Raw genomic sequence first — 57,671 nt, forward strand, 5'->3', positions numbered from 1 at the left:
CTGGCACATCTCTTGATGAAATTATTCGTGCTTATTGTGCATGAATAGTGTCTCATACTTATTTGAAATGACTATATATAATAATAAATTGTCTCTGAGTCGGGGCGGGTTGATATACATTTTTTCTAAATGTCCCTAAACCCGCCCCTGCGGTATTGGTGCTACAAATATCAACGATCGCCCAAAACAAATTGTTCGATCGCAGCCGCCACCCCATCTTCCTCCACATCCGGTGCCACCCAATCAGCAGCAGCCTTCACCCCATCAGGAGCATTGCCCATCGCCACGCCCACACCCGCGTAGGTAATCATTTCTAGATCGTTAAAATTGTCGCCGATCGCCATCACATTCGCCGCCTGCAAACCCAAAAGTTCCTCCGCTAAATACTGCACCGCATCTCCCTTATTCGCCAAAGGATGCGTAGCTTCAAAAAAAGTAGCAACGGATCGAGTCAAATAAAGCTCCGCAGGCGTGTAGCGCTGCCGCATACTGCTGAGCAAGCCGTCGAGTACCCCCGGATTCTTGCACAATGCCAAAACTTTCGTCGGTTCCCCCGGAATATCTCGCCGCAAATCTTTAATCACAATTGGTTCAATGCCCGATCGTTCGGCATAAATTCGGGTAGCTGCGGTAATTTCCGGCACGTAAAGTTGGTCGTCAATGTAGAAATGGATCGAAAGTAGCGATCGCAAATGCGGTTCTTCAAAATAATCTAACAGTTGCAGAGCAGTTTGTTTCGAAAGCGGCAAGTGCCGCAGCCGTTTTTGAGTAGCGTGATCTTGAATCCATGCGCCCTGGTAGCAAATCAGTGGCAATGTTGAGCCGATGTCGCGGTGAAAACGCAAAGCTGAGCGGTACATCCTGCCCGTAGCGACGGCCACTTTCACTCCCCGCGACTCGGCAGCCAAAATTGCCTGTTTGACTGGTTCTCGGATGGTATTTGACAAACCTGCGATCGTGCCGTCTATATCCACTACCAGCAATTGAATGTCTGCGGTGCCAAAAGCGCGATCGGTCGCATTAGCTGGATTTGAGGCAGTTATATTCTGCATGATTTTTTTAGATTTTAGCTGTTGATTTGCACGCACCCGTTTATTTTGGCACTGGCGGGATAGCAAAGTGCGACTTCTCATTTTTTGAAGACTAAAATATAGATAAGTAAATAAGCAACAAAAAAAGTATCTAGGAGGGCCCTTTAGGGAGGGATTTAGCTCAGCTATATAATAGTAGCCAGTTTACTGCCGTAAAAACCACACTCGCTCGCGATGTGTATTTCCACTTACTTACTTAATAATACTTGTGGCAAAAAAGAATGCAACTGTACGTCTGATCCAACACCTTATGTCATCAATCATTCCCAATCTAAGATTTAAAATTGTATAACCTGATCTTTTAAATTACACCCAAATATCATGCTTTCTATCCCTGGATACCGCATTGACGAAGAACTTTATACAAACCCTCACACAGTTATTTATCGAGGGATGCAGCTTGAGGAACAAAAACCCGTTATCCTCAAAACTCTCACGCCACCATACCCTACCCCAGCGCAAATATCCCAACTCCTGCACGAATCCGAAATTCTTAAAAATTTGAATTTTCCCGGAATAGTCAAGCTTTACAAAATTGAAAAATACAATCACTTTCCTGTTTTAGTTTTAGAAGATTTTGGTGGGATTTCCCTAAAAGACTTTCTCAGCAACAACCAGCTAGAGTTACAACAATTTCTACATATTGGCATCAAACTAGCAGAAACTATTGGGCAACTCCACGAACACCACATCATCCATAAGGATATTAAACCCAGCAATATTATTGTCAATATCGAGACAGGAGATGTCAAAATTGCTGATTTTGCGATCGCCTCCCTGCTACCGGGCGAAAACCCCGCCCCCAGCCATCCCCATTTACTCGAAGGCACTCTCGCCTATATGTCTCCTGAACAAACGGGACGCATGAATCGGGCGATCGACTACCGCACTGATTTTTATTCTTTAGGCGTCACCTTTTATGAAATGCTTTGTGGCGAATTGCCTTTTCAGGCGATCGATCTCATGGAATTAGTACACTGTCATATTGCCAAAACGCCAGTTTCTCCCTGTGAAAACAGAAAGCAAAAAGTAGAAAGCAGAAGCATCGAAGGCAGAATCAATCAAGTAGGAACCAAGGAGATTCCTCAAGTCGTTTCCGATATCGTCATAAAACTCTTAGCAAAAACAGCCGAAGACAGGTATCAAAGTGCTTTCGGACTTTTGTACGACTTGGAAAATTGTCTCGATCAACTGCAAACTACAGGCGAAATTTCCCACATAACCCTCGGCGAACAAGATCAGTCAAGTCACCTGCAAATTTCGCAAAAATTTTACGGGCGAGAAGCAGAAGTTAATATGCTTCTCACTATCTTCCAGCGGATGAAGCGAGGCAATACAGAAATCGTGCTGATTTCTGGTGGTGCAGGTGTGGGAAAATCCTCGTTAGTATATGAAGTTTACAAGCCGATTCGGCTGGAAAACGGGTATTTTATTGATAGCAAATTTGAGCAATTTAAGCGCGATATTCCCTACGCTTTTTTGCTCCAAGCTTTTCAAGATTTGTTGCGGCAAATTTTCACCGAAAATGCCGCAGATATCCATCTTTGGAAACAAAAAATTTTAAAAGCACTCGGCGGCAACTGCCAAGTCATTATTGAAGCTATTCCCGAAGTAGAACTGATTGTCGGGCCGCAGCCCCCCGTCCCAGATTTAGGAGCAAATGAATCTCATAATCGCTTTAATTTAGTATTTCAAAACTTCATTCGCGTCTTTGCTCAAAAAGAACACCCCCTAGTAATTTTCCTGGACGACTTGCAGTGGATCGATTCAGCATCTCTCAAGTTAATAGAACTGCTAGCAACGGACATGGGAACTCAATATTTATTAATAATTGGAGCTTATAGAGAACAGGAAGTAGATGCAAATCATCCTCTAATGCTGACCGCCGAAGCAATTAAAAAAGCAGGCGGGACTTTAAGGGCGATCGCCCTTTCGCCTTTAGATATAAGCAGCGTCAACCAATTCGTTGCCGATACTTTGAACTGTTCCCCCGAAAAATCCCTAAGTTTAGCAGAATTGCTTTGGCGAAAAACCGCTGGCAATCCATTATTTTTAACTCAATTGATAAAATTTATTTACTCAAAAACTTTGATTCAATTTAAACTTTCACCCTCCAATAATGTGATCGATCTAGCTGAAGCTAACCTGTCGGACTTAGCGCAACCAATCTCATATCCAATTGTGAAAAAATGCCATATCACAGGCGAGTGGCAGTGGGATATCCAACAAATACAAGAAATGGGAATAACTGACAATGTTGTAGAATTAATGATAGATAACATTCAGAAACTTTCAGAAAATACCCAGGAACTGCTTACATTAGCCGCTTGTATCGGGAACAAATTTGATTTAAAAACTCTCTCGACAATCGCCGAACAACCTCTGGCGTCCGCAGCAACAGACCTCGGCGAGGCACTTCAGTCCGGTCTGATTTTGCTCGTGAATAACCCCTACAAAATTCCGATCGCACTAGCAGCAAGCACAGAAGTAACAGACACAATATCTAGAGACTTTACCGATGAATTTTTCCTACCAGTGGCTGATGTTCCTAGCGGCAATTACAAATTTTTGCATGAGCGAGTGCAGCAAGCAGCTTATGCTTTAATATCCGATTGTCAAAAACAAGAAATTCATCTAAAAATTGGAAACTTTCTACTACAAAATGCACCGCCAGAGCAATTAGAAGAGCATATTTTTGATACCGTCAACCAACTAAACTCAGCCAAAGAAATCATCAGCAGCCAATTAGAACAATTTCAATTATGCCAATTAAATTTAATTGCAGGCCGCAAAGCAAAAGCAAGTGCAGCTTACGAACTTGCCCTGAAATATTTAACCGCAGGTATTGAACTGCTGCCCCCCGAAAGTTGGCAAACTGACTACGACTTGACTCTTGCACTCTACGAGTCAGCAGCAGAAGCTGCTTACCTCAATACCGACTTTGAGCAAATGGAAAAATGGGCGGAAATTGTCCTGCAACACGCAAAAAATGAACTAGACAAAATCAAAGTTTTTGAAATCAGAATCATAGCTTGTGCGATGCAAGCCAAACTTCAAGAATCGGTAAAAATTGGTCGCGAAGCACTAAAAATGTTAGGAATAAACTTTCCAGAATCACCGATTCCCCTCCACATTCAGCAAGCACTGGCTAAAACCGCAGCTTATTTAACCGAAAAGAAAATAGAAGATTTAATTAACTTGCCAATTATGACAAATCCGCATAAATTAGCAACTATGCGCGTGCTTTCCAGTATGTTTTCCGCTACATTTATAGTTGAACCTGTGCTGCTGCCACTAATTGTGTGCGAGCAAGTTAATTTATCTATTAATTACGGAAATTCTACTTTTTCTGCCTTCGGCTATGCTAATTACGGAGCAATTTTAAAAGGAATAGTTAGAGATATTGAATCTGGCGCTCGCTTTGGTCAATTAGCTTTAAATTTGAGCGATAGATTAAATGCGTTAGAATTCAAAAGCAAAACGCTTAATTTAGTAGCGTTCATTTTGATGAACGGCAAGCATCACGTTAAAGACTCTTTGCCGCTATTAGAGGAGGCTTATCAAAGCGCGCTAGAAAATGGGGATTTAGAATCTGTCGGATATTCAGCCGTAAATATTTGTCAGTCTTTGTATTTCATCGGTCAAGAATTGCCACAACTGGAACGGAGAATGGTAACTTACAACCATTTGCTGTTTCAACTCAAGCAAGAAACTGTATTGACTTGGAATCAAATATATCGGCACACTATTTTGCAATTGATGGGAAAACTGGAAAGTCCACACCTTGTGTTAGGTGAAGCATACAGCGAAGAAAAATTGTTGTCGCTGCTGTTGAAAGCTAACGATCGGGTGGGACTACAGCACTTTTATTTGCAAAAATTAATACTAGCGTATTTATTTGGAGATACGGCTGCCGCGCTAGAAAATGCGGCGCAAGCCGAAGTATATTTAGACGGAGTTGCAGGCTTTATTAATGTTTCTGAATACCAGTTTTACGATTCTCTAGCCCGCCTAGCAGCCTATCCATCTGCTACAAATGAGGAACAAGAAGAGCATATTTTTTACGCTGTCAGTAACCGGAAAAAACTGCAACAAAAAGCGCTTTCGGCTCCCATGAATATTCAGCACAAATGCGACTTACTTACGGCCGAAAAAGCGCGTGTTTTGGGCAATGTGGTGAGAGCAATGGAATATTACGATCGCGCAATTGAAGGAGCCGAAGAAAACGGATACATACAAGTACAAGCACTAGCAGCAGAATTGGCAGGAGCATTTTATCTATCCATAGGACGAGAAAAAAATTCTAAAACTTACTTGACAGAAGCGCGTTATTGCTATCAGCGCTGGGGAGCAACAGCCAAAGCAGCGCATTTAGAATCAAAATACTCGCATTTGCTAACTTCAAGCTCGATTTCAACTAATATTGAAACTCACAAATCTACCAGCAGCGCTTCCACTACGAACGACAGTGCAGGCGTGCTAGACTTGACCACAGCAGTTAAAGCATCGCAAACCTTAGCCGGCGAAATAGTTCTAGATAAACTGCTGGGAAAAATGATGAAAATTGTTATTGAAAATGCCGGGGCGCAAAGAGGCTTTTTAATACTAGAAAAAGCGGATCAATGGGTGATTGAAGCATCAGGATCTGTAGATGTCGATCGCGTTGCTGTCATGCAATCAATTCCGATAGATATTGTAGCCGACGATCAAGAAGTAACTTTGCTGGCCGTTGCAGTTGTGAATTACGTCGCCCGCACCCAGGAAAGTATAGTTTTAAACGATGCCAGCCGCGAAGGACAATTTACTCGCACACCCTATATAATGGCCGTTCAACCTAAATCAATTCTTTGCACTCCGTTAATTAATCAAGGCCAACTCACTGGCATTCTATATTTAGAAAACAACCTGACTACAGGCGCTTTTACACCAGACAGGTTAGAAATATTAAAACTGCTGTCTTCTCAAATTTCTATCTCCATCGAAAACGCCCAACTTTACGACAATTTGCACCAATTCAATCAGAATCTCGAAAATTTAGTACAGCAGCGTACCTCCGAGCTCTCCCAAACTTTAGAAGACTTAAAATCAGCTCAAAATAAACTGGTAGAATCGGAAAAAATGGCTGCCCTCGGCGGGTTGGTTGCAGGTGTTGCCCACGAAATCAATACTCCCATCGGCATCGGCATCACCGCCGCCTCCCTGCTTGCGGAAAAAGCCACAAAGTTTTTTGAGGTTTACAGTAAGGGCCAAATAAAACGTTCCGAGTTAGAAAAGTTTCTGGATACCGCCATGCAAAGCAGTAATATGATCTTATCTAACCTCACGCGGGCAGCCGACTTGATTCACAGTTTTAAAGAAGTAGCTGTGGATCAGTCGAGCGAGTTAAAACGCACGTTTAATGTTAAAAACTATCTAGAGGAAATTTTGACATCCTTAACAGCGAAACTAAAAAGAACTAAGCACAAAATAGAGATTAAGTGTGATGAAAATATTGTAGTGGACAGTTACCCCGGCGTAGTGTGTCAAATTGTGACAAATCTGGTGTTGAATTCCCTAATTCACGCCTACGATGGAGAGGACGAAGGAGTTCTGGCTTTTGATTTCAAACTAGAGGGCGATCGGCTAATATTTGAATATGCCGATAACGGCAAAGGAATTGACCCAGAAAATCTCAGTAAAATTTTTGAACCGTTTTTTACCACCAAAAGAGGTCAGGGAGGCACGGGATTGGGACTGCACATTATTTATAACCTTGTTACTCAAAAACTAAAAGGCACAATTAGCTGCACAAGTCAAGTAAATAAAGGCACAATATTTATGATTGAATTTCCCGCTAAAATGAGCAATTAGTTATTAGACCGCCAACATGGATATAAGTTTTATATAGGAGAACGATATATGTCAGAAGCTAGTAAAAACCTGTTGGCTGCAGGCGATGACGAATTAATCGCGGCGGGCCACGATGAATTAATATTTGCCGAGGAAGACGAGGCGGAACAAAAACCGCTAGAAGAAAGTTGGAAAATATTAATTGTAGATGATGAAATAGAAATTCATAACATTACTAAACTAGCGTTAAACGATTTTAAGTTTGAAGGTAAAACTATAACATTTATCAGCGCTTACTCAGGAAAAGAAGCTAAAGAAATAATCCAAAATAACTACGACATAGCATTAATTTTACTCGATGTAGTGATGGAAACAGAAGAAGCCGGCTTGGAAGTAGTTAAATACATCCGCGATATTTTAAATAATCAAATTGTGCGAATTATTTTACGCACTGGGCAGCCCGGACAAGTACCAGAAGATGTAGTAATTGTTAGCTACGATATCAATGATTATAAAACCAAAACCGAACTTACTAATAAAAAATTATTTACCACAGTAGTGACCGCACTGAGAGCATTTAGATCACTCAATCAAATCGAGTCCAGCAAAAGCGAACTCGAAAAAATAGCCGCCGCATCAGCCCGTTTTGTCCCCCGTGAATTTTTGAAATTTCTCAAAAGAGAAAGCATCGTTGATGCTAGACTAGGAGACTCTGTACAAGCAGAAATGACGATTATGTTTGCCGACATTCGCTCATTTACAAGTCTGTCAGAAAGTATGTCTCCCCGAGAAAACTTTGAATTTCTTAACTCTTACTTAAGCCGAGTTGGCCCAGTTATCCGTGAGTACAACGGTTTTATAGATAAATATATTGGTGACGGGATTATGGCTTTGTTTCCTAACAGGGCGGAAGATGCTGTGCAAGCAGCAATTGAGATGCAGCAGCAAGTGAAAATTTATAACAGACACAGGCAAAACAGTGGCTATCAACCTATTTCGATAGGGATTGGTTTGCATACGGGGACTTTAATGTTAGGTACAATTGGCGAAGCGGAACGAATGGAAAGTACGGTGATTTCTGATGCCGTTAATTTAGCTTCCCGCGTGGAAGGATTGACAAAGCTTTATGGAGTTGCTATTGTAGCTAGCGTCCAAACCCTTTGCCGGATAGACGATCCTCAACATTACAAGTGCCGGTTTCTCGATCGCGTTCAAGTCAAAGGAAAACAAACACCTGTTGCTGTATTTGAAATTTACGATGGCGACTCGCCGACAATGATCGAACTAAAAGCACAAACTCAAACTTATTTTGAACAGGGAATTTTTTTTCACTACCAGCAGCAATTCGCGCAAGCAAGGCAAATGTTTCTGCGCGTTTTGCAAATCAATAAGTATGATAAGGCAGCATCTTTTTATGCAGAACGCTGCGATATGTTGATGAAAAATGCAGTCATAATGACTCTGGAAGGAATAGAGATATAGGTAATGGGGAATTGGGAATGGGGAATTGGGAATTGGGAATTGGGAATGGGGAATGAGGAATTGGGAATTGGGCCGAAAAGAATTAGGAAATGGGCATCAGCTAAGATAGTGAACAGTGAACAGTGAACAGTGAACAGTGAACAGTGAACAAATAACTTAATTTATGCGCTTAAAATCCCTTGATGTTTTTCGCGGAATTGCGATCGCCTCGATGATTCTAGTCAACAACCCCGGTAGTTGGGAACAGGTGTATCCACCGCTAGACCACGCAGAATGGCACGGCTGCACCCCGACAGACTTAGTATTTCCGTTTTTCTTGTTCATCGTTGGCTGCGCGATGTCTTTCTCGCTGTCTAAATATATTCAAAATTATCCAAAAAACGGAATAGAAACCTCAAAAATTACACAAACAAAGGAAAAATCAGAAGCTGCTAAAAACCCTATTCCTTCTTCCTTCTTCCTTCTTCCTTCTTCAAATATTTACTGGCGAATTGCGCGCCGCGCCGCGATTCTATTTATATTAGGATTGCTGCTAAATACATCTTCGATCGCCCTTGACGTACTTCTCAACAGCGCCCCGGTGGAAAACTTCGGTAAAATCCGCATCATGGGAGTATTGCAGCGCATCGGCTTAGCTTATTTCATCAGTGCGATCGCCATTCTCAACCTTTCCCCCCGCAATCAAAAATTGCTTGCTGTTGCCCTACTTTTCGGCTATTGGGGCGCATTAACTCTATTTGCTGTAGGGGGGTACACTGCCGGCGAACTCACGCCAGAAGGAAATTTAGGAGGATATGTCGATCGGCTAATTCTCGGTAGCCAACACCTGTACAAAGGCGGCCCCTTCGACCCCGAAGGATTGTTGAGTACCTTACCCGCAGTTGTCACAGTCCTCACAGGCTACTTTACCGGAGAATGGCTGCGAGTACAGCCAATCAAAACCCGCACCAGTATCAACTTAGCAATCTGCGGCCTCAGTTGCGTGGTAATAGGCCACTTGTGGGGATTTTTATTTCCGATCAACAAACAACTTTGGACGAGTTCCTATGTAGTTTTTACTGCTGGTTTGGCGTTGCTATTACTAGCAGCTTGCTACGAAACAATTGAAGTGCGGGATTGGAAATGGGGGCGACCGTTTGAAATTATGGGATTGAATGCAATTTTCCTGTTTGTCGCTTCCGGTATAGTTGCCAGAATTCTTCTAAAAACCCATATCGGTACTGCTGAAAAGGCTCCAACAACTTACACTTGGATTTATGAAAACTGGTTTATGCCGTGGGCGGGGCCGCTGAATGGTTCCCTAGCATTTGCCGTGACTGCGGTATTATTTTGGTGGTTAATTTTGTATGGAATGTACCGCCGTGGTTGGCATATTAAAATTTGATTAGTCAGCAATAAGTAAGCCTGCATAAAAAAAACAGAATAACCAGATACCCCAGATATCGGACTTCTTGAAGAAGTCCGGTATCTAAGAGCTAGTCGGTCTTGACATCCACCGTCTTTAGCGGTTAACGTTTGAAAAAAGTGTTTCAATGTTGGAAGGGAGAGAGCAATGAACGACTTATTAGATAGCTTGATCAGTAGGCAGACATTTGATACACAAGCTCTGATGAATTCTCACCCACCCAAATTTTACCACCCTAATAAGAAGCTCGTTTATGACATTTCTTGTCCACCTGGATGCACTCATCGGGGTCAATTAGCTTTTTCCCGATGGTATGCAATGCCACTTCCAGAATATTTTTCTCCTCTCGAACATCAGACCGATCTTTCTGAGCGAAAGGGATATTTTGACTACGAGCCATCCCAAGATAGCACTCAGATGGAGTGGTATCTCAATTTCGCTCATCACGATCTTTTTTGTGCTTATGGTGGTTCGCTATTTGCCCAAGATGAAATGCAGGTCGCCGAACATCCATCACTCAGTTCACTGCGAGAAGCTTTACTAGATTATAACATTAAGCCATTGACAGTGGAGAGCGAACAACCTACACCGATTCTGATTCGTGGGGTGGAACGGAGGTGTGCAATTTCTACCGATCGCAATCCAGAACAAGGGCGACCTTTTGGTCTTTACGGCAACAACTTTGGACGAGCTACATCAGATGCGATCGGACAAGCTACAAAACCTCTAAACCCGCCTACAATCACAAACATCATTGCGATAGAAGCTCCTTGCTATGGCGAGGGTTCTTATAGCAGTGCAGAAATTGAATACATCCTGAAAACAGCCTTTACGGGATTTTCAGCAGCACGAATTGAGTCACATTTAGAGTTGTCTAAAGCACCCAGGTTGATTATTCATACAGGGTTTTGGGGATGCGGAGCTTATGGTGGTAATCGTGTCCTGATGGCTCTTTTGCAACTCCTGTCGGCTCGTCTTAGTCAAGTGAATTGTCTCGTCTTTCATACGAGTGATGATATAGGAAGTCAAAATCTTGCAACGGCTCAACAAATAGTCGAGCGGGATTTAGTACCTGATAATTCACCGATAAAAGTTTCAGCTTTGATAGAAAAGATTCATGCGATGGAATTCCAGTGGGGATTTAGCGATGGAAACTAACAGATCCTTCGAGCAAAGTGATACCTGGAGTGAAGAAGATTGTCTTGATGTCACAGCCTTTTCTTTGCAATACGCAGCTACTATATTTCATAGCGACCCCGACATTTTAGGGGAAACTCCTGTCTTTATTGGTACTCGCGTCCCGATCGAGACTCTACTTGATTATCTCGAAGCTGGTGATTGGCTAAATGAGTTTCTAGACCATTTTCCTAGTGTCACTCGCGATCGAGCGATTTGAGTTCTCGCAATGATACGATCGCCACATAACAACATTGATTGATATCCGCTTCCTCAACATTGATCGCCCTTGGATCGGAAATCCGATCGCACCCCCGCCACAACTTCCACAAATTACCACCCCAACCCCGCCCACCTCAAGGATTTTGCCGATTTCTTGATCGCGCGCCACCGATCGCTAACTATAACTGAGCCCTAATCGCTAAAATTAAAAAAAGATACGTAATAGGCAGGCCCTGTCAATGATCCCAACAGTTATAGAACAATCCGGTCGCGGCGAACGCGCCTTTGACATTTACTCGCGACTACTGCGCGATCGCATCGTCTTCTTGGGCCAACAGGTTGACTCTGACTTGGCTAACCTGATTGTTGCCCAATTGCTATTTTTAGACGCCGAAGACCCCGAGAAAGATATTTACCTCTATATCAACTCCCCAGGCGGTTCGGTAACAGCAGGGATGGGCATTTTTGACACCATGAACCACATCCGCCCCGACATTTGCACTATTTGTCTCGGTTTGGCAGCCAGCATGGGCGCTTTTCTGTTGAGTGCCGGCGCTAAAGGCAAGCGGATGAGTTTGCCTCACTCCCGGATTATGATCCACCAACCTCTCGGCGGAGCTCAAGGACAAGCAACCGATATTGAAATTCAGGCCAAAGAAATTTTGTACCACAAGCGCCGCCTGAACGAACATCTTGCCAACCATACCGGTCAGCCGCTTTCCCGCATTGAAGAAGATACCGAACGGGATTTCTTCATGTCCGCTGAAGAAGCCAAGGACTACGGATTAGTCGATCAAGTGATCGATCGCCGTCCTTCCGCCAGCCGCCCGATCGCCGCTCTCGTCTAAATGAAAAATTAAAAATCAAAAATGGGGAAATATTCTTCATTTTTGATTTTTAATTTTTAACAGTCATATAGCAGTTTTCAGAGTGAATTACAGATGCTGGGGCGCATGATACGGCGTCATATCTTACTGTATTTCATACAATTGAAAACTGCTATATGTAGCTTTTTCTAAAAAAACCTCACACCTAGAAACCTAGAGAATTACTAAGGCAAAGATTCGAGATATTGCAGGAAGTCAAGCAATTCTACTTGATTTAAGAAATGGCGCGCTTCTTTGCCATAACCTTGTTTGAGATAATCTTTTCCTTGGTTGGGAGTCCAGCCCAAGCGTTTGATTTCCTCAGTAGTTCTGCTGTAGATTTCCAGATATTCTAGGAAATCTACCAACTGTTCGGTAGAAAGCTCTCTCTGGGACGACTTGCCGTAATTTTGTTCGAGACAGTCGCTTTCCTGTTTTTTCTTCCATTGCAGGCGTTTGAGGATGGCGTCGATTTGGGCGATCGTATCAGAATTATCCTCGATCGCATCGCTCGGGATTCCCACCGCGATCGGTTGCAATTCCCTAATTTCGGCCGCACCCTGTAGCGGTTCACTTTGGCTAACAGTCGGCACCTCCAGTTCCGGAAGCGGTTCGCCGTAGCTAGAAGAAAGCCAAGCGTCCGAGTCTAACTGCTTCGGTACAAATCCACTAGCCTCGGCCCGATCGACCGTTGGCGGTAGCGGTTCCGGTACAGGTGCGATCGGCTCTTCAATTAATTTCTCTTCACTATTGACAAAATTGCTTTCATGTGGTATGGGCAATTTTTCAGCAACAGGCATTTCTAGAACAGGAAGAGGAGCAAGAGCAGGCGGAACAGGAACCGGAACAGCATCCGGAGGGGGAACGGGAACAGCAGCAACCGGAACAGCAGCAACCGGAGCAACCGGAACAACCGGAGCAACCGGAGCAACCGGAACAATCGGAGCAACTGGAACAACCGGAGCAACCGGAGCCGGAGCAACACTCGCGATCGCACTTGCGGGCGCAGCAAATCCAAGGACAGCGATTGCTCGCAACCGGGCGCGGTCTTCAGCATCCTCAACAGACTCAGCAGCCGACATAGCCGTAGCAAGAGTTTTGCCGTCAACCTGAACCAGACAGCGAACAACAAACTTACCGTGATGAACAGTCAGCAACTCACAGATTAACTGTCCAGCGGGATAAAGGGCGCGAAATTCAGCAAACATAATTTTTTGACCCCGAAACCAGAAGGGGCTTATGACTTAAGTGTAGTACAGCCTAAAGAAAACAATTTTCTGAAAGCACCTATTCAACATACAATAAATTAAAGGTGAGTCATCCGCGCAACCTTACACGCCACTAAACCCCATTCCACATTCAGCGGTTTAAGCTAACAAGCATCGGGCGTCATTTCTATATATAGAAGATGACACAGCAACTAAGCAAAAGTAGTAAAAGTCTCCGGTTTTGTGTACCTTGCACTTTCTACAGCACAGATTGCTCCCGACCCGCTCGTTGCACCTCTGTCCGCAAGGGCCGATCGCGTGCAAAAAAACAGGGGCATCGCAGCGGCGAGCTACTAGCAATTTTGCCTTGATCCGGTAAGTTCTTTGCTAAAGCAAGAGGCAAGAGGCACTTCAAAAGGAAGAAGGAACAAGGCAGAAGGAAACAAGGCAGAAGGCAGAAATGCAAATTTTCTCCCTCTCCATCCCTCCATCGGCTCATCCTCGACTCAACCCGTCGCTTTCAGTATCGAGCCATCTTTTAAGAACCGACAGGGGCTTTCTAATTCGCGAAGTGCTCGGCGCTGCTGACCTAAAAACAAAGAAACCAACGCTAAAAAATTGTATTGGGGAATAGCGTGCGGGACATTTGTCTGCACCGTCAGCAGTCCGTTCAAGACAGACAGCAGACAATTAGCACGAAGCCGGTGTCGGGAGAGAATCTCAAAAAAACCTCGCGATGAAACAAGGTGGCTGTGCTCGCGTCTCCACCTATCAACCGCGCATTTGTTGGGAAGCAGGCACTACGAGGGCCCGAGGGGGTGCGGCTGATTTCGCCAAAATTTAGACTAATTGCTGGAAACAAGAGGATTGATCGCTACATGGAATTTTCTATCGCTGCACTGCTGGCAAATTTTACAGAAGACAAATTAGTGGCCCCTAAAGCATTGGAGAAAAAACTCGATTGCAACGACGCCACCAGTCAACTCAAACTTCAAATCGCATTAGAAGCTCTAGAGAAAATTGGCATATTAGTCAAAGACAAAGGCCGCTATCGCCGAGTAGCTGAAGACGACGTAGTAGAAGCAAAACTGCGCTGTTCGAGCAAAGGATTTTGCTTTGCTATTCAAGACGCCGAAGGCTCAGAAGACGTTTATGTTCGGGAAAGTCACCTCTCGACAGCTTGGAATGGCGATCGAGTCTTAGTCAAAATCATCAAAGAAGGTAGCCGCCGCCGATCGCCCGAAGGCGAAGTCATGCTCATCCTCGAACGCGCCAACCCCTCGGTACTCGCGCGAGTCAAGCAAACCGCCACCCCCACCGGCCGCGTCAGCTACAGAGCCATCCCCCTGGACGATCGCCTATTGTTTGAACTAGACTTGCTCGCAAATGGCACAAATCTTCAAGAGGCGATCGACCACCTAGTACACGTCGAAGTCAAACGCTACCCCCTCGGCACCCACCGCCCAGTCGGCAAAGTAGTACAGGTACTCGGTTCCGACGCCGAAGCCGCTGACGACCTCGACATCGTATGCTGCAAACACGACTTGCCGCGATCGTTCCCCGCCGCCGTCATCAAAGCAGCGGAAAATTTGCCCAGCAAAGTCAAAAAAACCGACATCAAAAAACGGCTAGATTTGCGTAACATTCTGACTGTTAGCTTCAGCAAAAACGAACCGGGAACAACCAACAGCCAAAACGATGCTCCTCAAGTTGAAGAGGAAAATCTCTCCGAGGGAGGAGCAGAAAACGAGTTCGATCCGACATCGTTCCTCTCCGATCCGCCAGTGGAACGCGCTTTGTCGATCGAAACCCTGAAGCCCGGCCGCTGGCAAATAGGAATCCATATCAGCGACGCCGCCGAGTACGTGCAGCCAGAAACCCCGATCGACCGCGAAGCCCGCAAGCGAGGCACCGCCGCCCATCTGGGAGAAAAAATCATCGCCGTACTGCCAGAAACCCTCAACGAGCGCTGCTCCCTGCTGCCAGACAGCGAACGGCTGGCCTTCAGCATACTGCTCACCCTAGACGAATCAGGAGAACTCCTAGAATACGAAATTCAAGCCAGCGTCATTCAAATTGACTACCACCTCACCTACGAGCAAGCTCAAGCAATTCTCGAACCAGGCGATGCCGAAGAGCACCCTTTATCCTCCGCCCTCCGTCCTTTCCTCGATCAAATGGGGGCCGCCTCACAGGCAGCCAGACAGACAAGGCTCAAGCGGGGAGCTTTTGAACTAAATTTGCCCGATGCGAACTCTCACTTCGACGACGAAGGCGAATTAGGAGCTTTTGCAACAGCTCCCCCCACCCAGTCCGCTGTCTCCGAGTTAGTCGTACTCGCCAACCAAGCTGTCGCCACCCACCTGCAAGCCTTGGGAGTCCCAGCCATTTACCGCGTCCAGCCGATGCCAGACCCGGCAGACATTCAAGAGTTCATCAAACTCTCCAACAACCTCGGAGGCGAACTGTACCTCGAAACCGAGGAAGAAGTTTTGCCCTTGGACTTTCAGCGATTTACCCAGCAGTTTGCCGGCCTTAAGTCCGAAAGAGTTCTCACCTACCTGCTAGAAGACACCATGAAGCCCGCTGTTTACAGCACCACTCCCAAGCCGCACTTCGGTTTAGGGCTGTCAGAGGGTTACACGCGCTGCACTTCGCCGCTTTCCCGCTACGCCGATTTGCTGATACTGCGGGTGTTGCAAGCGGTGTTTGAGCAAGGCCGCAGCAGCCGCACAACACGGGCTAAGGAAAAAGTTGACTTGCACCATTCCTCCTGTCACGGTCAAATTACTTGGAATGTTCTCCCGCCAGATTTGCACCACGAATTTGAGACAGAGTTTGCATCGGCCGTGGTACACCTGACGGAACGCGAAAGGGTTGCTGAAGACGCTGAAAGCGATTTGCAGGGATTAAAGAAAACGGGATTGATGAAAGAGCGCACCGGTCAAACTTTCCAGGGTTTGATTACAGGTGTGCAGTCTTACGGTTTCTTTGTGGAAATTGAGGTGCGGCCACCGGAGAGCGACATCTTGCGTGTTGAGGGATTGGTGCACGTTTCTTCGCTAAAGGATGACTGGTACGAATATCGATCGCGCCAGCAAACTCTGGTGGGCCGGAAAAACCGCAATCAGTACCGTTTGGGCGATCGAGTGGAAGTTCAAGTCAAGAGTGTTGACTACTACCGCCAGCAAATTGATTTAGTTGCAGTTGGTGGCGGCAGTCAAGCTTTTGATGATGATGAATAATCTGTTGACTGTTGACTGTTGACGGTTGACTGTTGACTGTTGACTGTTGGCTTTTCTCAATACTTAGTTGTCATTGTCTGGCAACTAAGTATTAAGAAGTGGGCGGGAAACTATACTCAGCAATCATCAATAAATAATTAAGGACTAATATCAAATCCGATAGCATCGTCGGGCGTCAAATCCAGTCAAAACTCAACAATCACGGACCGTGCAACCGGAATTTATATAACTCATCTGCGTTAATCTGTGTTAATCTGCCTGTATCGGCGGTGAAGAAAAGAGAATTTCTCTGACCGCAGAGGACAAGGGATTGACGCTGATTCACGCCGATGAATATCAGAGATATCTGAATAATTCCGATGCTAACAGATTTGATCTAACAACTAATTACTAACAACGGTCAACCGACAAATAACAAATAACTAATGACGAATAACTACCCCCTCATTGTAGGAGTGACCGGTGCATCGGGACTGATTTATGCGGTGCGAACATTGAAATATTTGTTGGAAGCCGATCAAGCTATTGAACTGGTAGCATCGAAATCTACCTACATGGTTTGGCAAAGCGAACAGAACACGCGAATGCCCGCAGAACCGACGCTTCAAGAGGAATTCTGGCGGGAACAAGCAGGAGTAGCCACAATGGGTAAACTTCGGTGCCATCCCTGGCAAGATGTCGGTGCTAATATTGCTAGTGGCTCCTTTCGTACCCAAGGGATGATCATTATTCCCTGTAGCATGAGTACGCTGGGCAAGTTGGCGGCTGGCTTGAGTTCGGATTTGCTCGAAAGAGCGGCGGACGTTCAGCTCAAGGAAGGGCGAAAATTGGTACTCGTGCCTCGCGAAACCCCTTTTAGCTTGATTCACCTGCGGAATTTGACTACCTTGGCGGAAGCTGGAGCTAGAATTGTACCAGCGATTCCTGCTTGGTATCACAATCCGCAAACTATTGAAGATTTGGTAGACTTTGTGGTGGCTCGCGCTTTAGACCAGTTGGGGATTGATTGCGTTCCTCTCAAACGCTGGAAGGAAGAAGAAGGGAGTTAGTTGACAGTTGACAATTTGTTATTTGTTATTGATGATTTGTTAGTTTAAATTACCAATTAGCAATTAGCAATTACCAATTACCAATATTTTTAATATGCGACCTGTATTTTTGCTAGTAATTGTGGTGGGGCTGACTATTTTTGCTTTGCAAAATGTGGAGCCGGCATTATCCCTGGTGTTTTTGGGAGTTCGATCGCCTGCTTTGCCCTTATCTATCTGGATTTTGCTGAGCATGGTGGTGGGAGCTCTCACATCTTTGTTGATTTCTGGTTTGCTCGCTTTTTCAAATTACCTATCCCAAACGGGAAACCGCACCGGCAGATCCAGTCGCAGCCGTCCCGATACTTTCCCCGAAGACGGGAGAACACCTTACACGCCACCTCCCCCTCCTAGAAAACAGGAAATTGACCCGTATCTCAATTCGGAAAATAGCCAAACTCAGGCTGCTGGTTCCTACCGAACTGAGTACGGTACGCCGGCGGGTTACAGTTCCCGGACTTTCCTGCAAGACACTCCGAACCCGGATGGGGCGAAGGATTACGCTCAACCGGGGACTTATGCAGCGACAGACGATGAGGATGATTGGGTGTCAGATGGCTCAAAATCCAGATCTCAAGGCGGTGAGGACGATTGGGGGGACGATCGCGATTTTCCCGATCAACCGCAGGTAAATGACGTTGCAGCGGCAAATCCGAGGGCTTACGAAGCTAAGCAGGAACCGAAAAGCAAGTCTTGGGCTGGCTCCGTATATTCTTACGGCTATCGAGATCCGAGCCAGTCTGGGGTGGGGCAAACTGAGGCTGTATACGATGCGGAGTATCGAGTGCTGGTTCCTCCGGGAGGGGAGATTCCTCAACCCGCTGATGAAGCACCAATAAATCCTCTTGCAGAAGCAGAGGATGATTGGGGATTGGATGAGGGTGATGAGTTTGAGGACGACGATCGCGCCAGTGGTGGATCGATTAACCTGAAAAAATAGAAAAATATCGGAGGATTGGGCAGTGGATGGGTTGAGGGGAGTAAATATCTATCTTGTCGGGATGATGGGTGCGGGAAAAACAACGGTGGGGCGGATTCTGGCAAGAAAATTAAAATACCGTTTTTTTGATACTGATGAGCTAATTGTTCGAGTTGCTAATCAGTCAATTGCTGAGATTTTCGATCGAGAAGGGGAAGAGGCATTTCGGGAACTAGAAACTAAAGTGCTCGGCGAATTGTCTGCTTATCAAAATTCGGTCGTGGCTACGGGGGGCGGCATTGTTGCCCGATCGATGAATTGGGGTTACTTGCACTACGGTGTAGTAGTTTGGCTGGATGTGCCTGTACATCAACTGTACGATCGACTTCGTTCGGACACTGCTAGACCCCTACTGCAGGAGGGCGAGATCAAATCTAAGCTGCAAAGCCTTTTGAAAGAGCGACAGCGTTTCTACTCTCAAGCAGATGTCCGAGTCTGTGCTGGTGTGGGCGAAAGGCCTGAAGCAGTGGCGACTAGGGCGATCGAGGAAATCCAAAAAGTTATCAAACCAGAAACCGCGCCTGATCTCAATTGATACATTCATAAACCGAGTTTGTGGGAAAATAACAGGTTTTTGAAGACTTTTGATATTAGTTCGCAAAAAGAATGCAACCCTACGCAACCTCGAAATCGCAAGCTTCATCCGTCATTCCCAAATCTAAAATCTAAAATGGTATGACTTCGGTAAAAATACTGGTTTTTGCCTGAGTGTCTCCGTTTAACCTTCCAATGTTTGGGAATCCACCGGGTTTGAGTGGAGGAGATGCGTAGGTTTTATAAGTATGAGGATGTGGCGCTGCGGAGATTTTATACAAGAACTAATGGCAGACTCGTCTGATGCGTTAAAGTCGGCTATTGAGTTCTCCCTAAAAATAAAAGGGCCCCACCGCTGAAGGGCTGTAGGGCGCAAGGACAGTTAAACGCTAACTTGATTGTCGGGAATTTTAGCATCAATGCTACTCTCCTATGTGACGATTTTACGATCGTCCATTCACTCATCAACTCTCCCGTATCAAAAAATGTAACCCAGCACCGATTGAATTCAACCTGTCCTATTCTAAAAACAATACCTCATGCATTCTGACGAGCAGCTCCCTAAAGCTGCTTTTTTATTGCGATCGAGTTTTTGGCTGCCCGAGTTGCGGGATCTTGGGAATAATATTTTGAGCAACAGATACATTAGACCCGGAAAAATCAGGCATAAGCCTGATTTTTTTGACGGTGACAAGCAGGTTGAAAGCAAAGCTGCATCTAGGTTGTGAGTTGAGTGACCAATCCAAAAGATACGCTTGCTGTGGTAGAGTCAATAAAAGAGAGTGGTGAGAGCCCTTGAATCAGGTTCAAGGCGATCTCTGACTATATTATAAGTCAATAAGCCTGTCAATAATGCACAATCTTTTTTGAGCTTCAGGGGCTTCAATGCTTTTACCATCAAGGTGTCAGAGGCGTTGTCACCCATCAAGGAATTAGGTTTATGGCAATTTTTTTACCTTGATTTTGGATTTATCTGTCAAAGTAATTATCTAATATTCCTCGTGAGGGCTGCAAGAAATTGCTTATTTGTTTAAAATTCCCTACCTAGTATAGTTAAGGCTAATTACGGTAAATATTAAAGGAAAAAATAGATTATGCGTTGGTCTTTTCAATATATCGGTTTGCTAATAACCACCTTGTTGTTATGCTTAACCGTTTCTGGAAACTCGGTAAGTTACCCTATTAATAATATTATATCCAGCCCACAAAAATTAGCACAAGCCGCAAATTCAACACGCGAACAAAAAATTATTGATGCTGTTTATCTTAATCAAGAAGGTTATGATCTTTATCAACGAGCTGAAGCCGAATCAGCCTTAGATAAATACAATCAAGCCCTAGTAATTTTTCGTCAAGTAGGGGCGCGGGGGGGTGAAGGAAATAGTCTGAATTATATAGGGCAAGTATATCTGAGTTTAGGGAAATATGATCGGGCTTTAGACTATTTTCAACAGGCTTTAGTTATTTTTAAAACACTAGGTAAATTACCTGATTTCGATCGCGCTAGTGAAGGATATACACTTCAATATCTTGGGGAAGTTTACGATCGCAAGCGCGACTATGAGGGAGCTTTAGCATCTTATCAACAAGCTTTAACTATTTTTCAGGAACTTATTAAAATAAAAAAAGGCGATCGTGATAGCTTTTTAAGCAGTGAAGAATATACGCTTAATCCAATGGGCGCAATTTATTTTAAATTAGGTAATTATAAGCAATCTCTTAACCTATATAAGCAACTGTCAGCAATTAATCAAGAACAAGATGATCATATTGGAGAAGTTCAAAATCTTAATAATTTAGGGGTAACTTATGCTAATCTTAGCGAATATGGTCAAGCATTGGCAGCTTATCAAGAGGCTTTAACGAAAATAAAGCTAATAAGTGATTGTGCTCATCAAAATCCTAATAACAGTTTATGTTATGGGGGAGAGGAAGCAGCAATTCGTAATAACTTAGCCGCTCTGTATTTTAGCCTTGGACAATATGAACAAGCCTTAGATTTTGCCCAACAAGCTTCAGTAATTTTTCAAAAAAATCTTGGTAGAGATTATCAAGGATTAAAACCTCAAGATTTTCAGTTACTACATGATATTTTAGGAAAATCTTCTTTAAGTCCTGCTTTTGTTCGTCAAAGTTTAGCGATTCGTGCTGGAGTTGGTAATGTTTTTAGTGCTGAATCAATGGTGCGTGAAGGTGAGGCGGTTAATCTGAATAACTTGGGACAAATTTATAGTAATCAAGGTAATGATAAGCAAGCATTAACTCTTTATCAGCAAGCTTTAAGTATTTATCAAGAGATTAATAATAGTTTGGGTGTTGCTATTACTCTTAATAATATTGCTCAAATTAATACTAACTTAGGTCAATACGATGTAGCCGTAAATTTTAATCAGCAAGCCTTAGCTATTTATCAAAAAGAGGAAGATAAAGCAGGAATAGGTGTTACTTTAACTAATATTGGGCAGATTTATCAAAAACAAGGTAAATTTACTCAATCTTTAGATTCCTTAAATCAAGCTTTAGTAATTCAAAAAACGATTGAAGATCGGGGTAGTATCGCAATTACCTTGCGAATTATTGGTTTAGATATGTTACAAACTAACAAAATTAATGAAGCAATTGTAAGTTTAACAGAATCTATTAAAGTAATTGAATCTTTGCACCCAGGTTTAAATGATGCTAATAAAATTTCACTGTTTGAATCCCATAATCTTAGCTATAAGTTATTACAAAAAGCTTTGATTACTCAAAAACAACCTAATCAAGCTTTAGAAGTATCAGAACGGGGAAGATCAAGGGCATTTGTGGAATTATTATCCCAACGTTTAGCTAATGAAGAAACACCCAATTCAAGTTCTCAGCAAGGAACAATTAAACCGCCTACGATTGCAGAAATTCAAAAAATAGCCTCAGTGGAACACGCTACTTTAGTTGAATATTCTTTGATTTCTGATCGAGAGCTTTATATTTGGGTAATCAAACCAACAGGAGAAATAACCTTACGCCAAGTCCAGCTCAATGCTTTTAAAAATATAGTAAATAAGGAAGAAATATCAGGTTTAGACATTAAAAAGTTAGTAATTGATGCCCGCAATAGTTTTTTTTCTCCGGGTACTTCTCAGACTAAGCCTCAATTACAGCAACTTCACCAAATTTTTATTCAACCCATTGCTGATTTATTACCAAACAATCCCCAAGATTTAGTAATTTTAATTCCCCAACACTCATTGTTTCTGTTGCCTTTTTATGCTTTAATTGATCCGGATGGTAAATATCTGATTGAAAAACATACTATCTTAACTGCACCTTCAATTCAGGTATTAGATCTAACCCATCAACAAAAACAAAAAAATCAGCGAATTAATCCGCAAAATACTTTAATTGTTGGTAATCCTATAATGCCAAGTCTACCGCCTAAATTGGGGGACTTGCCTGTACAACTTGACGCCCTTCCTGGTGCAGAATTAGAAGCTGAAGTAGTGGCACAAGTCCTTAAAACTCAAGCAATTATCGGAAGTCAAGCTACTAAACAAGCTATAGTACAGCAAATGTTAAATAGTAAGATTATTCATCTAGCAACTCATGGTTTATTAGATGATATTGGTAAAAAAGGACTCCCAGGTGCGATCGCACTTGCGCCTTTTAATAACGATGATGGCTTATTAACTGCTTATGAAATCTTGAATCTTAAATTTAACGCCGATTTAGTAGTTTTGAGTGCTTGTAATACTGGAAGGGGTAGAATTACAGGGGATGGAGTAGTAGGTTTATCCCGTTCTTTTATTAGCGCGGGAACATCTAGTATTATCGTATCTCTGTGGTCTATTCCAGACGATACGACTGCGGTTTTAATGCCAGAGTTTTATCGTCAACTACAGCAAAATTCTAATAAAGCTGAAGCTTTACGTCAAGCGATGTTGATCACCCTGAAAAAATATCCTAACCCTAAAGACTGGGCAGCTTTTACCTTAATTGGAGAAGCTCAATAAAGTGGAGTAAAATTATCAAAAGGAAGTGCAAGAATATAAAATAGGCGTTGCTGAGTTAGAGTATGAATAGGAGGGATAATTTATGCACTGCAAGCGAATGTAAATCAACCCATATCCGTAAAAACGGCAAGAAGAAAGGAAAACAAAATCACATTTGTGTCCAATGTGGTCGTCAATTCATTAATCAGTATGAACCCCATCGAGGTTATAGCGAGAGCATCAAACGTGATTGCCTAAAAATGTACGTCAATGGTATGGGTTTACGGGCGATAGAACGAGTTAAGGGAGTTCATCATACCACGGTAATCAATTGGGTAAAACAAGTTGGAAAACTGTTACCAGATGTTTATGACCCTGAAGTCATTCCAGAAGTTGGTTCCAGGCGATGAATTACAAACTTATGTAAAAAAAAACAGACAAAATCTGGTTGTGGACAGCGGTTGACCACTTTCAACCAGGAATTTTAGGATGGGTATTAGGAGATCATAGTTCCGAGACGTTTGAATCGTTGTGGAACAGGGTAAGCGCCTGGAAATGCTATTTTTATGTCACGGATGGATGGCCAGTTTATCCGATGTTTATTCCTGATGAAGATCACATCATCAGCAAGACTTATATGACACGAGTAGAAGGGGAAAATACGAGGTTGAGACATTATCTGGCAAGGCTACATCGCAAGACTCTTTGTTATTCTAAGTGCGCGGAAATGCTCAGGCACTCTATTAAATTATTAATACATTACCTAAAATTTCAGGATGTTCCAGTTCCGGCAGTATTCATACCTTGATTCAGCAACGCCTAAAATAAACCTTGCTTCCTGTCAACCGAAATTATTGACTAGGTGACAAGCAGGTTGAAAGCAAAGCTGCGTCAAGGTTTTGAGCTGAGTAACCAAGCGAAAAGATACGCTTGCTGTGCGAGAGTCAATAAAACAGAGTGGCGAGAGCTCTTGAATCAGCTTCAAGGCTACCTCGGACAATCTTATGAGTCAATAAGCCTCTCAATAATGCACGATCTTGTTTGAGATTCAGGGGCTTCACTGCTTTTACTATCAAGGTTTCAGAGGCGTTGTCAGCGTCAAATAAGTTTTTTGTGTATGGCACAATCTTCCATGAAATGAGAGCAGAAGAGTCGCATAGTTTTCGGCTAAATATCCGTTGCGAGTGGTAGAATTTGGTTGGGTGAATTTCCCATTTTTAATTAAGATAATACGAGCCTGCCTGTTTTTAACAAAAACTCGATCGCTCCGCCCAACCCCACACCTGCTAAAGAAATGGTGGTTAATACTACAAAAGCCCGCCAATTTTTCCCACCAGATATTTGAATATCGAGTCTTGCCAAAGCTGCGGCTGAAATTAAGAGTAAACAAGTAGCAAAAAGGTGCATCCAGGTAAAAACTACCACTGCCACCAAAGCTCCTACAATAATAGAAATAAAAGCACCCATATCACTCGAAAACCACCCCCGAATTAAGGCTTTTGTGTTTCTCATCGGGAACGACAAAACGATAGCCAACACAAAAATTGAACCTAGGGCTAAAAACCAAGTCTGGTGCGGGGGAACATCAAACTCAGATAATGTCCAGCCAAAGGTGAAATAAGTAACAAAAAGTAGAGTTAGGGAAACCCAAGAGTTTTTTTTCATCCGATGGCAAAATTAGGAGAACCAGGAAAAAAAGATGATGAGCCCGATGAGTTTGTACAGGACCTAGAGGTTAGTAGAAATAGCTTGCACGGGACAGGTAGGGATGCACTGCTCGCACACGATACACCGCGATCGAGCAAAACTTAGTTTAAAGCTTTCGGGGTCAAGGGTCAAGGCTTCTGTCGGGCAAACCCCCGTACACAAACCGCAGTTAACGCAGATATCTTCGTCTATGAGTATTTCCCGGCTGGCTAGGGAAACGCCGATGTTTTGCGATCGCATCCAGTCGATCGCCGCTTCTAGTTGGTCGATGTCCCCTGATAACTCTAGCACCAGTTTGCCCACTTGGTTCGGAGCCACCTGAGCGCGGATAATGTTGGCTGCAACATTAAAATCCTTTGCCAGTCGATAGGTGACAGGCATTTGGATCGATCGTTGGGGAAACGTCAGTGTTACCCGTTTTTTCACCCTGCAAGTCCTCGGTAATTTACAAACAATCTTTGTTATCTTATGTTTTAGCGCACTTGATCTAATTCTGGCCTCTTCAAAAATTTTTGTGAGATTGGTCTGATTATCTCAAAATGTGGTATAATCTTAATCTATTATTTAAAATAAAAACATAGAAATAAAACCGAAAGCTATTTTATGACCCAGAATTCGCCCAACTCAACAGTCGCCCCCGCAGCCAAAAATCCCGAAACAAAAGTCGCCACGCGCCTCAGAAACTTATTGATCGTGTTAGCAGCGATCGCCCTTTCAATATCCATATTCTTCGGAGTGCGAACTCAAACGCCGTCAAGTAGTCTCACCGAAATGGCAAAAGCTTCGACGCTATTAGAAACAGCTTTGGTAAACGGCAAACCCACACTCATGGAATTTTATGCTAATTGGTGCGGTAGCTGTCAAGCAATGGCTAAGGATCTGAGCGAAATCAAACAGAAATACGCCGAACCGCTGAATTTTGTGATGCTGAATGTAGACAATGACAAATGGCTCCCAGAAATCACCAAATATCGAGTAGACGGCATTCCGCACTTTGTCTATTTGAACGATAAAGGCAGCCCCGTTGCGGAAACTATGGGCGAAATGCCACGCAGTATTATGGAAGCTAACTTAGAAGCTTTAATTGCAGGAAAACCTCTCCCCCATGTCCAAGCTGGCGGTCAAGTTTCTAATTTTACTCCCCCCACGGGGCCTGTGAAAACAAGTAGCTCCGACCCTCGCGCCCACGGCAGTCAAGTACAGTAAAAGAAGGAAGAGAGAAGAAGGAAGAAGCAAGAGAGACAAGAGAACAAGACTTTACGAACAGGCAAGATGCCTGTTCCACAACAAATAAACTTTCTTGTGGAACAGGCATCTTGCCTGTTCCTGATTGCGATAACTTACAGAGATTCAAAAGCCCCTAGGAATTTCTGCCAATCTGCGTTTTGGGCTAGAGACTACCTCTAAAGAAATATTCACAAAAAATTTTGGGAAAATTTATTAAGATTTATTATACTCCTCGTAAGGTGCGTCAGTAGATATTCTCTCACGCCCCAGAGAAATTTAAGGCTGATGCACCCTACTAGAATTAATCTGACTGACTGGGTAAACTTTTCAATTCTAAAATCTAAAATCTAAAATCTAAAATCGAATGACCCCCGACAAACCCGGATTCAGCATTAGCGCGACCGCGATTCGTCGCCACATCGGCACCCTCATGCTGACACTTGCTATTATAATCGTGGGCTTTTTCTACATCACCCAACTGCCCGTTGACTTGCTACCCTCCATCACCTATCCCCGCATCGGCGTGCGCTTAAACGCCCCCGGAGTCTCCCCAGAAGTAGCAATAGACGAAGTTACCCGCCCCCTCGAACAAGGACTTTCCGCCACTGAAGGCGTCATTCAAGTTTTCTCCCGCACTCGCGAAGGACAAGTCAGCGTCGATTTATTCTTCAAACCCGGGGGCAACATCGACCAGGCCCTCAACGACGCCACCGCCGCTGTCAACCGCATCCGCAACCGACTTCCCGATACAGTTGAATCGCCCACTCTCTTCAAAGTTGACCCTTCCCAGCAGCCGATTTACGAATTTGCCCTCACCTCCAACTCCTTGCAAGGAGTTGATTTGCGCGTATTTGCCGATGAAGAATTATCCAGAGAACTAAACGTAATTCCTGGAATAGCAGCAATTGACGTTGCCGGCGGCGTGCAAGAAGAAATTCAAGTAAATATTGACTTAAATCGCTTGCAATCTTTAGGCGTCAGTATTTCCGACGTTTTATCCGCCCTCGAATCCCGCAACCTCGACACTTCTGGCGGGCGACTGCGGCAAGAAGCAGCGGAACCTTTAACCCGTACCGTCGGGCGATTTAAAAACGCCAAAGAAATTCAGGCAATTTCTTTTCAATCATCCGGTTCTAATCCGCCAAAACGAGTTTTTTTGCGTGATTTTGCTCAGGTAATTGACGGTACAGAAGAAGAGCGAGTTAAAGTATTGCTAAATCAGAAAGCAGCCGTAAAAATTAGCATTCAAAAGCAGCCTGACGCCAATACAATCTCAGTTGTAGATGGCATCAAAAAGCGGCTAGAAGAATTAAAAGCATCCGGGACAATTCCCGAAGGTACGACTATCGTCAATACTTTCGACGAGTCTAAGTTCATCCGCGATTCTATTAGCAACGTCCTATTTTCTGGTTTAACCGGGGCTGTTTTAGCGGGGGCAGCAGTTTTGCTGTTCCTCGCTTCCCTGCGCCAAACTTTGATTATTGTCCTGGCAATTCCCCTCGCAACTTTAATGGCAATTATTCTGATGGGAGTTTTTGGCCTATCTCTCAACGTCTTCAGTTTGGGCGGTTTGGCGCTGGGGGTGGGAATTGTGGTCGATAACTCGATCGTCATGCTGGAAAATATTGTCGAAGGAACCAGCAATAAAAACAGTGCCAATGGCAAGCAGCGTTTAAGTAACAAGCAGTTGATGCAGCAAGCAGAAAAAAGCAGCCAAGAATTAGAATCAGCTTTATTTGCTTCCACCATGACTAACTTAGTTGCCGTACTGCCATTTTTGCTAATAGGCGGCTTAGTTTCCTTGCTTTTCAACGAATTAATTCTCACCATCACTTTTTCTGTCGCCGCCTCTCTGATTGTCGGATTGACAGTTGTACCAATGATGGCTTCTCGACTGCTAGCGCTGCGGGTATCCAGCGGTTTGAGCAACTTTTGGCCGCTGCGCGCATTCGATCGATATTTTACCAATGCTACCGCCGGTTATGGGAAATTTTTATCGGGAGTAGTGCGGTGGCGGTTGATTATCATTGCAGTAGCGATTATTGGATTGGGCGGTGGCAGTTGGCTGATGGCTGGTCAAATCCCCCAGGAAATATTGCCCAGAATTAATACCGGTCAAGCGAGATTGTTTGCTTTGTTTCCCGCCGGCACAAATTTGGCAACCAACCAAAGAATCATGGCAGAAGCTGATAAAATTATCCTCAGCCAACCAGAAACTTTATACACTTTGACGACGGTGGGCGGGCTGTTGTTCGGCAACAGTACGAGTGAGAATGTGCTGCGCGGCGGCTGCAATATTTCGCTAAAACCTGGCACCAATACATTGGATTTTGTGCAGCGAGTTACGCAAGAATTGAATAAAAAAATTGATTTGCCCAAAAATACTCGTTTGCGCCTGAATCCAGAAAATGTGCGGGGTTTGATCTTAACTAATTCGCCAGTGCGCGGCGCTGAAGTTGATGTCCTGCTTCAGGGCGAAAACGAACAAATATTGCAGCAAGCCGGCCGCGAGATATTGGCAACTTTGGATCAGAAGGTAAATTTAGCTACTTTTCGCCCGGATGCAGACCCGCAGCAGCCGGAAGTGCAGATTCGCCCCAACTGGGAACAAGCGGAAATCTACGGGTTGAATGCGAGGCAAATCGGAGAGGCGATTCAGACAGCAATTCAAGGTTCTGTTCCCACGCAATTGCAGCGGGGAAACCGTTTGGTTGATGTGCGGGTACAGTTCGATCGCGCTGCTGTTCAATCGATTTCTGCACTAAAATTTATCCCTTTAACTTCTAGGGATAACAGCATCATCCGCTTGAGCGATGTGGCGAATATTGAACTGGGAAAAGCGCCTGGGGAAATTCAAAGGCTTAACCAGCGCCAAGTTTTCATGATTGCTGGGAATATTAATAAGGGCGCGAGTTTGGGCGATGCTTTGAAACAAGTGGATGCAGTTTTGTCGGAAATCAAATTGCCGCCGGGAGTGCGAGTGATACCTAGTTCGGCGGCGGAAACTAACCGGGAATTGCAAAGTTCGCTGATTGTTTTGGGATCTTTGGCGGCGTTTTTGGTATTTGTGGTGATGGCGGTGCAGTACAATTCGCTTGTCGATCCGCTGGTGATTATGTTAACGGTGCCGCTGGCTTTGGCTGGGGGGATTTTCGGGCTGTATGCGACTAAAACTGCGATCGGGGCAACGGTGATTGTGGGGGCGATTTTGCTGGTGGGAATTGTGGTAAATAATGCGATTATTATGGTGGAGTTGGCGAACCAAATTCGGGAAGATGAAAAGGTCGATCGCGCCACGGCAATTCTCAGGGCGGCACCTCAGCGTTTGCGTCCGATTTTGATGACAACTATTACTACAGTTTTGGGTTTATTTCCCCTAGCTTTGGGAATTGGAGACGGTTCGGAATTTCTGCAACCTTTGGGAGTTGTGGTGTTTTCCGGTTTGTCGCTGGCGACGCTGCTGACGCTGTTTATTATTCCGTGTTTCTATATTTTGCTGCACGACTTCTTTGGGATATTTACAGCGAAGAAGAAACCGCAGGCGGTTGCTATTCCTGTGCAGAAGGTGGCTAGAAAGACTCCGAATTTGTAAAACCCTGAGCTCTTGCACCATTTTCAAGAACAGGCTTTCCGGCCTGTTCCACACATAATGAGTTTTCTTGTGGGGTGGGAATCCTGCCCGCCCTGAAAGGATTATTAAGAATGGTGCAAGATTTTAGTTAAAATAGAGCCTATCTACGCAGAATATCTAAATATTTTTATACTAATTATACCAAAATATGAAAGACAAATTGACTGGAGTATCTTAGGCATAAATCAACGTACTGATTCCGAGTGGACGATTGCGACAAGTTGCGATCGCCAAAAAGTTACTTTAGTCGATCGCAACTTGTGGCCACAATACGAATACCACCTTCCCGACGCAATTAGCTGTTTAGCCCTCAGTCCCAAAGGCGATTTGCTGGCAGCAATTATGGCAAATGGCAATCACTTAGCAATTGTGGCAGCAGAAAACCAGCTAGTTTTTGAAGAACAGCTACCTAACCCTCCTGTTGAGCTTTCATCTTTGTATAACGATAATGGATTTCTGGACTGCTGGTTTGATGCAGACGGCTTGCGTTTTTGGTGCATGAAATTAATTGAACGCAAGGAAGTCGAGATTCAAATTCGCGATACCAGTTCGTGGCAAATTCAGCGAAAACTTCGGCTCAAAGACCATATCGACAGCCGTTGCTTCTCGTTTCACCCACACCCAGAAAATCAAATTTTAGCTGTTTGGGATGCTGCGGATCTGTACGGACAGCAAATCTACTGGCTTTATGATGATGGTACGAGAATTCACGCCGTAGATGTTCCCTGTCCCAATGAAACAGGGCCTCCAGAATTTCATCCTGCCGGTGGCGAATTTGTGGTTATACATAGTTGCGGGCAACAACTCAGCCGATTCAGTTTTCCTGATTGCAATTTACTTGGAATATGCGAATGGCCTTGGCCTGATTCTGATGACTGTTTTAGGTACTATATGTGCTACCTATCAGACGATCGCGTTTTAATTGACACTCAGCAAGGGAGAATGTACCTAATCGATCTTGACAAAATGGAAATATCAGATGAACTGATTTTAATCGGTCATGAACCGCGTCCTTCTCAAGAACTTTACCCTAATCTCAAGGATGTTGAAGAAGAGCTTTGCAGCGACTTGGACTGTTTTTATCGATTTGATTCAGATAGGATTCTTTCCGTTCACTCACAACTGCCGAGTCAAAAACCTGACTCTAAACAGAAGACATTAGTTATCTTCGGGGGAAAAGAGCTGTTTGGTTCGCTGGCGAAGGTACAACAATCCGCACCCTACAGTAAATTATTCATTCAATCTTTAGGAATATCTTAAGAATTTTCAATTTTCAAGAACAGGCAAGATGCCTGTTCCACAAAGAAAGAATCAGTTTTATTGTGGGGTGGGCATCCTGCCCGCCCCTAACGCGACTGACGCACTCTACCAGAATTATTCAGTTAGGTGCCTTTGACATCGTATTTTCTTATGTTACAATAAATACTACATAAAAAGCGGAAAAATAAATCCTAACACAAATGCCCTACGAAAAATTAGACATATCAGCCCCAAAACCCGTGCTATCTTGGGCAAATCACGCCCTTGGCGAAAAAGAAACCAAGATGACCGCAAACGTAGCATCTTTGCCATTTGTATTCAAACACGTCGCACTAATGCCCGACGTACATTTAGGAAAAGGTGCTTTAGTCGGTTCAGTAATTGCCACAAAAGAAGCGATTATTCCGGCTGCTGTGGGCGTGGATATTGGTTGTGGCATGATGGCGGTGAAAATGCCTTTCACCGCCAACAAATTAGAAGGTAAACTCAAACAAATTCGCCTCGATATCGAAGCCGCAATTCCTGTGGGATTTGCGGAAAATAAAGAAGTAGAAACAACTGTCACCAACTGGCAAGGATGGGGAGAATTTAAGGAACTTCATCAAGGCGTGCAGCACCAAAACAATAAAGCCTTAAAACAAATGGGTTCCCTCGGCGGCGGCAATCATTTTATTGAGGTTTGCGTTGATACTGAAAACTTTGTTTGGCTGATGCTGCATTCCGGTTCTCGCGGCATAGGAAACTTGCTCGCACAGCAGCATATCGAGACTGCTAAAGATTTAGCTAAACTGGCAGAGATTAATCTGGCTGACAAAGATTTGGCTTATTTTGTAGCGGGTACGCGGGAGTTTGCGGCTTACTGGCACGATTTGCAGTGGGCGCAAGATTATGCTCGTTTTAATCGCGACGTGATGATGAATCGGTTTAAGCGCATTGTGGAAAAGCACGTCGCGGGAGGCAAATCTGTTAAGCCGTTATTAGAGGTGAATTGCCACCACAATTACGCGGAAAAAGAGGTGCATTTTGGGGAAGATGTGTATGTTACTCGCAAAGGTGCCGTGCGCGCGGATGTTGAGGATTACGGGATTATTCCGGGTTCAATGGGGGCGAAATCTTTCATTGTTAAAGGGAAGGGAAATGCTGAAAGTTACTGTAGTTGCAGTCACGGTGCGGGGCGCTTGATGTCTCGCAATCAAGCGAAGAATGTATTCACTCTGGATGATTTGGTGCGGCAGACTGAGGGGGTTGAGTGCCGGAAAGATGAGCAATTTTTAGATGAAATTCCGGGGGCTTACAAGCCGATCGATGAAGTGATGAGTCAGCAGTCGGATTTGGTGGAAGTTGTGGCGACTTTGAAGCAGGTGGTTTGTGTCAAAGGGTGAATGTAAGGGAAGCTACAAAGGCAATAGCACTTGATCACGTAGTCTAGCAGCAAAAGGAGATTCGCCAGCTTCAATTTCTGCCTGTTTAACATACTCTTCTCGTCGCTTGATTTCTGCATCGAGTTCTTGTTTGCGATCGCAATAATAAGCTAACGCAGAAAGAATTTGGCTCATAGTTAAGTAGCGATGATTGAGGTGTAATTCTGCAGGACTCCAACCATAAGCTATCTCAGCTTCGACTAATTCAACGACTTTCATCGTAGTTCCGGCTATGATGGTAACATTGTCTTCGTTGAGTTCTATATATTTATACTCGGTCTTTGTAAGTGTCATAGTTGCTGCTTTGTCGATCGACTCTTAAATAGGATGTCTATTTTCTAGTATACTTCGCCGAATCCATGCTACAACAGCAGCGACTAAATCGGGTTGGCTGGGTGAAAAAGTTGGCAAGGGAATATTTCCTTGTTCGCACACGACACAAATCGCGCCATCAAATTTGCTTAAAGCTTTCAGAAATGAATCGCTAAATCCTGTGGGTGTGGCTGAGAGTGCGGTGGAATCGTAGCAGATGAAAAACAGGGGAATTTCGCTTGGGCGGCGCAGGTAATTCCAATAAATTTTGAGTTTTTGCATTGTATCGGGATACCCATTCTGCCACTCTGGACTATTTTGATTTAGCATCTCATTGTAAATTTCTGGGGCGGGGTTTTCGGGGTCGATGAATTGGTTTGTGTCGCTGCAAATTAGTTTTAGTTTGTTAGATATATCGGGTTCGTTGTCAATAGCATTGGCAAGGACTTGGGGTAAGTTTGCTGAGTTGAAACTTTGTGCCCAGGGGGTAGAATCGGCAGTAGTTTATGGGACTTCTGGATCGCGTGTGGTGGCGGAATCGTGCCATGCTTTATAGAAGGTGGGGTAAGGGAGGTTTTGGGCGCAGTGCCAGAGGACTGAGTAGTTTTCGCGGATACGATCATCGGGGCAATCTTTTAAGCCTTGAATTACTAAATGTAAAAAAATAGCTTGATTGGAGACTTGTTGACCTAGCAATATTGATGTTAAGCAATCACCAGCTATCTCTTGAGTTTCCTTGTCTTGGTTGGTACGTAAAATCAAGTTTAAATGAGAAATTACTTTAAGAATTTGCGATTCTAATTCTTTTGCTGTTATATCCCCTAAACCTAGGAGCTTGATATCAGTGAGCAACGCATCCATTACGCTATCTTCAAGTTGCTTAATCCTTGCCTCGGTTATATTTTTGATGTCAGTAGCATACTGGTATTGTGGGTGATCAATTGGGGCTATCTTCAAAAAAGCCTTAGCACTCAACCAATTATGATGTGAATAAAAGGGATCAATTTTTTCTAGATGTTTCGCAAAAACTTCTATAATAAAATCTAAACTCTCACAATCAATTTTTAAAGTTTCAATAAAAAGGTTACTAATAGATATAGCAATTTTACTAGAATCGCTCTTGATCCAATTAATGATTTTTTGAATGGCTTTTGCTTGTCGATTTCCTGTAGTAATTTTTACCAGGCTACAAGAAGCTATTTCTACACAGCAGATATTTTCAGAGCCATCGTCTATGATGCTATTCAAAGCCTCGATTGCATCACTATTACCAGTGCCGATTACTCCTAAAGTCTCGATCGCTTCATGTCGAATCTGCCGATACTTAATTTTATCTTCTAGTAATGGCAATATAAATTCCACAGCTTTATGGTAGTATGCTTCCGGCAGTGCTGCCCTAGCTCCCTCTATAATACTAGAATGAAATTGAGCATCCTGTAAGTTTTTAGAGAAATAACCAACTTCTTTATAGAAACAATCAAAACTCCACGTTATAATCTGCTGTGCAATCTCATCAGCCAAGTGACTTCTAAATTCAGGAATTACAGCAGCAGCTAGAAAATACGCTCGATACCAATAAAATTTACCATTGAGTCCATCGTTAAAGTTTATGATTCGCTTAATAAATGCCTCTTTCTCCTCTTTCTCCTCTCTATCTTTTTCCTCTCGACCCAACCACAGCAAAATCACCTCTTTCCACTGCGGCTCAAAAATGCGATAGCGCTTGGCATAAACAGGACTATCGACATGATTCCGAGGCAAAAAATCATTCCAATTATCAATCGCAGTCGCAGCGAAATATTCCTGAAATGTGGGATGGTAGAAAGCTTAGACACGTTTAAGGGGATTTTTTGCATCTACTCCAACTTGATTCAGCCAGCCGACTTTGAACGCCAATTGGAACAAAGAATCGTTGTTAAATACACCTTCAATAAACTTATGTTGCAAACAAAATCGGTTCTCTTGCTTATCAATTGCTTCTTTTGCCAATTCTCCCAACTTGAAGTTTAGTTGCTGTCTCTCTTCCGGTGTTGTTTCATCTTGTTTCCACCTGTAGACTTCTTCCACATAATGTTGGTAAAGTTCTGCCTTGGTATCAGGTAACTTGCCCTCTAGCAAATGCCAAATCGAACACAACAGCATTAACCGAAGCGGATTTCTCACCAAATCCTTAATTCGTTCTTTTCCGGGTTGGTTTAATGCCTTTTGCAACTGAATCCCTAGTTCGGGGTCACTTTTTTGAAAACCATTATTAATAAACTGCTTGATTTTCTCTTCGTTAAACCACAACGTGCGATAGGTTTGAAAGCCATTGAGTGCATAAGGATTTGCTTCCCAAATATTCAGCCGACAAGTCAGGATCACAGGCAAATTCTGACTCCAAGCTGGTATCCATTGATCGACAAATGTGAAAGGATTACCCGACGCAGCCATCTCATCCACGCCATCCAGCAGCAGCCATACCTTCCCAGCCGTCAACTGTTTTTCAAAATCAGCTTTCATTTTCGGCGTGATGCTAAATTCCGCATCTTCCAGACAATAATTCAGGAGATATTCTTTTAACTGTGGCGCTGGTTTCGGCAAATTTCCCAAGGATATCCAAATCGGCAAATAATCGGTATTTTCCAATATCCAGAAAGCAACTCTTTGCAGGAGTGTGGTTTTACCTGCACCCGCTTCTCCAATTACTGCAATTTTGTTGCTTTGATTTGATTTCAGGACTTTGGCAAGAAAGTCTTGGTACTCCAGTTTCTCGGTTTCTTCGTAGTCTGGCTGGTACGACCGGGATTTTTTAGGATCGTCTTCACTCCGTTTGTCTGGCTTTTTGCATTCGACTAAGGCCAAATCTACATCAAAATCGCCGAGATTAAATACCATCGCCTTAGCACGCATCAGCCGATTGGTTGTCAGTTGCTTTTGCTTTTCCAAGCGGTTGCGGCAGATATCGCCCCAGTCGATGCTTTTATCTGTTGTCTGGGGAGATGTTTCAATGTGCAACTTCTGTTGAACCATGCCCAGATTTTCGTTTATTGACGCATCTTTATGTTTCAGCTTGAGAGTGAATATCCAATAACGTGTATTTTTTTTATTCTCAGGGCGTTTATCTTGCCACACTCCCAAATTTTCCAAATAAGAAAATACATCTTGGACTACCTGTCCTTGTCGGTCTTTCGAGCTACTGAGAGAATCTTCCCGCTGACGTTGCGGAAGCTCAAGAGGATTGCCTGTTGTTTCTGCTAGCTGCCACAAAGCCTCTTTTGTTGTACCTTCAAATACTTTCTCTCCTCCTTTGGCTTTATTCTTGTCTTCCCGACCTACTTGAAGCGTATTTTCAGAAACCCACTTGACTTGAACTGGTGCTTTTAACTCAGATTCATCAAGGGTGGAATTTGGTTCTACCACTAGCAACAAAGCATTTACCAAATTCAGGACGTTGCGCTTGGAACGTTCGTTTTTGCTAAACTTGCGTGCACCGTTCTCAGACATAGGTCAAATATAAAGAAAATCTTAAGAAATCTTCACTGTCCGTTTGGGCAACCTTCCCCAAGCAGCTAATCCCTATTTTATAAGCACTTGGAAAGTTGCTTGGGGAATTTGGCTGGGCTTTTGATTACAGAGAGGCTTGTTTTGTAAGCAATACAGCCACGTGAGGGCATATGAAAAATCGTCAAAAGTTTGTGGGGCGAGTTATAGAGATCGCATTTGTCACACAAGCCATCATTATCGGCATCAACGGAAATCTCGATGTGCATTCAGGTAAACCCGTCCTCGATGTTATCCCGCCGATGATTACTCAAGCTATACCGTTAATCGTCAAAGCCTATCGCACCCGAAAGAGTGTTGAGAAGGGCGATCGCATTAAAAAAGATCGCATCCCCCAAAATCCCGACGATTGATATCGCTTCGAGGCTGCAAATTCGATCGCACAAACAGCATCAAAAGGGGGAAATTGAGCTTAACTCGATTTCCCCCTCTTGACAAACGCTTTGTTTTCTGATGCTTTTCTCTAACAGACCATCTGCTGCCACTCAAGTTCTAGCAAGCGCAGCAGTCTTTCATCGCCCTTGGCCTTGGCTGCTTGCTTTCTACGATCGAGAATATTGCAAATATTCGCCCGGTGCACTTGGGCCACTTCCACAACTGTGGGATAAAATTCAACCGCCGCTGGGGCGCTAGCTGCTGCGACATCCCGATCGCCAGCTTGAGAATCTTGCTTTGTGGTATAGTTTGTGCCGCCGTGTTTGTTGGGGTTGGGAATGTGTCTCGGATAGCGATAGTTCCAGTTTTGACCCCGATATTTGCCCGCGACTTCGCCTTCAATCATATCCACTGTCGGAATGTCGTACTCGTAGTTTGCGCCACGATAAGTGAGTTTCATATTTTTTGATCCTTATATGTATGGAGATAAAAAGGGCAGTCAGGTCAGGTTTGCTTTTTAGTCAGTAAAAACTTTTTCCTTTCTGTATTCTATTTTACCGTTTACTGGAATAACCAGCAAACTCAACAAAAATTAATATTTTAACGGTCAGAGCGCACAAAAAAGCCCGCTACAGCGGGAGCTAAAGGTTTGCTGGCGGTCAAATTCGATCGAATCCAGCAACTAAGTTATGGCTAAAAAACTTTTGAGCTCTAGTTTCCGAGCTTTGAAAAACCCCTGGCATCCCCTCTCAACTCCCCTTAGACAGGGAAGCGAGGAGGAATCGCAGAAGTGAGTGAGCCAATAGGCTCTAGCCGATTGTCACTTGATCGGTTTGCACGTTTGTTGCGCCTTCTTCAGCAGAGGCGATCGCCACCAACTTGTCGAGAATTTCCTGACTGGGAACTTGACCTTTGAGAACAACCGTGCTGCTGAGCTGAGCTACATAAACAGTCTCGATATCAGCAACTTCTGAATCGCCGTCAAAAGCTAAAGCCACCCGCTTCGCCAGGCCACTTTCGTCAAAATTTCCGTCTGGGCCGACTTTAGCAGGAGCGATGGATTGCGCTTGTGCTGCTTGCTGTACTACTTGTGCCATCGGTTCAGCCGGGGTTTCAGGCTTTTCGAGTCCGAACAGTCTTTTAAACCAACCCATATTAGTTGAGTCTCCTGAAAATACACTTTTTACACGATAGCTCTAGAATTCCAAAAGACTCGTAATTGTTGCAAAACTCAGTGAAATTTCTCAAAATGTTTTCCGGCAGACTTTCACAATCTAAAATCTCCAATGGTATTCAGATGTTAATGTTGCTATTTAATGTATAGGACGATCGCTATACCTTGGATTCTAGGTGCGTAGTCGAAGTAGTTTCCACTGTCACCTAAAAAAAAATGCACAGCGCGCCGGAATACCTTCCCGGTTTGTTTAACTACCGGGAATATCTCATCTCGTACCCGTCATTGACCAGCGCCCAATTATACAGGGGCGGCGATTGGCGTTTACTTGGAGCTACTCCTGCATAAGTAGTGATGCAATTTGATATAACCTGCTCTATATAAGCAGATGAAAGGTAAAAATCACGACTTGTTTACCAATTACCAATTAACAATGACCACTCATCCATTCCCAATTCCCACTTACCGATTCCCAATTCCCAATTACACATAATTTAATATAATTTTTAACTTTTTAGATAATGTTTTTCGGCTTCCGACCAATTCAGTTTAAGCAACGAATCATCTCCCCATGTCAGCTTGAAACTCGGCTTAATTGCTTCCACGCCCAAAGCGCTAATAATCTGCGCTGCTACAGCTTTCGCCAGTAGCGGCGGTACAGAATTTCCGACTTGGCGAAAACCGTGCCATTTTGTAACGTGAAATCTAAACCAGTCAGGATAGGAATGCAGTCGCGCAGCTTCCCTGACTGTAATGCACCGAGGGGCGATCGGGTGAATTGGTCTTGGCGAAGTATAAGCCCCCCTGGCCCTGTCGGTGCCGGCCCTGAGAGTGTTGCAAACTCCCTCGGGATGCAGCTTGTAAAAACGGCTGATCGGCTCTTTTTCCCCGTGTTTGGCAGCCTGAAACCTTTCCATACATTCCAGAGAATGTTTAGTTCGTAAACTACAAGAGAGGATTTGTCGATCGTACTCGCGATCGTAGGAATAATCATCATCCAAACCATCAATTCCGCGCATTATACTCGCATAAGTGCTGGACTTTCCGTACTCCGCCATCACCCAATCTCGGTGCAGCAACTCGCTGTACTTTTCCACTTCCGGCAAATCTCCAATCGCATCCCAAACTGTAGGGACAGCAGGTAAATTAACTTTTTTATAGCGTTTAGGAATTTTAACTTTCGGGAGTATCGTCGTTGGCTGAGGGTATTTGGGCAGCTCATAATTTTTTTTGCAGCCAATCAGAAATAAGCGTTTGCGAGCTTGCGGCACTCCGTAGTGAACCGCGTTGAGAACTTGATAGTTTTCTTCTACTTGATAGCCTGCTTCTAGGAAAGAACTAATTAAAATATTCAGGAGTTCTTTATGTTCTCCTGACGCAATTCCCGGCACATTTTCCATTACGAAAAACTTGGGTTTTAGCTCCAAAACTAAGCGCTGAAAGTGAAAAATTAGAGAATTTCGCGGGTCGTCCACATCGCGCTTGCCCATCATCGAGAATCCTTGACAGGGCGAACCGCTGATTACTACGTCTATCTCGCGCCCCCCGATCGCCGATTTTTTCCGAATTTCCGATCCCCTAAGCTGTGCCACATCTTTGCACACAATAGAACACATCGGGAAATTGAACTCGTGTGTGGCGCAGTGAATTGGGTCAATTTCCACTGAGGCAAGTACGTCAAAACCTGCTTGTTCAAAGCCCAGTGTCATGCCTCCCGCACCTGCAAATAAATCAACAGCGATCGGTCGCTTTTTCCGATTGCTTGGCATAACATTTCAATAACAAAGTTGCTTTAATTTACTGTATTTAATTTAACATTTTTCATTATTTCGGCAGCCGCGCGATCGCACACGCCCACATCTCCGAGACTTTGGCGCATTTCCCGATAACCTGCCAAAGTTTGCTGGCGTCGATCGGCATTTTGCAGCAATTCCAGCGCATGGTTCACTATATTTTCCGCAGTGGCGTCGTCTTGCAGCAACTCCGGGACGATCGGCTTCATTTGCACCAAATTGGGCGGAGACATAAAAGGAATCGAAAATTTCAGGACGTGGCGAGCAATAATCGCCGTAATCGGACTGACGCGGTAGGCGACAACTTGCGGAACATCGAGCAAAGCTAGCTCCAGATTGACAGTACCAGATTTAGCGATCGCCAGATCGGCAGCGGCTAATATTTCCAGAGTTTGATTTTCTAACAAAGTAGCCCGCAGACCGTAATTCTCGATCGCCTGTTCGATTTTGCTGCGGAAAGCTTTATTAGCAAGCGGAATCCAAAAATAAACTTCCGGCAATTTAGCTTGAATAATTTGAGCGGCCTCAAATATAACCGGCATCAGGTACTTTAGTTCTTGGTGTCTGGAAGCGGGAATTAGGGCGATCGACACCTGTTCCGGCAAAATTCCCAAAGTTTTGCGGGCAACTTCCCGGCTGGGTGCAGATTGCATTCTATCCACCAAAGGATGACCAACCCAACTCACTTCTGCTCCTTTTTTTTGATAATAACAAGCTTCTTCGGGAAAAATTGCCAAAAGTTTGTCGCAAATATTGACAATCAGCTCAGTATTGCGAGGAGAAATCGACCAAACCCATTCTTGAGGTGCGATGTACCAAACCACCGGTAAATCTGGCAAACAGCGGCGGATGTAGCTGCCAATACCGAGATTTGGAGTCAAATAATCAATCAATACAACAGCATCGGGGCGAAAGTTTTTGAGATATTGTTTAGCTTTTTGCTGAACTTGGATCGTCGGCCAAATATACGGCACTGATTCTATCAGGCCCATAGAACCAATGCCCACAGTATCGCCTAAAATAGTAGCCCCAGCTTCTGCCATACGAGGACCGCCCAATCCGGTTATTTCTAGCTCAAAACCAGCGGCGACAGCGTGACGTTTTAAGGCGGCCACTAACAAAGAGCCTTGCAAATCCCCAGAAACCTCACCAGTGCTAATAAAAATTTTCATATTATGACATTAAACAGGTGAGATGTTTGCTAATAACTCGGTAACAGCATCATATTGATCGGGCATATTAGCACAGCGTAGCAGTAATTCTAAGTCCTGATCGGGAAGGAATTTACTCCCGGCCATCTCCTGATAATTTTCACCTGTTAAGTAATAGAGATATAACTGACTATTTTGCCAAAACCAGACTTCCCGAACGCCCAATCTTTTGTAGAATTCTAGAGTATTTATCCCGCCACTGGTAATTACCACTTCAATAGCAATATCTGGGACTGTTTTTGGCGTTCCTATACCATAGGAATCATCTGGCTCTTTTCTACCGCCTAATTCTCTGTTACCCAAAGTCGGCCCGCCCTTGCCGTAAAATCGAATCCCATTTGCTCTCATATATGCCTCTAGCAGCATACAGAGAGTTTTCTTGATTATTTCGTGTTCGGGCGAGACAGTCATAATTTGCAGTAGTCGATCGAGATAGAAAAATTTCACGCCTCTGAAATCTTTAAAAGCTGCTTCTATAGCTTCAAATTGCTCCCAACTAACATCTGAGAACGTAATGCAGCCATCTTGTTCTGTTTCAGGGGATGTAGATTGGACTGAAGTATATACATTCATAGATCGACAGTCGCTTAGTTCATAGGTTTATTCTACCTCATTTACTTTTTGCCAGGAATCAAACCGCGCCGCCCTTTGGTTATAGACTGCTGCAAAAATTTCTGCAGGTGCTGTAAGTTGGCGTTTTCTGGCCACAAATCCAACTGTTCCAAAGCTTGATTTAGAGTGTAGCCAGAATGGTATAGAATACGAAAAGTTTTCTTCAAAACTAGCAAATCTTCTGGGGTAAAACCGGCGCGCTCTAAGCCTATTTTGTTGATTGCTCGCACTCTCGAAGGATTCCCCTCGACTAGCATATAAGGAGGTACGTCTCGATCGATCCTGCTCAAGCCGCCCACCATAGACAAGCGGCCGATGTGGACAAACTGATGAACGCCCAAAACACCGCTCAATCGGGCTTGAGACTCGATTTTAACGTGTCCGGCTAAGGCTACAGCATTGGCGATAATTACTCGATCGGCGATCGCGCAATTGTGTCCCACATGAACATAAGCCATCAATAGATTATGATTGCCAATTGTCGTGGTTTCCCCCGCTCCAGTAGCGCGGTTAATTGTCACGTATTCCCGAATCTGATTGCTGTCGCCAATTTTCACCCTAGTTGGAGAACCCTCGTATTTCAAATCTTGAGGTTCCAAACCAATCGCCGCACCGGGAAAAATGTGATTGCGAGCGCCTATTTCTGTTAGCCCGTCAATAATTGCATGAGCGCCAATCTTAGTCTCCGGCCCGATTTTCACTCTTTCCCCAATTACAGCATAAGCGCCCACTTCTACAGTCGGGTGCAATTCGGCGCGGGGATGAATCACAGCAGTTGGGTGAATCAAAGTAAGCATTTTTCAGTTGTCAGTTGTCAGTTGGCTGTTGTCCGTTGTCTTTTGACTGTTGGCTGTTCTTAGTTATAAATTACCAATTACCAATTACCAGTTACCAATTACCCAATTTAATCTACCATCGAAAACATCAATTCTCCTTCACAAACTTTTTGTCCGTTTACTTCAGCCAGAGCCTGCATTTTTGCGAATCGACGGCGTTTTACCCACAGCAATTCTACAGTCATCAGCAACTGATCGCCCGGTACAACCTGACGACGGAACTTGACTTTATCAATCCCGGTAAACATCCACAATCCTTGTTCGATGTCGGGCAACTGAGCCAGAACAATACCGCCCACTTGAGCCATCGCTTCAACAATTAATACCCCAGGCATAATCGGTCGTCCGGGAAAATGCCCTTGAAAATGTGGTTCGTTGAAAGTCGCATTTTTAATTCCTACAGCCTTCTCGGACTGCACGTAATCAACAATTTTGTCAACCAGTGCAAAAGGATAGCGGTGAGGCAATAATTTCTGAATTTCTTCGACAGTAAAAGTAGATTGAACCGCTGGAGAATCTTCACCGTTTTCGGTGGAAACGGATTCAGGATTAGCAGTATTGAGGGTGTGAACTTCAGTCAGCGTAGACATTGCTTGAAGACTTTTGAGTGGGGTAGAAGCGCGAGGGATCGCGTCTTGGGTGTTAATTGTAACAGCGACTTGGGTCGAACCTTTGTTTCTAACTTGTCTCCTTCACGGCCCAAGCTTGGGATTTCAGGGCTAAGGCAAGTTGGACGTGGAGGTTGTGACTGGCTTTGTAAGCCAAGTAGTGAGCTTTTGGCCAAGTTCCCAGCAGACTGAGGTCGCCTACTAAGTCTAAGATTTTATGGCGCACTGGTTCGTTTGCAAATCTCAAAGGCGGGTTGAGCCAGCCGGATCGATCGCAAACTAGAGCGTTTTCTAGGGTACCACCTTTGATCAAACCAGCTTGTCGCAATTGGTCAACTTGGCGAGCAAGTCCAAAAGTGCGGGCTGGGGCGATCGCCGTCGCAAAACTTTCGGCCTCTGGCGACCAACTGTACCATTGATTGCCGATCGCCTGTTCCTCAAAATCAATTCCGTAACTAAACCGAGTTTCCGCTGAGGGTAAAGCCGCTGCAAAAGCATCGCCGTGACGCACCCAAATTGGCTGTTCTAGGACGCCGGAGGAAGTGCGCTTCGATTCTTGAGGGACTAAGCCGGTATGGGCGATCGCCTCTACCCAAACCTGAGCCGAACCGTCCAGCAGTGGTACTTCCGGCCCATCAACCTCAATTCGAGCATTATCCGCTCCCATCCCCGCCAAGGCGGCTAATAGATGCTCTACAGTGCGAATTTGAGCATCGATACCTGCCAGTTCAGTTGAAAGTGCAGTCTGACAAACCGCCTCAATTTTTGCAGGAATTATCGGAGCACCGGGCAGGTCTATTCTGACAAAATAGCGGCCTTCCCCAACCTCCGCAGGCAAAACTCGGACGCGAGTTTGTTCGCCACTGTGCAAACCGATTCCCGACAGTTCAAATTCAGATTTTAGGGTACGTTGAGTCATTAGTCATTAGTCATTTGTCATTTGTCCTCAGTCATTAGCCATTTGTCATTAGTCATTAGTCATTTGTCGCTAGTTAATGGTTGAGAATTACGCATTATCCATTACCCAGATGTGTCAACTTAATCCGAAAGACCGCCCTGGGTTTAAACCCAGGGCGGACTGAGGGTTTAACGCGCTTGTGGACACCTTACCCATTAGTCATTACTCCTAACTAATGACTAATGACTGCTGACTAATGACTCTTCGTTAATTAGAATCGCTCACCAATCCCAAAGTGAATTTGATTGTCCCCGGTGTCGTTGATACCGTAATCGATCCGGATCGGTCCTAAAGGAGATTGAATCCGCACGCCGAGGCCGTAGCCGTAACCGCTACCGGGCTTTTTGCGGATGCCGGCAGGGTCGCCGGGGACATCTTTGCCGGTGCCCAAGTCAGTGCCAGCATCCAAAAATAGCGCTCCGCCGAGAAACGAAATAATCGGGAAACGGTACTCAACGCTGGCTTCTAGGAAGCTGCGGCCGGCTCCCATGTCGCCTTCGTCGTATCCGCGCACCGAGTTGGCGCCGCCCAAGGCAAAGGCTTCGTAGGGAGGCAAATCTCCGAATACGGTGCCGCCTCTAAAACTGAATGCCAGGGTTTGAGGGCCGGGGGTAAAGTTAGTGTACTTGACTGGTAGGTAAAAGCTGTAGCTGGCCCGCAGGCGGTTTAACAGGATGCTGCCGGAACCTACAGGAATGGATTGTTCCACCCCAAACCTGAGCAGGGAACCGCTAGTGGGGCGGAGGGGGTCGTTGCGCCGATCGCGCACAACACCTGCTTGCAGTGTTGTCAAGTCATCCGAGCCGGAATTGCTAAAACTTAACAGGTTGCCGAGTTCGTCCTTGGATTCGCGCCTGCCTTTGCTATCGGTAATTGAGACACGCTGGTACTGCAAGCCGACTGAAGCTGTCCACTCAGAATCGGCAAAAAGATTGCGCGACAGGGGACGGGTGAAATTGATACCGCCACCGGTGCGGACGATGCGGGGTCGATCGTCGTTGGGCAATCTGACTTCCCGTTCGCCACCGTCAAAAATCACGCTGATCGATCGTCTTCTAAAAACATTAGCGGTGAAAGAAGTGCGGTAAGGGTCGCCCGCAATCCAGGGGTCGGTAAAACTCAGGTCAAACAGGGTTTGGCGTTCCCCGATTTGTACTTCAGCCCCCAATTTCTGGTTCCTACCTCTCAAGTTTTGCTGCTGGTAACTCAGCGTACCGAACAAACCCGTCGCCGAACTCAAACCCGCACCCGCCGCCAGAGAACCGGTATTTTTCTCAATGACGTTGACAATTACCCTTGCCTTGCGCGGGTCAGTCGTTCCCGGTTCCAAGGCAAGTCGCACGTCTTCAAAAATTCCCAAACCAAATACCCGTTTCAAATCTCTTTCCGCCTTGGTGCGGTTAAAGATTTCTCCGGGCTTGAGTTCTACTTCGCGGGTGATGACAAACTGACGGGTGTTGCCTCCGATCGGCTGACCAGTGGCATCTGTTGCCTCTCCCTCCTTGTTCAGGAAGCGGACATCAACGGATTCGATCTGGCCTTCTGCCACTACCAGGGTGACAGTGCCGTCGTCTGCTACTTGCGGGGCATCAGTGATTTGGCCCAAAACATAGCCCTTCTCTTGATACCAAGCATTAATTTTTTTCACTCCCTCTTCAAAGCGGCGGAGGTTGAGAATTTTGCCGTATTGATCGCGGAAGCTTTCGTCAATTACGCTTTGGGGCAGCACTTGCTGACCAGTGATTGTCACTCCGCGCAGCACCGGATTTGGCTGCACAATAAAAGTCACCCGGACGCCCAACGGGGTGTCTTCCGGTACTGCCCGCACGTTTCTGAAAAAGCCCGTGGCAAAAATGGCGTTGATGTCTTGTTGCAGTTGGCTGCGGTTGGTCGTGCGTCCCGGTTGGGTGCTGATGACTCGATAAATTTCGCTTTCCAAGTCTGCCGTCGCCCCGGTGACGGTAACTTCTGCAACTAGCACTTGCGGTTCTGCCGCCCCGGCGGGTGCGGGGCTTTGCCTGGGCTGCGGTGCTGGGCCCGGGGGCAATGGGGGAACGGTGTTGGCGGGCGGTCTGGTCGGGGCCGGCCTGGGTGGAACTTGGGCGTTTTGAGCGCTCGCCCCGGATTCATCTGGTTTCCCTAGCTCTGCTGCGATCCAGGCGGGCGTTACCGCCGATTCCTCGGGGGGGAGCGGGCTGCCCAGTTGCGTCTCTGGCAGGGCGTTTTGGCTGCTAGAGACAGGGGAGGGGTTGGATGCTAGCTCGGGTTTTAGTTGAAGGATCGAAGGCGAAACCGGGGAGGGCGTGTCTGTGAATCGGTCTGGGGGGTCGCGGTCGCTTCCTCCTCTGGCAGGGGCCACAGCTATTGTTAGGGCTTCCCCTTTGCTGGTTTTAGCGGCTTTGCGGTTTTGAGGAGGATTTTGGGTTAATTCTGGAATGGGGCGATCGGGTAATTCGATCGACGGGGCGGGCGGAACGGCAGCCAAAGCTTCCTCTGCTGATTCAGAGTAGGATGTTTGGCCGCTTGCAGAATTTGATAACCCGAATGTTGCTGAGGCAGTAAAAACTGCCACCAATACAGCAGATAAACGCATTTTTGTTCACTTTTTTGGGCAATCCACACACCACATTAGTCATTAGTCATTATTCATTAGTCATAGTCATTAGTTATTAAGTCGGTTGAATCTCGCGCTGACCGCTAATTGATGACTGTTGACCGCTGATTGCTGACATCAAAGGCACAAGGGTGACAAACTGTGCAATTCTAGCGCATTACCAAGGCCTCTAGACTTTCTGAGCGAGAACGCGTTGGAGAACTTGCTGGTAAGCGGTTTCTACCGATCCTAAGTCGCGACGGAATCGGTCTTTGTCCATCACACGGGCGTCGGGGTCGGTTTCTGTGTTGTCCCAGAGGCGGCACGTGTCGGGACTGATTTCGTCGGCGAGGATCAGATTTTGATGTTGGTCGATACCGAATTCTAGTTTGAAGTCTACTAGGGTGATGCCGCACTCGGTGAAGAATTCTTTGAGTATTTCGTTAATTTCGCGGGCGGCGATTTCTAGTTGGTCTACTTGTTCGGGGGTGGCTAGCTGCATTAACTGGAGTCGGCCGCGGGTCAGCAGCGGGTCTCCCAAATCGTCGTTTTTGTAATAAAATTCCACGAGCGGCGGATTGACAATTGTGCCTAGGGCGAGTCCTGTTTGCTTGCACAGACTGCCGGCGGCAATGTTTCTGACTACGACTTCCAAGGGCAAGATTTGGACGCGACAGACTCGCATTTGGTTGGGGGCCGGCGTGTCGATGAAGTGGGTGGGAATGCCTTTGGCTTCTAGCATCCGAAACAGGTGGGCGGATACGGCGCAGTTGATTTCGCCTTTGCCGACGATGCTGCCGCGTTTCTGGGCGTTAAAGGCTGTGGCGTCGTCTTTGAAGTGGGTCAGCAAAATTTCGCTGTCTTCGGTGGAGTAGAGGATTTTGGCTTTGCCTTCGTAGAGTTTGCGATCGGCTGGCATGGCGATTAATAATAAGGTAGATGAGTTTTAGATTTTACAGTAGCTCGATCGGGCGTTCTTGGCGAGTTTTTGGATTTCGGCGGCGCCCCGGAGAGGATGAGGGGCGAGTACACCTGTAGGTAGATACCTTCATCGGCCCCGGCATAAATGATTCTTGACAAAGGACAATAGAGATTAAACCTGTTGGGTTCGCGATCCGTGCTGGCTAAACCTCGCAAACGAAACGGGCGCTTAAAAAACATCTATAAAATGGCTGATTTATGCAAGACAAAAAAATTCATATCCTCTTGGTTGAAGATGATGAGGTTGATGTGATGAACGTCCGGCGAGCGTTCAAAAAAAATAACATCGTTAACCCCCTCTACATGGCTGCCAACGGATTAGAAGCTCTGTCTATATTGCGCGGAGAAGGGAAAATCGAGCCTGCAATGCCTCAAGCGCGCCGGTTAATTCTGCTGGACTTGAATATGCCAAGAATGAACGGGATCGAGTTTTTGCGAGAATTGCGACTCGATGAATGTTTGAGGTCGATTCCGGTGATCGTCCTCACAACTTCTAATGAAGATAGAGATAAAGTAGAAGCTTATAATTTGAATGTAGCGGGCTATATTCTTAAACCTGTCACTTTTTCTAACTTCGTGGAAGTTATGGCTACTCTCAACAGATATTGGATGCTGAGCGAAATTCCCTAAATAAGACAAAATTTAACAGGAAAAGTTTCAAGGTGGCTTTGGTGATTTTTTAGCGGTGCATTTATTCTAATTACTTTTTGTATGCCGCAGCTTTTTCGGAGTAATCCACAATTCTGTTGTTATGGACAAACTTATCAAAATTCTGATTGTTGATGACGATGCGGTCGATCGGATGGCGGTCCAACGCTCGCTCAAGTCGGCTGGCGTTTCGGCAGAAGTGACTGAAGCAGAAGACTGCGCCGATACCCTAGCCAAACTCTCGGTTAGCAAAAATTCTACCCAGATAGCCACGAAACTATCCAAACAAAATAAATCTCAACATTTAAGCGAGGTTGACGAGACAGAAAATCGGCTGCTATTAAATCAGATATTTGAGTGCGAATTTGACTGCGTATTCCTCGACTACGGATTGCCGGACGGAGACGGACTGAGTTTGGTAAAAAATCTACGGGAAGCTGGGCTAAAAGTTCCCTTAATTGTGCTCACCGGTCAAGGGGACGAACAAATTGCTGTGGAATTAATGAAGGCTGGAGCTTCTGATTATATCGCTAAAAGCAAGCTTTCTCCAGAGAGTTTGTCCCGCAGTTTGTACAATGCCATGCGCGTTTACCGCGCCGAATATCAGGCGTTTCATACCAGTCAAAAACTTAAGGAAAGCGAGGAACGATACAGGTTAGTTTTAGAGGGAGTGAACGACGGAATTTGGGATTGGGATTTAAGTAAAAATGAGGTTTATTGGAACGATCGCCTTTTGGAAATTCTCGGTTTGTCGCGAAAGCAATTTGGCAGGACGATGGACGCTCTATACAACCGCCTGCACCCCGATGACAAGGAGGGAATCGTCGGGGCGATCGCCGCTCACTTGGAACAAGAAATAGACTATAATGTAGAATTTCGGTTGCTGCACTCGAATGGCCTTTACCGCTACTGCACTTCTCAGGGAAAAGCTCAGCGCAATTCCCAAGGAAAACCGCTGCGAATGGCCGGCATGATTAGCGACATTACTGAGCGGAAACAGGCAGAATATGCTTTGGAAAGAGAACGGCAGCAACTAAAACAAATTATTACCTGCGTGCCCGTAGCAATGGCGATGTTCGATACGGAAATGCGCTATTTAGCTAACTCTCACAAATGGCTGACTCAATTTAATTTGGAGTGGCAGTCCCTAAATAATCTCAGCCATTATGAATTGTTTCCAGATACGCCGAATCGCTGGAAAGTAATGTATCAAGAAGCGCTCAAAGGCAAGGTAGTTTCTGTGAGCGAAGATGCCTGGGAACGAGCAGACGGCTCTGTTCTGTACCTGCGGTGGGCTGCTCACCCTTGGTACGATCCCGACGAGAAAGTCGGGGGAATTGTGATGGTTGCCGACAAGATTAATGAGTTGGTGGAAGCGCGGGAAACTGCCTTAGAAGCCAGCCGGGTGAAGTCGCAATTCTTGGCGAACATGAGTCACGAAATTCGCACTCCGATGAATGGGGTTTTGGCAATGGCTCAATTGCTGCTGCGCGCTCCTCTGGAACAGAAACAGCGGGACTGTGCTCAGACTATTTACCGCAGTGCTGAACATTTGCTGAATGTTATTAATGATATCCTCGATTTTTCTAAGATTGAAGCTGGAGAAATGCGGCTGGAAAAGGCTAATTTTGATTTGGATAGCTGCGTTGAGTCAGTGATAGAAATCATAGCACATTTGGCCGAAGAAAAAGGTATTGAATTGAATATTGTAGTTGACAGCTCAGTGCCAAGGAAGTTGATGGGGGACGCGGGCAGATTAAAGCAAGTGTTGCTAAATTTGACGGGGAATGCCATAAAATTTACCGATCGCGGTCAAGTTCTAGTTCACGTAACTGTGAAACAGGGCAACCGAATGGGAGACGGTAGACAAGAAGCAAGATTGCTATTTTCGGTGCGGGATACTGGCATTGGAATTTCTGCCCAAGGGCAAATAAAGCTGTTCCAATCTTTTTCTCAGGTAGACGATTCTCCTACTAGGCCTTACGGCGGAACGGGTTTGGGTTTGGCTATTTGCAAGCAGTTAGTGGAGATGATGGGAGGCGAGATTGGAGTTCGCAGTTTGCTAGGCAGCGGTTCAACTTTTTGGTTTACTGTACCTTTGGAAAAACAGTTGCAAGTTGAGCCTCATGATCCCGAACTTGCGGGCAAGAAACTGTTAGTAGTCTCTGGAAGCGCTTTGAGAAGGGCAGCAGTGCGATCGCTCGCTCAAAGTTGGGGTGCCCGCTGCGACGAGGCAGAAACTGCTGCTGAGGCTTTGAGTTGGTTGAACAAGGCCCAGGGGGGGATTTCTCAGAATTCGGGAGAGGGGGGAAAAAGCTGGGATGTGGTGCTTGCGGACTTGCAAATGCCGGAGTTGGATGCGGAGGAATTTGCTAGGAAAGTGCGATCGACCTCGGCAGTTTGCTCGTTAATCGCCATGACTGCTTTGCGGGAACAGCCGAAGGCTGAAGCGCTTTGCAGTCGAGGTTTTAACGGGTATTTGATCGAGCCGGTGCGGCCGAGCCGCCTGCTTGAGGCTGTGCTGGCGCCGCTTAAGGGAACGAGAGAGTTTGGGAGCTTGGAGGCTGCTAATATTTGCAAGTTGCCCGCAGTTAATTCTCAATATGTTAATCCCAATTTGCCGTCATCGTTGAGAATTTTGCTGGCGGAAGACCACCCGATCAATCAACAAGTTATTGTCGAACAGTTGGCAGTTTTAGGCTATCACGCTGACTGCGTGGTCAACGGTCAAGAAGCCCTGGATTTGCTGGCGAAAAAAAGCTATGATTTAGTGCTGATGGACTGTCAAATGCCCGTACTTGACGGTTACAAAACGGCGCAAAAGTTGAGGGAAATCGAAGGAAGCGATCGGCATACTTTTGTGATGGCTTTAACTGCTCATGCTCTGCCGGGGGAACGAGAAAAGTGTCTGGCTGCGGGAATGGACGATTATCTCAGCAAACCTGTAGATTTAGATGCTTTGGCGGCGGCGCTGAAAAAGTATGAAGCCCGAAATGTTCAGTTTGAAAATAAGTATGGAGTTAAAAGTATTAATTCCGAAAATCAATCTCAATTAGTAACAAATTATACAGAAGTTTTGGATAAAGCGCAGGTTGTGGCTGTGCCGGCACCAAGGGCGATCGCACTTCAAACTTGGGAACATAGAGACTACGACGGACTGTTCGACAAGAGCAGATTGGAGCAACTCGGACGAGTTAATATTAAATTGCCAGAGCGACTTTTGCAAGCTTTTGTGGCAGACGCCCAAGCTGATATGGCTGCTGCCAAAATAGCTGTAGAAGCTAAAGATTGGCAAGCTGTGGAATATCAAGCCCACCGTCTCAAAGGAACTTCGGCGAATGTGGGAGTTGCTCTGATGTCGGATTTGGCCGCACAATTGGAGCATCACGCACGAGGCTTTCAATCTAAACCATCAGAGGTGGAATTGTTAAATATTGAGAGGGTTGACAACATATTAGTGAGTTTGTCGAGTCATTTAGCCCGGGTTCAAGAATTTGTGGAAACTAGAATGTTTGGTTAATATCTTACTCGCTGGTAGTCGAGATTAGTCGGCGATTAAAATCGCCATTACAAAAACGAAGTCCCTCTCTAAGAGACTAAGAAATAAAGGGGTACGGTACGGAGTGTGCATCCTACATAGAGAAATTTTAGGAAAATTTTGTTTGTTTCTTCACTCCCTGTCCTCTGCGTTCTCTGCGGTTAATTAAAAAAATAATTAATTTAGCTATGAATTACGATACCAGTAAAAACACTATTTTAGATAGCGATTCATTAGAAAATGATGAAAAACTGCTAACGCCTTTGATAATTTATGCTCGGGAAGTTTTATTGTATGAAAACGAGGCTATCTCTGAGCAAGATTCTGTAAATGCTGTGCCGTACCCGCTCGCTGAAATTACTAATTTATGTGTTGACAATCTCCTAGCAAAAGTGGCTCGCTGCTGTCGGGAAAGCAAGGTTGGGAAAAAATTACCTACGGCTTTTTACGTTCATGTTTCGGCTTTGCAAGCACTCAACCCAGTCCTCGGAATCTACGAAAATTGTGCCAGACGCACTCTCGAAAATATTGATGAAGCAACTTTAGTTAAATTTTCACTCAATCAACCTAAAATATCTTATCTTTTTTACCCTGATTTCGATACAGATGCTCACCCTGCTTTGCAAACCAGCATCCAAATTAATCTGGAAACAGGGGAAGTTAAATATTTCGATTACAGCAACAGCGAAAATCCCCCGGTTTTGCACCGCAAGGAAACTTTTGTAGCTGCGGATTATCCCAATTACGAAAAGTTTGCTAGACTCACTCGCTGCGAGGAAAAGTGGGGACTGCTTGACAATACTAGCGTTATCGGCACTCGCGAGGGTTGGCTCAAATATTTGGGATATTGCGGTGTGGAAATTCAAGATCATGCTGTTGTCGAGCGTTTGAAACAGGAGAATAGTGAGCTATCAAGTCCTAAGATCGAGCGGCACAAAGCTGCGATGGTACGCCACTCGCTTTCTAAACCTTTGCGTATGGTTTTAGAAGCGGATTTAGCGAGCGACGGGGCGAGTTTTTTTGATTACGGTTGCGGTTACGGCGGGGATGTTAAATATATTGCTGAAGAAGGTTATGCTGTTTCGGGTTGGGACCCATACTATCAGCCGGATACTCCGCGAATTAGTGCTGATATTGTGAATATTGGTTACGTGATTAATGTGATTGAATCTTTGGCGGAACGCCGAGAATCTTTGCTGAATGCTTGGGGATTGACTAAAAAATTATTAGTTGTAGCGGCTCAGGTTTTGATTGACGATCGCCAACAAGGTCAAATTGCTTACGGGGATGGGGTGATTACTTCTCGGAATACTTTTCAGAAGTATTACGAACAGGAAGAGTTGAAGGTTTATATCGACCAAGTTTTGAGTGTTGACGCAATTCCTGTAGCTTTGGGGATTTATTTTGTGTTTCGGGATGCTGCGGAGGGTGAAAGTTTTCGTGCTTCTCGGTTTCGATCGCACTTATCGACTCCCAGAGTGCGATCGCAAGTTAAGCGGTTTGAGGATTATGCGGAAATGTTGGCTCCTTTGATGGCTTTTGTGAGCGATCGGGGCCGCCTTCCTGTTAAAGGCGAATTAGCTGAAGAATCGGTAATTAAGGGGGAATTCCACAGTTTTAATCGCGCTTGGAGGGTGATTTTGCAAGCAACGGATGCGGATGATTGGGAGAAAATCGCCGACAAGCGCCGCCAGGATTTGCTGGTGTATCTCGCCCTCAACGGTTTGGGCGATCGGCCTTCAATCCGCCGACTCCCGGCTCAAATCCGCAACGACATCAAAGGTTTGTTTGACAATTATCAAAAAGCTTGCACTTTGGCAGATTTAATGCTATACAGTCTGAGCAAACCTGATATTGTGGCTGACTGCTGCGAAGATAGTGCGATCGGCTACAAACAGCATGGTTCCCTTTCAGTTCACGTCTCTGCATTAGAAGAACTAGACCCTTTGCTCAGGCTCTACGAAGGCTGCGCCAACCGCACAATAGGCAGGCTTGACGGCGCGACAATCATCAAATTTTACGCTCGCAAACCTCAGATTTCCTATTTATTTTATCCCGATTTTGACACTAACCCGCATCCAGCCCTTCACACTTCTATGCACATAGATTTGCGCGACCTTTCTGTGAGCTATCAAGACTATTCGGATTTGTACAACCCGCCAATTTTAGTTAGAAAAGAAGCTTTTGTTACTGCTAGTTATCCCCATTACGAAAAGTTTACGAAACTCACCCGCCAAGAAGAAAAGTTAGGAATCATCGATCGTGGCGCAGTTAAAAAGCATCGGGAATGGGTTAAGTGTTTGGAGGAAAATTGCGTTAAAATTAAGGATCATAAGTTGTTTTGGCGATCGAATGCTGACCCAGAAAAGTTGAAAATGCTGCAAAAAGCAGCGTCGGAACGTCAGCATAAAAAAATTGAGGTTAATGCAGGAAAGATTGGACCAACCGCAGAGGGCACAGAGGATGGAAAAAAGGTTCAGAGTGAAGTAGTAGAGGGTGATAATCTTACGATTGAGACCTTGAATTAGAGCCGGGCGAGATGCTATATTGAATTGAGGTTCACAGAGCAATTTGCTTTTATTCTTAACTACGGTGTTTTTATGCCTCCAGATTTTGAAAGTGATTTTGTCAAAGCAGCTCGCAATTTGAAGCAAAAGAACAGAAAGGCTTTAGAGCAAAGAATCGGAAAATTGTTTCTAATTTTTGCTATACTGTTAGTAGCAATAATTCTTCAAGCGAATCCGTCTTTATTCACTCATTCATCTAATTCATCTCAGGATTTCATCACTCGCTTAAAATATAATCCCATTCCACCTTCATTAACTTCGCCTTGGGCATGGAAAAATCATGAAACAATTCACCCAATAGTTACCAGCCTGACACCTGATATTGAAAAAAGTATTAAATCTGTTGCTGATTATATTGCTCAACAAGAATCCGATCCCTACTTACTAATTAAAGCATTACATGACTACGTTATTAGCCGACTTACTTACGATTTGAATGTACTTAAAACAGGAATACGACCTGCTCAAGATGCTCAAACAGTTTTTTCAACTCGGAAAGCAGTCTGCGAAGGTTATGCTAATCTCTTCATGGCGTTAGGGCGAGAAATCGGCGTAGAAGTTGTTTTTATTGGAGGAAAAATTCGTCGAGACTTGGTTCCTGTAGATTTAATTCCCATGACGATCAGGCTATTGAACTCTAATTATGATTGGACACTTCATGCTTGGAACGCAGTGAAGGTTGCAGACAATTGGCAATTAGTTGATACGACCTGGGATGACAGCGATTCTGCCTACAGTGCAGACTATCTCATGCCTCCTCCTGAAGTGATGATTACAAGTCATTTCCCTGAGCAATCAGATTGGCAGTTGTTACATAGCCCTAAAAACCAGGATTCCTTTGAGAAGCAGCTAATTTTAACACCTGAATTCTTTATACACAAGTTGCAAATAATTTCGCCAATGGAGTATCCAACAGATGTTCCAAGAAAAGCTTTAATTGAGGTCAAAAAACCTCTAACATACCAAAAGGAAATTGTAGCTTTCTTTGCTGAAAGGAAGAAATTCGGATTTTCTGTTTGGAGTTTGCCAGATAGTAATCCTTTTACAGCGGAGAACCGAGCAAATGTAAAGATATGCCAGAGTCAGTATAATGAAGGAGAAATAACCAAAATCTCCTGTCAATTCCCAGACAGAGGGGATTATCAAGTCATCCTCTTCAGTTTTGAACAGGGAAATGACAACGTTAGAAAAAAGATTAGTCCCATTGTTCAACTTAGATTTAATGTTCTTTGAGTCAATACTCCGGACAGTTTTAAAATAGGGAAGCGATGCCTACGGCAAGCTTCGCTAACGCAGCACAGCACAGCTAGAAAAAGTCGTTAAGGCAAGGTATCAGCACCGCACTCACGAGCAAATCGAATCCTGCTTTGGGCAGGCGCAGCGTTTTGAATTGTTCACGGGGCACAAGAGCGATCGCAACATTCGTTTTTGTGAATAACGTATTGACATTGTAAATACATTTTACCTATACTAGGGAGCATGAATGTATACTTCGTGCTCAATGGCATTACCTTCGTATGGGACGAGGGAAAAGCGCGGATCAATCCCACAAACCATGATGGAGTTACTTTTCAACAAGCTGCTGAATCCTTCTTTGACCCATTTCTAGTGGTCATTGATGCCAGCCGCAATCAGGAAGCGCGTGATACTGTGATTGGGCTAGATAGTCGGTGGAATCTACTGTATGTGGTTCACATTGAGCGTGAAGAGAATGTCATTCGGATTATTTCAGCACGTAAAGCAACTCGTCAGGAGAGGGCAGAGTATGAAAGTTGAAGCATTAAAGCAGCGATTAAACCGCAACCGTCCAATGACTAGCGTGACGATTCGTATGCCCGAAGATGTTGTGGAAGATTTAAAAAAAGTTGCACCATTGTTGGGTTTTTCGGGTTATCAGCCATTAATTCGTGCTTATATCGGTCAAGGTTTGCGCGTTGATTTAGAACGATTTGAGAGCGAGACAGTAACTGCCTTAGTAGCAAGTTTGAAGCGTCGAGGTGTCAGCGATGCAGTTATTGATGAGGCATTAAACGAAGTCCTTCGTGCTGAGTCCTGTTAATTGTGTCTAGCCAGCAGCATTTCATATCAAATCCGTTGACATCGGAATTATTCATCTCTCTCTTCTGCAGACTCTGCGCCCTCTGCGGTTAAATCATTCCGGTACAATAGGAATTGATACCATTACAAAAGTCACTGTCTCATAAACGCAGACCCAACCATCCTACTTTTGACGAAGCAGTTCGCCTCGGACAAGAATGGCGTAAGTCTGCTGAATAGCTCAATACCTGCACGCGGGCCAAAAACCCGGTTTCTGCGTGAATATCTCAAGGGATAATCCACGATTTTTCCTAGAAACCGGGTTTTTTAGGTTGATAGTGCGTAAGTCTTGTTAAGCAAACTTAATCTTCAAATAATCATCCTCCATCTTCGCCCCCGAAGGTTGCAGCGCCGCTAAAGCTTGCGGCAACACCAAATTACGGCGGTGATTCCCAATCCGAACATTCAACTCATCTCCCGTTTTGCTCAACTGGATCTGATCCTTAGCAATTCCGGGCAAATACAGTTCAAGACTATATTGATTGTTTTCCTGCACGATCTTAATCGTATTTTCTTTGTAATAAACTTGACTTGGGTCTTCGTCTTTGTAAAGCGTTTCTTTCAACCGTTCCAAAGCGGCCAAACCGCACATTTCTTCAGAATAAAGTGGCACCTCCTTAACTGGCAGCGGCATGAAATCTGAGTGAATTTCCTGACGGTACTGTTCCTGGCTTTCTTTCCACCGTTTAAAAAATGGGTCGGTTACTTCGGCGGGAATAATCCGGTTAGCTACTACTAAATCAGTGGCTACATTGTACAAACTCAAATAGGCATGAGCGCGCAGAGACTCTTTAATTACCATTTTTTCGGGATTGGTAACTAACCTTACCGAAGTCACAGTATTGTCAGTTAAAACCTTTTCCAAAGCTTCGATTTGTTCGTAAAATTCGTAAGGTGCATCCATCACCTCTTTGTCTGGTAAAGAAAAACCCGCAATTGGTCTAAAAATAGGTTCAACTAAAGGTCTAAGGGCGGCTGATATGCCTTGCAGCGGCTTGTAAAATTTTCTCATATACCAGCCGCCAACTTCCGGCAAACTTAGCAGTCTCAATGCTGTGCCCGTCGGAGCAGAATCGATAATTAAAACATCAAATTCGCCTTCGTCGTAATGCCGCTTCATTCGCACTAAACCGAAGATTTCATCCATTCCTGGCAAGATGGCTAATTCTTCAGCTTGCACCCCTTCGAGCCCCTGCGCTCGCAACACTTGAGTAATGTAGCGCTTAACGGCTCCCCAATTGCCTTCTAATTCCCTGAGAGCGTCTAATTCTGCTCCCCACAAATTCGGTTTCACCAGCCGCGAATCGTGCCCGAGTTCCATGTCGAAGCTGTCGGCTAAGGAGTGAGCGGGATCTGTGCTCAGCACTAAGGTTTTGTATCCCAATTCAGCACACCGCAGCCCAGTCGCAGCGGCTACGGAGGTTTTGCCGACGCCGCCTTTTCCCGTCATTAATATTAAGCGCATTGATTGTTTAGCTCGCCTGAA

43 protein-coding genes and 2 pseudogenes (1 of these 45 running past the window's edge) are annotated in these 57,671 nt (G+C 44.9%); 23 read left to right on the top strand and 22 right to left on the bottom strand.

What is annotated here, in order from left to right:
* Window positions 1-170: 170 nt before the first annotated feature.
* A complete protein-coding gene (locus QUA40_RS06690; protein WP_333123085.1) occupies window positions 171-1,052 on the bottom strand; it encodes a Cof-type HAD-IIB family hydrolase in 882 nt (293 codons plus the stop codon).
* A gap of 360 nt (window positions 1,053-1,412) precedes the next feature.
* On the opposite strand from QUA40_RS06690, the gene QUA40_RS06695 reads away from it, so the two are divergent.
* The 5 genes from QUA40_RS06695 (at window position 1,413) to QUA40_RS06715 (ending at window position 11,203) form a co-directional block, all read left to right on the top strand.
* Window positions 1,413-6,941 (top strand): ATP-binding sensor histidine kinase, encoded by a 5,529-nt coding sequence (locus QUA40_RS06695; protein ID WP_333123087.1) that lies wholly within the window; start codon window positions 1,413-1,415, stop codon window positions 6,939-6,941.
* 48 nt (window positions 6,942-6,989) lie between these two features.
* Entirely contained in the window at window positions 6,990-8,402 is a 1,413-nt protein-coding gene (locus tag QUA40_RS06700; protein ID WP_333123090.1) for an adenylate/guanylate cyclase domain-containing protein, read from the top strand.
* A 163-nt stretch (window positions 8,403-8,565) separates the two neighbouring features.
* Complete coding sequence (locus QUA40_RS06705; RefSeq protein ID WP_333123092.1) at window positions 8,566-9,786, top strand: heparan-alpha-glucosaminide N-acetyltransferase domain-containing protein; 1,221 nt, start codon at window positions 8,566-8,568, stop codon at window positions 9,784-9,786.
* Window positions 9,787-9,954: 168 nt separating this feature from the next.
* Window positions 9,955-10,965, top strand: a complete 1,011-nt coding sequence (locus QUA40_RS06710) for a hypothetical protein (RefSeq protein WP_333123094.1) — start codon at window positions 9,955-9,957, stop codon at window positions 10,963-10,965.
* Window positions 10,955-11,203, top strand: coding sequence for a DUF433 domain-containing protein (locus QUA40_RS06715; RefSeq protein ID WP_333123096.1), 249 nt, complete (start codon window positions 10,955-10,957; stop codon window positions 11,201-11,203). Before QUA40_RS06710 ends, QUA40_RS06715 begins: the two co-directional genes overlap by 11 nt.
* Here the strand turns inward: QUA40_RS06715 and QUA40_RS06720 are convergent.
* Window positions 11,181-11,315, bottom strand: coding sequence for a hypothetical protein (locus QUA40_RS06720; protein WP_333123098.1), 135 nt, complete (start codon window positions 11,313-11,315; stop codon window positions 11,181-11,183). The genes QUA40_RS06715 and QUA40_RS06720 overlap by 23 nt on opposite strands.
* A 123-nt stretch (window positions 11,316-11,438) precedes the next feature.
* Between QUA40_RS06720 and clpP the strand changes: the two genes are divergently transcribed.
* Window positions 11,439-12,053, top strand: coding sequence for an ATP-dependent Clp endopeptidase proteolytic subunit ClpP (gene clpP / locus QUA40_RS06725; protein WP_333123203.1), 615 nt, complete (start codon window positions 11,439-11,441; stop codon window positions 12,051-12,053).
* Between the two features lie 203 nt (window positions 12,054-12,256).
* Here the strand turns inward: clpP and QUA40_RS06730 are convergent, their stop codons facing one another.
* A complete protein-coding gene (locus tag QUA40_RS06730; protein ID WP_333123101.1) occupies window positions 12,257-13,279 on the bottom strand; it encodes a hypothetical protein in 1,023 nt (340 codons plus the stop codon).
* Window positions 13,280-14,157: 878 nt separating this feature from the next.
* Between QUA40_RS06730 and QUA40_RS06735 the strand changes: the two genes are divergently transcribed.
* The 6 genes and pseudogenes from QUA40_RS06735 (at window position 14,158) to QUA40_RS06760 (ending at window position 23,901) form a co-directional block, all read left to right on the top strand.
* On the top strand, window positions 14,158-16,524 hold the full coding sequence (locus tag QUA40_RS06735; protein ID WP_333123104.1) for a ribonuclease R family protein: 2,367 nt from the start codon (window positions 14,158-14,160) through the stop codon (window positions 16,522-16,524).
* A 425-nt stretch (window positions 16,525-16,949) separates the two neighbouring features.
* Window positions 16,950-17,573, top strand: a complete 624-nt coding sequence (locus QUA40_RS06740) for a flavin prenyltransferase UbiX (RefSeq protein WP_333123106.1) — start codon at window positions 16,950-16,952, stop codon at window positions 17,571-17,573.
* Between the two features lie 94 nt (window positions 17,574-17,667).
* Entirely contained in the window at window positions 17,668-18,552 is an 885-nt protein-coding gene (locus QUA40_RS06745; RefSeq protein ID WP_333123108.1) for a LapA family protein, read from the top strand.
* A 22-nt stretch (window positions 18,553-18,574) separates the two neighbouring features.
* The gene (locus QUA40_RS06750) at window positions 18,575-19,126 is read left to right on the top strand and encodes a shikimate kinase (RefSeq protein WP_333123110.1); all 552 of its coding nucleotides are present in this window, start codon (window positions 18,575-18,577) and stop codon (window positions 19,124-19,126) included.
* 1,093 nt (window positions 19,127-20,219) lie between these two features.
* Window positions 20,220-23,114, top strand: a complete 2,895-nt coding sequence (locus QUA40_RS06755) for a CHAT domain-containing tetratricopeptide repeat protein (RefSeq protein ID WP_333123113.1) — start codon at window positions 20,220-20,222, stop codon at window positions 23,112-23,114.
* 62 nt (window positions 23,115-23,176) lie between these two features.
* Window positions 23,177-23,901, top strand: a pseudogene (locus QUA40_RS06760) (IS1 family transposase).
* Window positions 23,902-24,314: 413 nt separating this feature from the next.
* Here the strand turns inward: QUA40_RS06760 and QUA40_RS06765 are convergent.
* The gene (locus tag QUA40_RS06765) at window positions 24,315-24,758 is read right to left on the bottom strand and encodes a hypothetical protein (RefSeq protein ID WP_333123116.1); all 444 of its coding nucleotides are present in this window, start codon (window positions 24,756-24,758) and stop codon (window positions 24,315-24,317) included.
* A 63-nt stretch (window positions 24,759-24,821) separates the two neighbouring features.
* A complete protein-coding gene (locus QUA40_RS06770; RefSeq protein WP_333123118.1) occupies window positions 24,822-25,226 on the bottom strand; it encodes an NIL domain-containing protein in 405 nt (134 codons plus the stop codon).
* Window positions 25,227-25,403: 177 nt separating this feature from the next.
* Between QUA40_RS06770 and QUA40_RS06775 the strand changes: the two genes are divergently transcribed.
* The 4 genes from QUA40_RS06775 to QUA40_RS06790 all read left to right on the top strand — a co-directional run bounded on the left by QUA40_RS06775 (window position 25,404) and on the right by QUA40_RS06790 (window position 32,300).
* A complete protein-coding gene (locus QUA40_RS06775) occupies window positions 25,404-26,006 on the top strand; it encodes a thioredoxin family protein (protein ID WP_333123120.1) in 603 nt (200 codons plus the stop codon).
* Between the two features lie 385 nt (window positions 26,007-26,391).
* The gene (locus tag QUA40_RS06780) at window positions 26,392-29,619 is read left to right on the top strand and encodes an efflux RND transporter permease subunit (RefSeq protein ID WP_333123123.1); all 3,228 of its coding nucleotides are present in this window, start codon (window positions 26,392-26,394) and stop codon (window positions 29,617-29,619) included.
* A gap of 297 nt (window positions 29,620-29,916) precedes the next feature.
* Window positions 29,917-30,918 carry a hypothetical protein gene (locus tag QUA40_RS06785; RefSeq protein WP_333123126.1) on the top strand — a complete coding sequence of 334 codons (1,002 nt, stop codon included), beginning with the start codon at window positions 29,917-29,919 and terminating at the stop codon, window positions 30,916-30,918.
* A gap of 200 nt (window positions 30,919-31,118) precedes the next feature.
* A complete protein-coding gene (locus QUA40_RS06790) occupies window positions 31,119-32,300 on the top strand; it encodes an RtcB family protein (RefSeq protein WP_333123128.1) in 1,182 nt (393 codons plus the stop codon).
* A 12-nt stretch (window positions 32,301-32,312) separates the two neighbouring features.
* On the opposite strand, the gene QUA40_RS06795 is transcribed toward QUA40_RS06790, so the two are convergent.
* From QUA40_RS06795 to QUA40_RS06810, 4 genes and pseudogenes are all read right to left on the bottom strand, one after another.
* Entirely contained in the window at window positions 32,313-32,633 is a 321-nt protein-coding gene (locus QUA40_RS06795; RefSeq protein WP_333123130.1) for a DUF433 domain-containing protein, read from the bottom strand.
* Between the two features lie 24 nt (window positions 32,634-32,657).
* Window positions 32,658-33,092: pseudogene (locus tag QUA40_RS06800) on the bottom strand (NACHT C-terminal alpha/beta 1 domain-containing protein); the annotation flags it as partial.
* 63 nt (window positions 33,093-33,155) lie between these two features.
* Window positions 33,156-34,412: a hypothetical protein gene (locus tag QUA40_RS06805; RefSeq protein WP_333123134.1), complete on the bottom strand. Its 1,257-nt coding sequence runs from the start codon at window positions 34,410-34,412 to the stop codon at window positions 33,156-33,158.
* 66 nt (window positions 34,413-34,478) lie between these two features.
* Window positions 34,479-36,137 (bottom strand): NACHT domain-containing protein, encoded by a 1,659-nt coding sequence (locus QUA40_RS06810; protein WP_333123135.1) that lies wholly within the window; start codon window positions 36,135-36,137, stop codon window positions 34,479-34,481.
* A gap of 170 nt (window positions 36,138-36,307) precedes the next feature.
* Between QUA40_RS06810 and QUA40_RS06815 the strand changes: the two genes are divergently transcribed.
* Window positions 36,308-36,547 carry a hypothetical protein gene (locus tag QUA40_RS06815; RefSeq protein ID WP_333123138.1) on the top strand — a complete coding sequence of 80 codons (240 nt, stop codon included), beginning with the start codon at window positions 36,308-36,310 and terminating at the stop codon, window positions 36,545-36,547.
* 110 nt (window positions 36,548-36,657) lie between these two features.
* Here QUA40_RS06815 and QUA40_RS06820 read toward each other — a convergent pair whose 3' ends face one another.
* From QUA40_RS06820 to QUA40_RS06870, 11 genes are all read right to left on the bottom strand, one after another.
* Window positions 36,658-37,029: a DUF4278 domain-containing protein gene (locus QUA40_RS06820; RefSeq protein ID WP_333123139.1), complete on the bottom strand. Its 372-nt coding sequence runs from the start codon at window positions 37,027-37,029 to the stop codon at window positions 36,658-36,660.
* A gap of 349 nt (window positions 37,030-37,378) precedes the next feature.
* Window positions 37,379-37,723: a BON domain-containing protein gene (locus QUA40_RS06825; RefSeq protein WP_333123141.1), complete on the bottom strand. Its 345-nt coding sequence runs from the start codon at window positions 37,721-37,723 to the stop codon at window positions 37,379-37,381.
* Window positions 37,724-38,249: 526 nt separating this feature from the next.
* A complete protein-coding gene (locus QUA40_RS06830) occupies window positions 38,250-39,512 on the bottom strand; it encodes a DNA cytosine methyltransferase (RefSeq protein WP_333123143.1) in 1,263 nt (420 codons plus the stop codon).
* A gap of 23 nt (window positions 39,513-39,535) precedes the next feature.
* A complete protein-coding gene (gene lpxB / locus QUA40_RS06835; protein WP_333123146.1) occupies window positions 39,536-40,708 on the bottom strand; it encodes a lipid-A-disaccharide synthase in 1,173 nt (390 codons plus the stop codon).
* Window positions 40,709-40,717: 9 nt separating this feature from the next.
* On the bottom strand, window positions 40,718-41,320 hold the full coding sequence (locus tag QUA40_RS06840) for a Uma2 family endonuclease (protein WP_333123149.1): 603 nt from the start codon (window positions 41,318-41,320) through the stop codon (window positions 40,718-40,720).
* A 41-nt stretch (window positions 41,321-41,361) separates the two neighbouring features.
* A complete protein-coding gene (gene lpxA, locus QUA40_RS06845; RefSeq protein WP_333123152.1) occupies window positions 41,362-42,156 on the bottom strand; it encodes an acyl-ACP--UDP-N-acetylglucosamine O-acyltransferase in 795 nt (264 codons plus the stop codon).
* Window positions 42,157-42,263: 107 nt separating this feature from the next.
* Complete coding sequence (gene fabZ, locus QUA40_RS06850; protein WP_333123155.1) at window positions 42,264-42,785, bottom strand: 3-hydroxyacyl-ACP dehydratase FabZ; 522 nt, start codon at window positions 42,783-42,785, stop codon at window positions 42,264-42,266.
* A gap of 88 nt (window positions 42,786-42,873) precedes the next feature.
* On the bottom strand, window positions 42,874-43,722 hold the full coding sequence (gene lpxC, locus QUA40_RS06855) for a UDP-3-O-acyl-N-acetylglucosamine deacetylase (protein WP_333123158.1): 849 nt from the start codon (window positions 43,720-43,722) through the stop codon (window positions 42,874-42,876).
* 250 nt (window positions 43,723-43,972) lie between these two features.
* A complete protein-coding gene (locus QUA40_RS06860; RefSeq protein WP_333123161.1) occupies window positions 43,973-46,354 on the bottom strand; it encodes a BamA/TamA family outer membrane protein in 2,382 nt (793 codons plus the stop codon).
* 190 nt (window positions 46,355-46,544) lie between these two features.
* On the bottom strand, window positions 46,545-47,273 hold the full coding sequence (gene purC / locus QUA40_RS06865; RefSeq protein WP_333123163.1) for a phosphoribosylaminoimidazolesuccinocarboxamide synthase: 729 nt from the start codon (window positions 47,271-47,273) through the stop codon (window positions 46,545-46,547).
* A 5-nt stretch (window positions 47,274-47,278) separates the two neighbouring features.
* The gene (locus tag QUA40_RS06870) at window positions 47,279-47,515 is read right to left on the bottom strand and encodes a hypothetical protein (protein ID WP_333123165.1); all 237 of its coding nucleotides are present in this window, start codon (window positions 47,513-47,515) and stop codon (window positions 47,279-47,281) included.
* An 18-nt stretch (window positions 47,516-47,533) separates the two neighbouring features.
* Between QUA40_RS06870 and QUA40_RS06875 the strand changes: the two genes are divergently transcribed.
* From QUA40_RS06875 to QUA40_RS06900, 6 genes are all read left to right on the top strand, one after another.
* A complete protein-coding gene (locus QUA40_RS06875; protein WP_333123168.1) occupies window positions 47,534-47,965 on the top strand; it encodes a response regulator in 432 nt (143 codons plus the stop codon).
* Window positions 47,966-48,086: 121 nt separating this feature from the next.
* Complete coding sequence (locus QUA40_RS06880; protein WP_333123171.1) at window positions 48,087-51,503, top strand: response regulator; 3,417 nt, start codon at window positions 48,087-48,089, stop codon at window positions 51,501-51,503.
* Between the two features lie 206 nt (window positions 51,504-51,709).
* On the top strand, window positions 51,710-54,049 hold the full coding sequence (locus QUA40_RS06885; protein ID WP_333123174.1) for a DNA phosphorothioation-associated putative methyltransferase: 2,340 nt from the start codon (window positions 51,710-51,712) through the stop codon (window positions 54,047-54,049).
* A 72-nt stretch (window positions 54,050-54,121) separates the two neighbouring features.
* Window positions 54,122-55,321, top strand: a complete 1,200-nt coding sequence (locus tag QUA40_RS06890; RefSeq protein ID WP_333123178.1) for a transglutaminase domain-containing protein — start codon at window positions 54,122-54,124, stop codon at window positions 55,319-55,321.
* A 246-nt stretch (window positions 55,322-55,567) separates the two neighbouring features.
* A complete protein-coding gene (locus QUA40_RS06895; RefSeq protein WP_333123181.1) occupies window positions 55,568-55,864 on the top strand; it encodes a BrnT family toxin in 297 nt (98 codons plus the stop codon).
* Window positions 55,854-56,147 carry a hypothetical protein gene (locus QUA40_RS06900; protein ID WP_333123183.1) on the top strand — a complete coding sequence of 98 codons (294 nt, stop codon included), beginning with the start codon at window positions 55,854-55,856 and terminating at the stop codon, window positions 56,145-56,147. Before QUA40_RS06895 ends, QUA40_RS06900 begins: the two co-directional genes overlap by 11 nt.
* Window positions 56,148-56,477: 330 nt before the next feature.
* On the opposite strand, the gene QUA40_RS06905 is transcribed toward QUA40_RS06900, so the two are convergent.
* Both QUA40_RS06905 and QUA40_RS06910 read right to left on the bottom strand, forming a co-directional pair.
* Window positions 56,478-57,650 carry a TRC40/GET3/ArsA family transport-energizing ATPase gene (locus tag QUA40_RS06905; RefSeq protein ID WP_172188640.1) on the bottom strand — a complete coding sequence of 391 codons (1,173 nt, stop codon included), beginning with the start codon at window positions 57,648-57,650 and terminating at the stop codon, window positions 56,478-56,480.
* Window positions 57,651-57,657: 7 nt separating this feature from the next.
* On the bottom strand, window positions 57,658-57,671 hold the 3' portion of the coding sequence (locus QUA40_RS06910) for a hypothetical protein (protein ID WP_333123186.1). The gene runs 127 nt beyond the window's last position; only the last 14 of its 141 coding nucleotides appear in the window; its start codon lies beyond the right edge, outside the window — the gene reads right to left on this strand; it ends in the stop codon at window positions 57,658-57,660.

It is taken from the genome of Microcoleus sp. Pol11C3, from assembly GCF_036701485.1.
Lineage (GTDB): Bacteria > Cyanobacteriota > Cyanobacteriia > Cyanobacteriales > Microcoleaceae > Microcoleus.

What these genes read in the sequence shown, in the direction of transcription:
- QUA40_RS06690 (WP_333123085.1), bottom strand. Translation starts at nt 1,052, where the DNA reads ATGCAGAATATAACTGCCTCAAATCCAGCTAATGCGACCGATCGCGCT.
- QUA40_RS06695 (WP_333123087.1), top strand. Translation starts at nt 1,413, where the DNA reads ATGCTTTCTATCCCTGGATACCGCATTGACGAAGAACTTTATACAAAC.
- QUA40_RS06700 (WP_333123090.1), top strand. Translation starts at nt 6,990, where the DNA reads ATGTCAGAAGCTAGTAAAAACCTGTTGGCTGCAGGCGATGACGAATTA.
- QUA40_RS06705 (WP_333123092.1), top strand. Translation starts at nt 8,566, where the DNA reads ATGCGCTTAAAATCCCTTGATGTTTTTCGCGGAATTGCGATCGCCTCG.
- QUA40_RS06710 (WP_333123094.1), top strand. Translation starts at nt 9,955, where the DNA reads ATGAACGACTTATTAGATAGCTTGATCAGTAGGCAGACATTTGATACA.
- QUA40_RS06715 (WP_333123096.1), top strand. Translation starts at nt 10,955, where the DNA reads ATGGAAACTAACAGATCCTTCGAGCAAAGTGATACCTGGAGTGAAGAA.
- QUA40_RS06730 (WP_333123101.1), bottom strand. Translation starts at nt 13,279, where the DNA reads ATGTTTGCTGAATTTCGCGCCCTTTATCCCGCTGGACAGTTAATCTGT.
- QUA40_RS06735 (WP_333123104.1), top strand. Translation starts at nt 14,158, where the DNA reads ATGGAATTTTCTATCGCTGCACTGCTGGCAAATTTTACAGAAGACAAA.
- QUA40_RS06740 (WP_333123106.1), top strand. Translation starts at nt 16,950, where the DNA reads ATGACGAATAACTACCCCCTCATTGTAGGAGTGACCGGTGCATCGGGA.
- QUA40_RS06745 (WP_333123108.1), top strand. Translation starts at nt 17,668, where the DNA reads ATGCGACCTGTATTTTTGCTAGTAATTGTGGTGGGGCTGACTATTTTT.
- QUA40_RS06755 (WP_333123113.1), top strand. Translation starts at nt 20,220, where the DNA reads ATGCGTTGGTCTTTTCAATATATCGGTTTGCTAATAACCACCTTGTTG.
- QUA40_RS06765 (WP_333123116.1), bottom strand. Translation starts at nt 24,758, where the DNA reads ATGAAAAAAAACTCTTGGGTTTCCCTAACTCTACTTTTTGTTACTTAT.
- QUA40_RS06775 (WP_333123120.1), top strand. Translation starts at nt 25,404, where the DNA reads ATGACCCAGAATTCGCCCAACTCAACAGTCGCCCCCGCAGCCAAAAAT.
- QUA40_RS06780 (WP_333123123.1), top strand. Translation starts at nt 26,392, where the DNA reads ATGACCCCCGACAAACCCGGATTCAGCATTAGCGCGACCGCGATTCGT.
- QUA40_RS06790 (WP_333123128.1), top strand. Translation starts at nt 31,119, where the DNA reads ATGCCCTACGAAAAATTAGACATATCAGCCCCAAAACCCGTGCTATCT.
- QUA40_RS06795 (WP_333123130.1), bottom strand. Translation starts at nt 32,633, where the DNA reads ATGACACTTACAAAGACCGAGTATAAATATATAGAACTCAACGAAGAC.
- QUA40_RS06810 (WP_333123135.1), bottom strand. Translation starts at nt 36,137, where the DNA reads ATGTCTGAGAACGGTGCACGCAAGTTTAGCAAAAACGAACGTTCCAAG.
- QUA40_RS06815 (WP_333123138.1), top strand. Translation starts at nt 36,308, where the DNA reads ATGAAAAATCGTCAAAAGTTTGTGGGGCGAGTTATAGAGATCGCATTT.
- QUA40_RS06820 (WP_333123139.1), bottom strand. Translation starts at nt 37,029, where the DNA reads ATGAAACTCACTTATCGTGGCGCAAACTACGAGTACGACATTCCGACA.
- QUA40_RS06825 (WP_333123141.1), bottom strand. Translation starts at nt 37,723, where the DNA reads ATGGGTTGGTTTAAAAGACTGTTCGGACTCGAAAAGCCTGAAACCCCG.
- QUA40_RS06830 (WP_333123143.1), bottom strand. Translation starts at nt 39,512, where the DNA reads ATGCCAAGCAATCGGAAAAAGCGACCGATCGCTGTTGATTTATTTGCA.
- lpxB (WP_333123146.1), bottom strand. Translation starts at nt 40,708, where the DNA reads ATGAAAATTTTTATTAGCACTGGTGAGGTTTCTGGGGATTTGCAAGGC.
- QUA40_RS06840 (WP_333123149.1), bottom strand. Translation starts at nt 41,320, where the DNA reads ATGAATGTATATACTTCAGTCCAATCTACATCCCCTGAAACAGAACAA.
- lpxA (WP_333123152.1), bottom strand. Translation starts at nt 42,156, where the DNA reads ATGCTTACTTTGATTCACCCAACTGCTGTGATTCATCCCCGCGCCGAA.
- fabZ (WP_333123155.1), bottom strand. Translation starts at nt 42,785, where the DNA reads ATGTCTACGCTGACTGAAGTTCACACCCTCAATACTGCTAATCCTGAA.
- lpxC (WP_333123158.1), bottom strand. Translation starts at nt 43,722, where the DNA reads ATGACTCAACGTACCCTAAAATCTGAATTTGAACTGTCGGGAATCGGT.
- QUA40_RS06860 (WP_333123161.1), bottom strand. Translation starts at nt 46,354, where the DNA reads ATGCGTTTATCTGCTGTATTGGTGGCAGTTTTTACTGCCTCAGCAACA.
- purC (WP_333123163.1), bottom strand. Translation starts at nt 47,273, where the DNA reads ATGCCAGCCGATCGCAAACTCTACGAAGGCAAAGCCAAAATCCTCTAC.
- QUA40_RS06870 (WP_333123165.1), bottom strand. Translation starts at nt 47,515, where the DNA reads ATGTTTTTTAAGCGCCCGTTTCGTTTGCGAGGTTTAGCCAGCACGGAT.
- QUA40_RS06875 (WP_333123168.1), top strand. Translation starts at nt 47,534, where the DNA reads ATGCAAGACAAAAAAATTCATATCCTCTTGGTTGAAGATGATGAGGTT.
- QUA40_RS06880 (WP_333123171.1), top strand. Translation starts at nt 48,087, where the DNA reads ATGGACAAACTTATCAAAATTCTGATTGTTGATGACGATGCGGTCGAT.
- QUA40_RS06885 (WP_333123174.1), top strand. Translation starts at nt 51,710, where the DNA reads ATGAATTACGATACCAGTAAAAACACTATTTTAGATAGCGATTCATTA.
- QUA40_RS06890 (WP_333123178.1), top strand. Translation starts at nt 54,122, where the DNA reads ATGCCTCCAGATTTTGAAAGTGATTTTGTCAAAGCAGCTCGCAATTTG.
- QUA40_RS06895 (WP_333123181.1), top strand. Translation starts at nt 55,568, where the DNA reads ATGAATGTATACTTCGTGCTCAATGGCATTACCTTCGTATGGGACGAG.
- QUA40_RS06900 (WP_333123183.1), top strand. Translation starts at nt 55,854, where the DNA reads ATGAAAGTTGAAGCATTAAAGCAGCGATTAAACCGCAACCGTCCAATG.
- QUA40_RS06905 (WP_172188640.1), bottom strand. Translation starts at nt 57,650, where the DNA reads ATGCGCTTAATATTAATGACGGGAAAAGGCGGCGTCGGCAAAACCTCC.